The organism is Vibrio bivalvicida (assembly GCF_001399455.2).
GTDB classification, from domain to species: Bacteria; Pseudomonadota; Gammaproteobacteria; order Enterobacterales; family Vibrionaceae; genus Vibrio; species Vibrio bivalvicida.
The window spans coordinates 1-57,454 of the sequence record NZ_LLEI02000025.1; the positions used below are offsets into that span (position 1 = coordinate 1).

Annotated in this window: 53 protein-coding genes and 1 pseudogene; 27 read left to right on the top strand and 27 right to left on the bottom strand. The window is 41.7% G+C overall.

Going from position 1 to position 57,454, the window contains the following annotated elements:
- Window positions 1-55: 55 nt before the first annotated feature.
- Window positions 56-817 (bottom strand): annotated as a pseudogene (locus APB76_RS09490) (IS110 family RNA-guided transposase); the annotation flags it as partial.
- Window positions 818-1,703: 886 nt separating this feature from the next.
- Here APB76_RS09490 and APB76_RS09505 point away from each other — a divergent pair.
- The 4 genes from APB76_RS09505 to APB76_RS09520 all read left to right on the top strand — a co-directional run bounded on the left by APB76_RS09505 (window position 1,704) and on the right by APB76_RS09520 (window position 3,276).
- A complete protein-coding gene (locus APB76_RS09505) occupies window positions 1,704-1,958 on the top strand; it encodes a type II toxin-antitoxin system Phd/YefM family antitoxin (protein WP_049844103.1) in 255 nt (84 codons plus the stop codon).
- Window positions 1,951-2,220 (top strand): Txe/YoeB family addiction module toxin, encoded by a 270-nt coding sequence (locus tag APB76_RS09510; RefSeq protein ID WP_049844102.1) that lies wholly within the window; start codon window positions 1,951-1,953, stop codon window positions 2,218-2,220. The genes APB76_RS09505 and APB76_RS09510 overlap by 8 nt, the downstream gene beginning before the upstream one ends.
- Window positions 2,221-2,459: 239 nt before the next feature.
- Window positions 2,460-2,657: a hypothetical protein gene (locus APB76_RS09515; protein WP_054963370.1), complete on the top strand. Its 198-nt coding sequence runs from the start codon at window positions 2,460-2,462 to the stop codon at window positions 2,655-2,657.
- Window positions 2,658-2,895: 238 nt separating this feature from the next.
- Window positions 2,896-3,276, top strand: coding sequence for a SpoIIAA family protein (locus APB76_RS09520; RefSeq protein ID WP_049844101.1), 381 nt, complete (start codon window positions 2,896-2,898; stop codon window positions 3,274-3,276).
- Between the two features lie 135 nt (window positions 3,277-3,411).
- Here APB76_RS09520 and APB76_RS09525 read toward each other — a convergent pair whose 3' ends face one another.
- The 3 genes from APB76_RS09525 to APB76_RS09535 form a co-directional block, all read right to left on the bottom strand.
- Window positions 3,412-3,603, bottom strand: a complete 192-nt coding sequence (locus APB76_RS09525; RefSeq protein ID WP_049844100.1) for a hypothetical protein — start codon at window positions 3,601-3,603, stop codon at window positions 3,412-3,414.
- 363 nt (window positions 3,604-3,966) lie between these two features.
- Window positions 3,967-5,859, bottom strand: a complete 1,893-nt coding sequence (locus tag APB76_RS09530; protein ID WP_054963369.1) for a methyl-accepting chemotaxis protein — start codon at window positions 5,857-5,859, stop codon at window positions 3,967-3,969.
- 175 nt (window positions 5,860-6,034) lie between these two features.
- The gene (locus APB76_RS09535; RefSeq protein ID WP_054963368.1) at window positions 6,035-6,853 is read right to left on the bottom strand and encodes a formate dehydrogenase accessory sulfurtransferase FdhD; all 819 of its coding nucleotides are present in this window, start codon (window positions 6,851-6,853) and stop codon (window positions 6,035-6,037) included.
- Window positions 6,854-7,096: 243 nt separating this feature from the next.
- Between APB76_RS09535 and APB76_RS09540 the strand changes: the two genes are divergently transcribed.
- The 11 genes from APB76_RS09540 to cobB all read left to right on the top strand — a co-directional run bounded on the left by APB76_RS09540 (window position 7,097) and on the right by cobB (window position 18,216).
- Window positions 7,097-7,561, top strand: coding sequence for a DUF3305 domain-containing protein (locus APB76_RS09540; protein WP_054963367.1), 465 nt, complete (start codon window positions 7,097-7,099; stop codon window positions 7,559-7,561).
- Window positions 7,551-8,072 carry a DUF3306 domain-containing protein gene (locus tag APB76_RS09545; RefSeq protein ID WP_054963366.1) on the top strand — a complete coding sequence of 174 codons (522 nt, stop codon included), beginning with the start codon at window positions 7,551-7,553 and terminating at the stop codon, window positions 8,070-8,072. The genes APB76_RS09540 and APB76_RS09545 overlap by 11 nt, the downstream gene beginning before the upstream one ends.
- 177 nt (window positions 8,073-8,249) lie before the next feature.
- Complete coding sequence (locus APB76_RS09550; protein ID WP_054963365.1) at window positions 8,250-9,911, top strand: 4Fe-4S dicluster domain-containing protein; 1,662 nt, start codon at window positions 8,250-8,252, stop codon at window positions 9,909-9,911.
- Between the two features lie 12 nt (window positions 9,912-9,923).
- On the top strand, window positions 9,924-10,559 hold the full coding sequence (locus APB76_RS09555; protein WP_054963364.1) for a TorD/DmsD family molecular chaperone: 636 nt from the start codon (window positions 9,924-9,926) through the stop codon (window positions 10,557-10,559).
- A gap of 48 nt (window positions 10,560-10,607) precedes the next feature.
- Window positions 10,608-10,805, top strand: coding sequence for a twin-arginine translocation signal domain-containing protein (locus tag APB76_RS09560; protein WP_004745957.1), 198 nt, complete (start codon window positions 10,608-10,610; stop codon window positions 10,803-10,805).
- A 10-nt stretch (window positions 10,806-10,815) separates the two neighbouring features.
- Window positions 10,816-13,671, top strand: coding sequence for a formate dehydrogenase subunit alpha (locus APB76_RS09565; RefSeq protein ID WP_054963363.1), 2,856 nt, complete (start codon window positions 10,816-10,818; stop codon window positions 13,669-13,671).
- A gap of 11 nt (window positions 13,672-13,682) precedes the next feature.
- Window positions 13,683-14,291, top strand: coding sequence for a formate dehydrogenase FDH3 subunit beta (fdh3B, locus tag APB76_RS09570; protein WP_004745954.1), 609 nt, complete (start codon window positions 13,683-13,685; stop codon window positions 14,289-14,291).
- Between the two features lie 14 nt (window positions 14,292-14,305).
- Window positions 14,306-15,373 (top strand): formate dehydrogenase subunit gamma, encoded by a 1,068-nt coding sequence (locus tag APB76_RS09575; RefSeq protein WP_054963362.1) that lies wholly within the window; start codon window positions 14,306-14,308, stop codon window positions 15,371-15,373.
- Window positions 15,357-15,773 (top strand): hypothetical protein, encoded by a 417-nt coding sequence (locus APB76_RS09580; RefSeq protein ID WP_004745951.1) that lies wholly within the window; start codon window positions 15,357-15,359, stop codon window positions 15,771-15,773. Before APB76_RS09575 ends, APB76_RS09580 begins: the two co-directional genes overlap by 17 nt.
- 315 nt (window positions 15,774-16,088) lie before the next feature.
- Window positions 16,089-17,309: an ammonium transporter gene (locus APB76_RS09585; protein ID WP_054963361.1), complete on the top strand. Its 1,221-nt coding sequence runs from the start codon at window positions 16,089-16,091 to the stop codon at window positions 17,307-17,309.
- Between the two features lie 169 nt (window positions 17,310-17,478).
- Window positions 17,479-18,216: a Sir2 family NAD+-dependent deacetylase gene (gene cobB, locus APB76_RS09590; protein WP_054963360.1), complete on the top strand. Its 738-nt coding sequence runs from the start codon at window positions 17,479-17,481 to the stop codon at window positions 18,214-18,216.
- A gap of 15 nt (window positions 18,217-18,231) precedes the next feature.
- On the opposite strand, the gene APB76_RS09595 is transcribed toward cobB, so the two are convergent.
- The 5 genes from APB76_RS09595 to potA form a co-directional block, all read right to left on the bottom strand.
- A complete protein-coding gene (locus tag APB76_RS09595) occupies window positions 18,232-19,014 on the bottom strand; it encodes a GGDEF domain-containing protein (RefSeq protein WP_054963359.1) in 783 nt (260 codons plus the stop codon).
- Between the two features lie 95 nt (window positions 19,015-19,109).
- Window positions 19,110-20,147: an extracellular solute-binding protein gene (locus APB76_RS09600; RefSeq protein ID WP_054963358.1), complete on the bottom strand. Its 1,038-nt coding sequence runs from the start codon at window positions 20,145-20,147 to the stop codon at window positions 19,110-19,112.
- Window positions 20,148-20,515: 368 nt separating this feature from the next.
- The gene (gene potC / locus APB76_RS09605; RefSeq protein ID WP_054963357.1) at window positions 20,516-21,286 is read right to left on the bottom strand and encodes a spermidine/putrescine ABC transporter permease PotC; all 771 of its coding nucleotides are present in this window, start codon (window positions 21,284-21,286) and stop codon (window positions 20,516-20,518) included.
- Entirely contained in the window at window positions 21,286-22,146 is an 861-nt protein-coding gene (gene potB / locus APB76_RS09610) for a spermidine/putrescine ABC transporter permease PotB (protein ID WP_054963356.1), read from the bottom strand. The genes potC and potB overlap by 1 nt, the downstream gene beginning before the upstream one ends.
- Window positions 22,127-23,269: a spermidine/putrescine ABC transporter ATP-binding protein PotA gene (potA, locus tag APB76_RS09615; protein ID WP_074181703.1), complete on the bottom strand. Its 1,143-nt coding sequence runs from the start codon at window positions 23,267-23,269 to the stop codon at window positions 22,127-22,129. Before potA ends, potB begins: the two co-directional genes overlap by 20 nt.
- Window positions 23,270-23,630: 361 nt before the next feature.
- On the opposite strand from potA, the gene APB76_RS09620 reads away from it, so the two are divergent.
- The 4 genes from APB76_RS09620 to ttcA all read left to right on the top strand — a co-directional run bounded on the left by APB76_RS09620 (window position 23,631) and on the right by ttcA (window position 27,113).
- Complete coding sequence (locus tag APB76_RS09620) at window positions 23,631-24,434, top strand: DUF2189 domain-containing protein (protein ID WP_054963354.1); 804 nt, start codon at window positions 23,631-23,633, stop codon at window positions 24,432-24,434.
- Complete coding sequence (locus APB76_RS09625) at window positions 24,427-25,275, top strand: glucosaminidase domain-containing protein (RefSeq protein ID WP_049844083.1); 849 nt, start codon at window positions 24,427-24,429, stop codon at window positions 25,273-25,275. The genes APB76_RS09620 and APB76_RS09625 overlap by 8 nt, the downstream gene beginning before the upstream one ends.
- Window positions 25,276-25,301: 26 nt before the next feature.
- Window positions 25,302-25,958: a DUF2987 domain-containing protein gene (locus APB76_RS09630; RefSeq protein WP_054963353.1), complete on the top strand. Its 657-nt coding sequence runs from the start codon at window positions 25,302-25,304 to the stop codon at window positions 25,956-25,958.
- A gap of 261 nt (window positions 25,959-26,219) precedes the next feature.
- Window positions 26,220-27,113: a tRNA 2-thiocytidine(32) synthetase TtcA gene (ttcA, locus tag APB76_RS09635; RefSeq protein ID WP_049844081.1), complete on the top strand. Its 894-nt coding sequence runs from the start codon at window positions 26,220-26,222 to the stop codon at window positions 27,111-27,113.
- 72 nt (window positions 27,114-27,185) lie between these two features.
- On the opposite strand, the gene uspE is transcribed toward ttcA, so the two are convergent.
- From uspE to ccoN, 10 genes are all read right to left on the bottom strand, one after another.
- Window positions 27,186-28,133, bottom strand: a complete 948-nt coding sequence (gene uspE, locus APB76_RS09640) for a universal stress protein UspE (protein ID WP_054963352.1) — start codon at window positions 28,131-28,133, stop codon at window positions 27,186-27,188.
- A gap of 143 nt (window positions 28,134-28,276) precedes the next feature.
- Window positions 28,277-29,026, bottom strand: a complete 750-nt coding sequence (locus APB76_RS09645) for an FNR family transcription factor (protein WP_004414051.1) — start codon at window positions 29,024-29,026, stop codon at window positions 28,277-28,279.
- 88 nt (window positions 29,027-29,114) lie between these two features.
- The gene (locus APB76_RS09650; RefSeq protein ID WP_054963351.1) at window positions 29,115-29,789 is read right to left on the bottom strand and encodes a sulfite exporter TauE/SafE family protein; all 675 of its coding nucleotides are present in this window, start codon (window positions 29,787-29,789) and stop codon (window positions 29,115-29,117) included.
- On the bottom strand, window positions 29,786-29,950 hold the full coding sequence (gene ccoS, locus APB76_RS09655; protein WP_038209389.1) for a cbb3-type cytochrome oxidase assembly protein CcoS: 165 nt from the start codon (window positions 29,948-29,950) through the stop codon (window positions 29,786-29,788). The genes APB76_RS09650 and ccoS overlap by 4 nt, the downstream gene beginning before the upstream one ends.
- Window positions 29,951-32,323: a heavy metal translocating P-type ATPase gene (locus APB76_RS09660; RefSeq protein WP_054963350.1), complete on the bottom strand. Its 2,373-nt coding sequence runs from the start codon at window positions 32,321-32,323 to the stop codon at window positions 29,951-29,953.
- A gap of 9 nt (window positions 32,324-32,332) precedes the next feature.
- Window positions 32,333-32,812 (bottom strand): FixH family protein, encoded by a 480-nt coding sequence (locus APB76_RS09665; protein WP_054963349.1) that lies wholly within the window; start codon window positions 32,810-32,812, stop codon window positions 32,333-32,335.
- Between the two features lie 108 nt (window positions 32,813-32,920).
- On the bottom strand, window positions 32,921-33,898 hold the full coding sequence (gene ccoP, locus APB76_RS09670) for a cytochrome-c oxidase, cbb3-type subunit III (RefSeq protein ID WP_054963348.1): 978 nt from the start codon (window positions 33,896-33,898) through the stop codon (window positions 32,921-32,923).
- Window positions 33,895-34,071, bottom strand: coding sequence for a cbb3-type cytochrome oxidase subunit 3 (locus APB76_RS09675; RefSeq protein ID WP_054963347.1), 177 nt, complete (start codon window positions 34,069-34,071; stop codon window positions 33,895-33,897). The genes ccoP and APB76_RS09675 overlap by 4 nt, the downstream gene beginning before the upstream one ends.
- A gap of 15 nt (window positions 34,072-34,086) precedes the next feature.
- Window positions 34,087-34,707, bottom strand: a complete 621-nt coding sequence (gene ccoO / locus APB76_RS09680) for a cytochrome-c oxidase, cbb3-type subunit II (RefSeq protein WP_054963346.1) — start codon at window positions 34,705-34,707, stop codon at window positions 34,087-34,089.
- A gap of 12 nt (window positions 34,708-34,719) precedes the next feature.
- On the bottom strand, window positions 34,720-36,147 hold the full coding sequence (gene ccoN / locus APB76_RS09685) for a cytochrome-c oxidase, cbb3-type subunit I (RefSeq protein ID WP_054963345.1): 1,428 nt from the start codon (window positions 36,145-36,147) through the stop codon (window positions 34,720-34,722).
- A 259-nt stretch (window positions 36,148-36,406) separates the two neighbouring features.
- Here ccoN and APB76_RS09690 point away from each other — a divergent pair, with 259 nt between their 5' ends.
- On the top strand, window positions 36,407-36,769 hold the full coding sequence (locus APB76_RS09690) for a hypothetical protein (protein WP_054963344.1): 363 nt from the start codon (window positions 36,407-36,409) through the stop codon (window positions 36,767-36,769).
- 424 nt (window positions 36,770-37,193) lie between these two features.
- Here APB76_RS09690 and APB76_RS09695 read toward each other — a convergent pair whose 3' ends face one another.
- From APB76_RS09695 to APB76_RS09705, 3 genes are all read right to left on the bottom strand, one after another.
- Window positions 37,194-38,060, bottom strand: a complete 867-nt coding sequence (locus APB76_RS09695; protein WP_054963343.1) for an HNH endonuclease family protein — start codon at window positions 38,058-38,060, stop codon at window positions 37,194-37,196.
- A gap of 12 nt (window positions 38,061-38,072) precedes the next feature.
- Window positions 38,073-40,088 carry an AAA family ATPase gene (locus tag APB76_RS09700; RefSeq protein ID WP_054963342.1) on the bottom strand — a complete coding sequence of 672 codons (2,016 nt, stop codon included), beginning with the start codon at window positions 40,086-40,088 and terminating at the stop codon, window positions 38,073-38,075.
- A gap of 206 nt (window positions 40,089-40,294) precedes the next feature.
- Window positions 40,295-40,501 (bottom strand): helix-turn-helix domain-containing protein, encoded by a 207-nt coding sequence (locus tag APB76_RS09705; RefSeq protein ID WP_054963341.1) that lies wholly within the window; start codon window positions 40,499-40,501, stop codon window positions 40,295-40,297.
- 90 nt (window positions 40,502-40,591) lie between these two features.
- On the opposite strand from APB76_RS09705, the gene APB76_RS09710 reads away from it, so the two are divergent.
- On the top strand, window positions 40,592-41,101 hold the full coding sequence (locus APB76_RS09710; protein ID WP_054963340.1) for a hypothetical protein: 510 nt from the start codon (window positions 40,592-40,594) through the stop codon (window positions 41,099-41,101).
- Window positions 41,102-41,134: 33 nt separating this feature from the next.
- On the opposite strand, the gene APB76_RS09715 is transcribed toward APB76_RS09710, so the two are convergent.
- On the bottom strand, window positions 41,135-41,611 hold the full coding sequence (locus tag APB76_RS09715) for a hypothetical protein (RefSeq protein WP_054963339.1): 477 nt from the start codon (window positions 41,609-41,611) through the stop codon (window positions 41,135-41,137).
- A gap of 199 nt (window positions 41,612-41,810) precedes the next feature.
- On the opposite strand from APB76_RS09715, the gene APB76_RS09720 reads away from it, so the two are divergent.
- The 6 genes from APB76_RS09720 (at window position 41,811) to APB76_RS09745 (ending at window position 51,075) form a co-directional block, all read left to right on the top strand.
- On the top strand, window positions 41,811-42,818 hold the full coding sequence (locus APB76_RS09720) for a ComEC/Rec2 family competence protein (RefSeq protein WP_237767898.1): 1,008 nt from the start codon (window positions 41,811-41,813) through the stop codon (window positions 42,816-42,818).
- The gene (locus APB76_RS09725) at window positions 42,815-44,275 is read left to right on the top strand and encodes a hypothetical protein (protein ID WP_054963338.1); all 1,461 of its coding nucleotides are present in this window, start codon (window positions 42,815-42,817) and stop codon (window positions 44,273-44,275) included. Before APB76_RS09720 ends, APB76_RS09725 begins: the two co-directional genes overlap by 4 nt.
- Window positions 44,272-46,794: a DEAD/DEAH box helicase gene (locus APB76_RS09730; RefSeq protein WP_054963337.1), complete on the top strand. Its 2,523-nt coding sequence runs from the start codon at window positions 44,272-44,274 to the stop codon at window positions 46,792-46,794. The genes APB76_RS09725 and APB76_RS09730 overlap by 4 nt, the downstream gene beginning before the upstream one ends.
- Before the next feature lie 163 nt (window positions 46,795-46,957).
- Window positions 46,958-47,431, top strand: a complete 474-nt coding sequence (locus tag APB76_RS09735) for a hypothetical protein (protein WP_054963336.1) — start codon at window positions 46,958-46,960, stop codon at window positions 47,429-47,431.
- Between the two features lie 526 nt (window positions 47,432-47,957).
- Window positions 47,958-49,769, top strand: a complete 1,812-nt coding sequence (locus tag APB76_RS09740) for an AAA family ATPase (protein WP_054963335.1) — start codon at window positions 47,958-47,960, stop codon at window positions 49,767-49,769.
- A gap of 322 nt (window positions 49,770-50,091) precedes the next feature.
- Window positions 50,092-51,075, top strand: a complete 984-nt coding sequence (locus APB76_RS09745; RefSeq protein WP_054963334.1) for a hypothetical protein — start codon at window positions 50,092-50,094, stop codon at window positions 51,073-51,075.
- A gap of 144 nt (window positions 51,076-51,219) precedes the next feature.
- Here APB76_RS09745 and APB76_RS09750 read toward each other — a convergent pair whose 3' ends face one another.
- Genes APB76_RS09750 through APB76_RS09765 form a run of 4 tightly spaced genes read right to left on the bottom strand, consistent with a single transcriptional unit; the run spans window position 51,220 to window position 57,131 of the window.
- Window positions 51,220-51,678, bottom strand: coding sequence for a hypothetical protein (locus tag APB76_RS09750; RefSeq protein ID WP_054963333.1), 459 nt, complete (start codon window positions 51,676-51,678; stop codon window positions 51,220-51,222).
- Between the two features lie 2 nt (window positions 51,679-51,680).
- Window positions 51,681-54,134, bottom strand: coding sequence for a hypothetical protein (locus tag APB76_RS09755; protein ID WP_054963332.1), 2,454 nt, complete (start codon window positions 54,132-54,134; stop codon window positions 51,681-51,683).
- The gene (locus APB76_RS09760; RefSeq protein ID WP_054963331.1) at window positions 54,131-55,699 is read right to left on the bottom strand and encodes a site-specific integrase; all 1,569 of its coding nucleotides are present in this window, start codon (window positions 55,697-55,699) and stop codon (window positions 54,131-54,133) included. Before APB76_RS09760 ends, APB76_RS09755 begins: the two co-directional genes overlap by 4 nt.
- A complete protein-coding gene (locus APB76_RS09765) occupies window positions 55,677-57,131 on the bottom strand; it encodes a site-specific integrase (RefSeq protein ID WP_157633196.1) in 1,455 nt (484 codons plus the stop codon). Before APB76_RS09765 ends, APB76_RS09760 begins: the two co-directional genes overlap by 23 nt.
- Window positions 57,132-57,454 lie beyond the last annotated feature (323 nt).

Here is a 57,454-nt window from a genome sequence, read left to right on the forward strand (position 1 = left end):
AGCCGATCAGATCGTAGCTTCTTGATTTAGTTCCATCGATTTAAGCAACAAAGCCTACTTGGGCTCTGCCTCCTTGGATGATTCGTTTACCTTTGTAACGGCCACTTTCTCTTGTAATCGGGGCTACTCCAATTAGAGAAGCCGCTTGTTTGTTGGTAATGTAACCAAGCTCTGGAACGTTGCTTATGATTGAGGCAGCTGCGATATTTCCGATCCCAGGCACACTTTGTAAAATTGCATTTTTTCCTTGGTACTCGGGGCTTTCTTCAATGAGCTTCATCAGCTTGCTTTCAATCTGTGTGATTTGGTTTTTCATTGCTGTAAGCATCGGTTTGATGGTTGAATGTAGGCACTTAGGGAGTATCTGAATGCGATTTTTCTCCATGGTTTGCATGGATAGCAACTGATTTCTACGGATGACTAAGTCACTCATTAATCTTATGTTTTCTGCTTTTATAACGGTTAGTGCAGGCTTGAGCGCCTCACTATAATGTGCGATGAGTTCAGCATCTAAACGGTCATTCTTGGCTCTACGCCCAATTGCTCCAGCGAAGCGCTTAATATGCACTGGGTTCGCTCGAACTATTGGCAAATTAGCCTCGGCACAAGCCAGTACAAATGGCATCTCTAACCGGCCTGTTGCTTCGATAACGATGCGTTCAGGGCTATATTTTTTAATGACCTTGAGTGCATCCTTGATTCCCTTATCACTATTTTCTACCGAGAGAAACATGTCCAAAGGTCGAATGTGGATGTCTAATTGTGTTTTGCCTGTATCAACTCCGACGTTGATGCTTTGGTTCATTTTGGTATTCATAATAAGCTAACTCATGCTTGCGTAATGCGGGTTCGAGACCCAGTCGACTATTCGAGGTTTGTGCTTGGAGTCCTATGCAGTGTTCATGTTTGTTATCGGTCTCTCGATAGAGGAGCCAGCGTTCAATCGAACTACTACATGGAAAGCTTTAGTTGCAGCTAAAGCCTGGGTCTCACATTATCCGAAACTCATTAAATTAGGTAAATTGGATAAGGAAATTATCCATACAAACTGTTTAAGAGTGATTCACAACGCGTGGCATTTTTAATGTGCGTTGGTTTTAGTGATTAAGGTGGTATGCGGCGGCTCTTGTATTGCGTTGCTCACCCCTTAACAGGGCGTTAGGCAAAACGGAGGAAAGATGAGTATACCGGATTCTGTATTTGACATTAGTAAATGGGGAGCTTTCAAACTCCCGGCTATTTCGTTTGCATTTGCTACTTTGGTTTTAGTCTTTCGTGATTCGACGAACCCGGAAGAAATGGAGTTTGTGCAATACATAATCAGATATGGCTTGGGGTCAGCAGTTATCGCATATTGTCAGTCATTATCCTATTCGACATATGTTTTGAACAATGAAGGTAAAAACGATCTTCCAGCCTTTATCCAAGTCCTCTTTATGATTGTTCATATACTTTGGTTTGCATACTGGTTTTTGGGCCTTGCGTGCTATGCCTAACAATCAATGGAAGTCAGACTGCTAACCTGTGGCACTTTTGGTTCCGGTTAGCGGCAGTGTTTATGGTGGCCTGGTTTGATTTTTGTGGCATTAGCAGCCACTTAACAGGGCGTTAGTTGCCGTATCAATATTGCATGTCCAATTTACTGTACAAGTGTGAGATTGAAGACTATACTTGTTCCATTAAATGTACATGTGGAGGTTCTTATGAGAATCGTATCTTTTACTGAAGCTAGAAATGGTCTTAAAGCTGTTTTAGACGGTGTAGTTAATGACGCAGATACAACAGTCATTACACGCCGTGACTCTGAAGATGCTGTGGTTATGTCTTTAGATTACTACAATAGCCTAATGGAGACAGTGCACTTACTACGCTCTCCTCAAAATGCTGAACACCTAAACCGCTCGATTGCACAGTATCGTGCTGGTCAAACAACGGCACGAGATTTAATTGATGAGTAGTAGTCAACGTTTACTGTCGTGGACTGACGACGCTTGGGGTGACTACCTGTATTGGCAAACGCAAGACAAAAAAACGCTCAAGCGCATCAACAAACTCATCAATGATGTTAAGCGTTCTCCTTTTGAGGGCATTGGTAAACCTGAACCGTTAAAAGAGAACTTATCTGGTTTTTGGTCTCGTCGTATTGACGATACCAACAGGCTTGTTTATGCAGTCGATGATCAAGCGATAACGATAATTTCATGTCGTTACCACTACTAAATCAGGTTCAGCGGCCGGCACATAACAATCTGCTTAAGGCCGACTACCAAAGCTCGGAAATGTTGGTGCGGTGATTAAGGTGGCTTTATTGAGTGTAGTAGTGTGTTGCTCACCACTTAACACCGCGTTAGGCTAATTGGTATGTGAATCGCAGTCTCAAATGAGTGGTCATGCAATCTGTTGCTATTTGGTTTTGGGAGAATAAAATCGCCATACTTTGTTCTTTCTAGAGTAACGTTATGAGTATTGTCATTATCTTTATATCTGTGTTTCTCGTTAAGCTTGTGCTGGCTCAGTTTGGAATTACGTATAACCTATTTTCTGATGTGTTTAACCTAAGACTAGCTATCCTTGATTTTGTGCTGTTTGTTTCTGTATATGCCTCACTATCGTTTATTTATAGAAAGGTTAAACGTTTAAGCCTGCGCAAGTACTAAAGATTCGAAAATTAGCCTAACAAATTGCTCAAGACTGACTATCAACGTTCGGAGAATTTACTTCATAGTTTGCTCAGTGTGTACGGTGGTAGACTTGCATTTTTTAGTATATTTCCGGCCTCCTAGCAGGGCGTTGTGTTACTCATTGAAATTCAGCATAAAATTGGTAATTAGGTCTCACCTTTTATTGGCTGCTTATCCTAAGCTGTATGAGTCAATCCAACTAGAGGTACTCGCTATGGGTATAGAACGTCATGGAATCACATTGGGTATTGAACGTATTGGTTCGGAATCTGTTTTGGTGTTTAAGGCTACAGGTAAACTCACTCACGAAGACTATGAAGCAATTGTTCCAGTCTTGGATTCTAGCCTAGAGGGTATCAGCTCCAAGCATATAAAAATGTTAGTCGACATCACGGAGTTTTCTGGCTGGGAGCTACGGGCTGCATGGGACGACTTTCAACTTGGATTAAAGGTTGGCTTTAACATTGAGAAAATCGCTATCTATGGTAACAAGAACTGGCAGGAGTTAGCTGCCAAAATAGGCAGTTGGTTTATATCAGGTGAAATCGAGTCATTTGGTAGCTACGAGTCGGCAGCACAATGGTTAACCGAATAACAAACTGCTCAAGACGAACTGCCAACGCTCTGTGAATTGACTTAAAGTTTGCTCTGTGCTTCTGGTGGTCTGACTAGCAGGGCGTTAGCTGGCAGTTAGTCATAGGTTGCCAGCTAGAGCTTATGTTGAAGGGGCTTATTGCTTAGTTACTGATATGGATTCGACATTTGAAGAGAGGTCAAAGCGTACATTAACTCGAGTTTCCGCTCGTTCAAAGGTAACATCATCAAAATCAGTTGTTGCGATTTTAAAGCCATTTTTCGCAAACAGACTAGTGACCATAGTTCTTTGTTTATACTCAAGTGCAGACGCGAGTAACTTGTCCATATTTATCCCTCTAGATTCATTGCGTTTAGGGCTAAAGCATAGCCTATATTTTTATGAAATCAATTGTCTATTAGATTACTTCGGTTTATACAAGCGATGCGATATATTTAGCCATTCCCTATTTATATAAGAGTGAGTTGTAATAGTAGTTGTAGTTCTAGGTTAGGTGGTTATTTTGTGACATTAAGCCAATAGTTTTGGTTCTACTGTTAAGGGTACGAAATAATGATGAAATATTTCCTTACAGATCAGCTAGCAAACTGTTATAGACGGACTACCAACGCTCTCATTTTAAATTAAGTCTGCTCTAATCTTGTTTGAACAAGATTGAGCAGATGCTTAAAAATAGAAATGTTAGTTTCTCTAATACTTAAATTGCGCGACGATTTTCTCTAGTTTATGGCTAACTCCCGACACTTGCTCGCTGCATCTTACAGAGCCAGACACTACCTCAAAGGTGTTGCCCGCCAAATGCGCAATTTCAGTGATATTGCGGTCAATTTCAGCAGAGACCATTGATTGCTCCTCAGAGGCAGTCGCAATTTGTGTGTTCATATCAAACATTTCGCCAATCTGCTCACTGATACCTTCAATGGCTTCCACCACTTTATGAGTGTGTTCGTTGGTCGTTCTTGCCTGAGCTGCGCTGGTTGCCATTTGATTGGCCGTTTGCGAAATACCCTGAGTCAGTGACTGAATTGTTGATTCTATTTGATGAGTAGAGTCATTGGTCATTAATGACAGCTGACGTACTTCATCAGCCACTACAGCAAAGCCACGACCACTTTCACCCGCTCTAGCTGCCTCTATAGCGGCGTTAAGTGCAAGCAGGTTGGTTTGTTCCGCAATGCCTTGAATTGTAGAAACCACCTGATTGATTTCTCGACTTTGCTCTTCAAGTGAAACAACGTGGGTTTGAGATTCTTCGATACTTGCCGCTAACACATCAATTCGGTCGCCTGTTGCATGTGTCATATCTAGCGCATTCTGTGCTTCTGTTTTCACGCGCTCGGCAGTGTGCGCTGCAGACTCAATATTCGCGGTGATCTCATTAGTCGTCATGACCAACTCATTGACGGCGGTAGCGACGGACTCAGATTCCAGCTTCTGCTGCTCGGCGTTCTTCATACTTTTCGAAGCCGCTTGTTCAGAACTGCATGAGCTTTCACTGAGTACTTCCATCACCGAGGCGACATCTTTTATATGCGTGTGTAACTGGCTGACAAAGGTATCGAATGAGTTAGCTAATTGAGCTAGTTCATCATTACCTTTGGCGTTCATCCTGACGGTGAGATCGCCGCTGCCTGATGCAATATCTTTCATTAAGGTATTAATGATTTTGATCCGTTTAAGGATACTTCTACCAATCATAAACAGCAGTAAAGAGAGTAGGGTAACCATGACTAAGCCGATTATTTGCAGCTGCTGCTTAACTTGTACCGTCGCTAATGATATTTCTTGCACAATAGTAGACTGCAAAGAGGCAATTTCTTCTTCCGTATTATGAACATTGCTTCTCAATTGCCCCCGTAAACCTTCATTAGCGCTGTAGCCTAGTAACGTTCTAGCATTGATCAGTTGATCCGCTTTTGAGCGATAGTTAAAGAAGTAATTCGCTATCGGTGGGTATTGCCCGACAGTCGATTCAAACTGACTTAGCGCATTGACCAGAAGAGTTTCACTCTCTTTCGATATATCGGATAGATAACGAAAATCCGCTTCCATTAACTCAAATAGGGCGACTTTTAAGTTAATGTCACGTTGCTCAACGGCCAATTGTCTTAGTTCAAGGCGAGCTTGCTCCAACTGATTGATATAACTTGTTTCGCTGCCTTTTCCTTCAAGCAGATTGACTTGATTAACCAGTTGATGGAACTGAGCTTGATATTGTTCAAGTGTCTGCGAAATTGTTTTGGTCGAAGAAGTGAAGTCAAGATCGTTGAGCACCAAGGTATTAGACAAGTCTGCTAGACGTGCCGTCATTTGATCAAATGTTGAATCGAATCGCTTTGGGTACTTAAGGTCTTTACGTGCTAAGAAGTCTTTCTCATGGCGTCTTAGCATCAATAGATCGACTTCACTAGCGAGGTTTTGGCTCGCAGCATGCTCTAAGGACTGGAGTCGCTCGAGGCTAGAGTGCTCCACAAAGCCGTAGAGGCCAACAAAAATTAACAGCATGGCGTTAATAAGAAACAGTTTTGCGCGAATAGATAAAGCAAAGCCTTTAGAATGCTGAGTGCCTGGAGAATCGTCCATGAACACCTCCCTGATAGCCTAGTGACGTCGGTAGCTTACTTATATGACAATTTTATAAAATATTTATGACACATATATAAAACTAATAGCAGTGCATCGCGTCATTGCAAGTTTCGAGAGATAAAAAAACGCACCCAGGCGATGCGTTTAATATGTGGTAGGAACGATGACTAGATTAGCCTTTTACGTCGAAATCAATCTTGCTGGCACCTGTAAAGACCTGAAAACGTAAACCTTTTGCACGAGCAATGGTGGTAATGCCAAACTTCTCAGCGAGCTCTAACCCCATTTGCGTAACACCAGAGCGAGATAACAGAACTGGTATCCCCATTTGCGCCACTTTAATCACCATTTCAGAAGTAAGGCGACCAGTTGTGTAAAAAATCTTGTCTTCACCAGACTCTTGATTAAGCCACATTTCACCTGCCAACGTATCTACGGCATTGTGACGACCCACATCTTCAACGAAAGAAAGGACTTCATTACCTTTGCACACTGCACAACCATGAACCGCACCCGCTTTTTTATACGTGTCGTTGTAATGAGTTAACGCTTCCAGCGCGGAATAGATTTCAGATTGCTTGAGAGGGACTTGAGGAACCTGATAGCCTTCGAGCTGCTTCATCACGTTGCCATACATGGTTCCTTGCCCGCAGCCAGAAGTGACGGTCTTTTTCTTGAGTGCGCTTTCGACTTGTTGAATGTCTTCTTTAGTGATTACCGCTGCTGTGTGCGTCTCCCAGTCAATAATGACAGACTCCAACGATTCAGGAGCACTGATAAAGCTTTGGTTTTTCAAATATCCGAGAACCAAGGACTCAGGACGAGATCCTAACGTCATTAAGGTTACGACTTCTTTCCAGTTCAGCATCACCGTAAGAGGGCGTTCACAGGCGATCTGCTTGGTCAGCCTTTCACCGTATTCATCAAACACTTCTACTTCAATGGTTTGCAAAGGGTTCTCACTGGTTTTAATAATGTTTGGTTTAACCACAGACGTTTCCTATCTAAATTCTCAGTATTATTTTTGCTACTTGTTGCTTGCAATTAGCGTTCCTATTTGTCGATCCTCTAATTTTGACAAACCAACGCCATCTCAGTCAGAAATTTCAACTAAATTGGTTGAATATAGAGCAAGTCAGTTATGGGTACAGATATTGCTTGCAGCATGAGCATATAACTCTAATTAGGTGATTTGTGTAAATCCATTAAATATCAAATTCGACGCTGGTGAACCATGTCAAAACATCAAACTGTGACTGAAAAAGTAGAAAAATCTGAAGAGCTATGGCCAATTGAATGCCAACTCGTCGCACATGAAATCGCCACAGGCCTATGGACGACGACGCAATGGCAGTTAGTTTCATTCGACCTTACCCCAAATGAAACAAAGGCAACGGTTGCCTTGCTTCAATTACACCGAGATGAGCGCACCGATTATCGATTTAACCTAAGCTCAACTCAGCCAAAACTATTTTTGGTTTTAGACAATGTCGACTCTGATGAGACGCCAAACATCGTTACGCTTACGGCGTCACAAAGTGTTGCAGGCCAGTATATGGATGGCGATTACTTGGTGCTTTCTAATGATATGCCACTCCCTGTTCAAGCGTGGATGGAAGCCTTTATAGGTCGTCACGGGGAGTTACTAGAACAAAGACGCAAAAAACGTAAAGGGGCAGGTAGAGCAAGTGGCAACTAGTTTTTTTAATCGTTGGTCTAAAAAGAAGTTAGAAGGTGAAAATGCTCCTCAGGATGAGCCTTTAGCCGAGCTCGATCAAGATGTCGTCTTTGCCGAGTCAGAGACAGCAGGGGAGCCTGAAACCGCTTTAGAACCAAGTACTCAAGAGGTTGAAGCTGCTGAGCAACCTGAGACGAACATCGCCTCACTTCTCACGTCAGAAGCTGAGTCTGCGGTAAAAAAAGCGGCGCTAAGGAAGCTGTTCCTATCGGGTCAGTTTAGTGAAATCGATGGATTGAATGATTATGACCACGACTATAAAGCGGTAAAAAGCCTCTCTTCAGATGTTGCTGAAAAGCTTCGTGATTGGATGCAATCCGATGAAGAAGAGGTAGACAATAATACTCAGATGACAAGCAGTGATGATGACTTAGCTAAGCATGAAGAAGTTAAAGAACAAACTATAAGCGATTCATCGCAATCGATAGAAAGTACGGAAACAGTGGGACAAAATATACCACACAAAGAATAGGTACATTTTGACTAAATCATCAATTTACGGAGTGGGATAAATTGTCTCACTCCGTTTTTTTATTGTGTAATTGGTCATCGAATTACCATAAAGCATTGATTTAATGGGTATATAAAGTTGGTACAGCAATTGCTTTTACTCGCCTAAGTGAATATTCCGTTCTACTGGAACAGAGCAATGCTAAAAGAACTACTACAAGAATCAACATCGGCAAACGGAAAGGCGCGACGCTATGCGTTTGAGAATACCGTTGAGCTAACCAATCTTATTCCACCAACCGTCAGCTATGACAGTGGCGGAAATACACTCATCGTGGGGCCTACATCCATTATTGAGAGCGCCGCTGCTCAGTTAGAGCAGTTAAAAAGTATCACCTTGCTTTCTACTGACGGTGAGAAAGGTGAGTCTAACAACCTCTATTTTGCCAGCTCAGTTCAAGTATCGGGTTTTCTAGGGACGTTTACCGTCGTTACCGAAAACAACGGAATTGAAAGTAATCTTGCGCAGGTTGCTATCAACAATAATTGCTTCGATATCATTCTAGACTTGTGCCTTAGCAGCTGTATGAGTGAAGAAGTCCCAGTACCTGGCTATTACCCAGTGGGGCGCGGTTATCCAAAACTCGCAGAGGCGCTGGAAGAGATCCCGACTCTGATGGGCACGTTTGATAAACCAAAGTTCTTTCGTTTAGACACAGACTTATGTGCGCATAGCTCTCGTGGCGTGAAAGGGTGTGAGCGATGTGTTGATGCTTGTCCAGCAGGTGCATTGTCTAGTGAAGGTACAGATAAAACAGGGCATAGAATCGAAATTAACCCTTACCTTTGTCAAGGCGTAGGCACTTGTGCAACCGCGTGTCCGACAGAGGCGATTCATTACGCGCTTCCTACTCCGCAAGAAACCCAGAAATTCATAGAACGCACACTAGCAAACTATGAGCAAGCGGGCGGGCAAGATCCTATTGTTTTAATTTGTAGCTCACGCCATGAACAATACAACGTCATGGCGCTTAAAGCACTACCAGATAATGTGGTTCCTGTTGTTGTAGAAGAATTGCCTTCAGTTGGAATTGATTCGTGGTTTGCAGCATTAGTGAATGGGGCAACTCAAGTACTGTTTGCTGCCAGTCGTTTTATGCCAGAAACCATCCTTCGTGTCCTCAATAACGAAGTGGCTACTGCGCAAGAATTACTGACTCAGCTCGGCATTGCAAAAGAGACCGTAGATATTCTTTATCTAGAATCGCTGAGAGAAGCGGCACCAACACTTTGCACCGAATCGTTTGATTTGGCATTGGGCGATCTTCAAGGGAATAAACGTCAACGTCTTTTCACCGCACTGGATTCTCTCGCACAAGCTCGTATTCCTGTTGAGAACATCGTTGAACTGCCAGAAAGTGCGCCTTACGGTAATGTCAGCTGTGAAAGTAAAGATTGTACCTTGTGTATGAGTTGTGTCGCGGTTTGTCCTACCCGAGCACTACACACCGATGGATCTTCTCCTTCACTTCAATTCGTCGAGCAAGACTGCATTCAATGTGGGCTATGTGCTAAAGCGTGTCCTGAACAAGTTTTGACTCTGACGCCTCGTATGAACTGGGACAAAGAGAGTCGCCAGCAAGCCCAAGTCATCCATCAGGAAAAAGCAGCCGAGTGTGTACGCTGCCACAAACCTTTTGCACCGCAGTCGATGATTGACATGCTACAAGATAAGTTACGCGGTCACTCTCATTTTGCCGATGAAGCAGCTCTGAATCGTATTGCTATGTGTGAAGACTGCCGAGTGGTGGACATGTTTGAGTCCATGGCAGAAGACCCAACCAAACAATTGAATTATTAAGGTGTGAGTACGATGGATAATCAACAACAAACAATTCGTGCAGATATCTACCTACTGCTGTCAACACTATACCGTCAGCAGCCATCAACTGAACTGATCGCTTTCCTGTCCCAACTAGAGACAGAGCAAGCAGAAAGCGCCATGCAGCTTGCTTGGCACAAAGTAAAATCAGCAGCAATCGAAAGCAGCCAAGAGCAGCTAGAAGATGAATACCAAGAGCTATTTATCGGCATTGGTCGTGGTGAAGTCGTGCCTTTTGCTTCTTGGCACCTAACAGGGTCACTAATGGAGAAGCCGCTTGCGTCTATTCGTCATGATCATGGGCTTCTTGGCTTAGAGCGAGAAGAGCAAGTAAAGGAGCCAGAAGATCATTTTTCTGCACTCTGTGAAGTGATGTCTGTACTCACCGAAGAAGAGGAAGAGCTACAGCAAGTGTTCTTCAACAAACATTTAGGCACATGGTTCAGCTCTCTGGTTAAACAAGTAAAAGAAGCAAAGAACGCGAGCTTTTACTTGGCCGTAGCCGAACTGACGAACGCGTTTATGACGCTAGAGCAGGTGCGTTTCAGTGCCAATCTACAAAACAGCAAAACCAAATTAAAAATTGATGTGAAAAACGTGACTGAGTATGAGCAGCCTCAGCAATAACGTCTCACGTCGATAGCAATACCTACTAAAAAGGGTAAGGAAGCAATAATGAAAGATAATAAAGAGTTAAATCAAAGCCGTAGGGATCTTCTCAAAGGCTTAACGACCGCAGCAGTCGCTGGAGCCGTAGTCGCTGGCACTACCAAAGTGGCTAGCGCTGCAGAATCTGTAGAAGTGAAGCAAGACGAAAAGAAAACGGGTTATCACGAAACTCAACATATTCGTGACTACTACGAAACGCTATAGGAGCTAACCAATGAAATTAGTCAAACGCTCCGATAACGTGAGCAAAGAACAGAATCAGTTAGGGGTATCGAGACGTGCCTTCATGAAAAACAGCTCGCTTGCTGCTGGTGGCGCTGTCGTTGGTGCGAGTTTGTTTGCTCCCGGCATGATCAAAAAAGCAGAAGCGAAAGCTGTTGATCCTAATGCAAAAACAGAGATCAAACGTACTATCTGTTCTCACTGTTCTGTTGGTTGTGGTATTTACGCTGAAGTTCAAAACGGCGTATGGACAGGCCAAGAGCCCGCATTTGACCACCCATTTAACGCTGGTGGACACTGTGCGAAAGGCGCTGCTCTACGTGAGCACGGACACGGTGAACGTCGCTTAAAGTACCCGATGAAACTTGAAGGCGGTAAGTGGAAGAAGCTTTCTTGGGATCAAGCGATAGAAGAGATCGGTAACAAGGTTCTCGATATTCGCAAAGAATCTGGCCCTGACTCTGTCTACTGGCTAGGTAGTGCGAAGCACAGCAACGAACAAGCGTACATGTTCCGTAAGATGGCGTCACTTTGGGGTACTAACAACGTTGACCACCAAGCACGTATCTGTCACTCAACAACCGTAGCAGGTGTCGCAAACACTTGGGGTTACGGCGCGATGACTAACTCGTTCAATGACATGCATAACTGTAAGTCGATGCTATTCATTGGTTCAAACCCTGCAGAAGCACACCCAGTTGCAATGCAACACATCCTGATCGCCAAAGAGAAAAACAACTGTAAGATCGTTGTTGCTGACCCGCGTCGCACCCGTACTGCTGCAAAATCGGATCACTATGTCTCGCTTCGTCCTGGTTCAGACGTTGCTTTCATTTGGGGTATTTTGTGGCACGTTTTTGCTAACAAATGGGAAGACAAAGAGTTCATCCGTCAACGCGTATTTGGTATGGATGAAATCCGTGAAGAAGTCGCCAAGTGGAGCCCTGCGGAAGTTGAACGCGTCACTGGCGTGTCTGAAGCGGATGTATACAAAACCGCTAAATTACTTTCTGAAAACCGCCCAGGGTGTGTGGTTTGGTGTATGGGTGGTACTCAGCACACCACAGGTAACAACAACACGCGTGCTTACTGTGTGCTAGAGCTTGCGCTTGGCAACATGGGTAAATCGGGTGGTGGTGCGAACATCTTCCGCGGCCACGACAACGTGCAGGGTGCAACAGACCTTGGTGTTCTATCTCATACACTTCCTGGTTACTACGGTCTTTCTGATGGCGCTTGGAAGCACTGGTCGAAAGTTTGGAATCTAGAACACAAATGGGTTCAAGATCGATTCGATCAAAATGAGTATCGCGGCAAAAAGCCTATGAATAACATGGGTATTCCAGTGTCACGTTGGATCGATGGTGTATTAGAAAACAAAGACAACATCGAGCAAAATGACAACATCCGCGCCATGTTCTATTGGGGTCACGCGGTAAACTCGCAAACTCGTGGCGTTGAGATGAAAAAGGCAATGCAAAAGCTGGATATGATGGTCATCGTTGACCCATACCCAACAGTTGCAGCGGTAATGAATGATCGTACCGATGGCGTTTATCTTCTACCTGCGACAACCCAGTACGAAACGTACGGCAGTGTAACGGCGTCTAACCGTTCTATTCAGTGGCGCGACAAGGTGGTTGATCCTCTGTTTGAATCAAAACCTGACCACGAAATCATGTACTTGCTGACCAAGAAGCTAGGTTTTGCAGATCAGCTGTTTAAGAATGTGAAGGTGGAAAACAACCAACCTGTAATCGAAGACATTACCCGTGAATTTAACCGCGGTATGTGGACAATCGGTTACACAGGTCAAAGCCCAGAGCGTCTAAAAGCGCACCAACAAAACTGGCACACATTCCACAAAACGTCACTAGAAGCTGAAGGTGGTGTTGCTCATGGTGAAACCTACGGTCTACCTTGGCCATGTTGGGGTACACCAGAAATGAAGCATCCTGGTACGCATATTCTTTACGACACGTCTAAGCCAGTGGCTCAAGGCGGCGGTAACTTCCGCGCACGTTTTGGCGTTGAATTTGAAGGCACTAATATCCTTGCCGAAGATAGCTACTCAAAAGGCTGTGAGATTGAAGATGGCTACCCAGAATTTAGTGACAAACTGCTGAAATCTCTTGGTTGGTGGGATGATCTAACGGCTGAAGAGAAAGCTGCAGCGGAAGGTAAAAACTGGAAGACAGACCTATCTGGCGGTATTCAGCGTGTTGCAATCAAGCATGGCTGTATTCCTTTCGGTAATGCGAAAGCGCGTGCTGTGGTTTGGACCTTCCCTGATCGCGTACCACTTCACCGTGAACCGCTCTACACACCACGTCGTGATCTTGTTGCGGATTACCCAACATGGGACGACAGCGAGTCTATCTATCGTCTACCAACCATGTACAAGTCGATTCAAGATAAAGATGTATCGGGTGAGTACCCAATCATCCTAACCTCGGGTCGTCTGGTTGAGTACGAAGGTGGTGGTGAAGAGACGCGTTCGAACCCATGGCTAGCTGAGCTTCAACAAGAAATGTTTGTTGAAGTGAACCCGAAAGATGCCAATGACCTTGGCTTCAAAGATGGTGAAATGGTTTGGGTTGAAGGCGCAGAGAAAGGCCGCATCCATGTTAAAGCGATGGTCACTCGACGCGTTAAACCGGGTATGGCATTTATTCCATTCCACTTCGGCGGCAAATTCCAAGGTGAAGATCTTCGCGGCAAGTACCCAGAAGGCACCGACCCATACGTTATTGGTGAATCTGCCAACATCGCTACGACTTACGGTTATGACCCTGTCACGCAAATGCAGGAAACCAAAGTCACCCTATGTAACATTCGCAAAGCTTAAGGAGTCAACAAATGGCTAGAATGAAATTCCTTTGTGACACCAAGCGCTGTATCGAATGTAACGGCTGTGTCACTGCATGTAAGAACGAAAATGATGACGCTCTAGAATGGGGTATCCAACGTCGCCGCGTCGTCACTTTGAATGATGGTGAACCGGGTGAGAACTCGATTTCTGTTGCTTGTATGCACTGTACAGATGCGCCTTGTATGGCGGTTTGTCCGGCAGACTGTTTCGAGCACACAGAAGATGGCATCGTGCTACACAACAAAGATCTTTGTATCGGTTGTGGTTACTGCTTGTTTGCTTGCCCGTTTGGCGCACCACAGTTCCCTAAACAGGAAGCGTTTGGTGAACGCGGCAAAATGGACAAGTGTACCTTCTGTGCAGGTGGTCCTGAAACAGAAGCGGGCTCTGTTGAAGAGCGTCAGAAGTACGGTGCGAACCGTATTGCTGAAGGTAAGCTGCCAATGTGTGCTTCACTATGTTCAACCAAAGCTCTTTTGGCAGGTGATGCTGAGAAGGTATCTGACATCTTCCGTCAACGTGTTGTAGAGCGTGGTGCTAAAGGCGCTGGTTGGACAGATGGTAACGATCTGTCTTACGACGCAACGAAAAGCTAAGACTGGAGAGATTCATGTTTTCAATGTTTAAACGTGCATCTCTTGTAATGCTGTCAATGATGGCAGCATTACTCTTTGCTTTATCGCTGCCTGCGCATGCTGAGCAAAAAGAGTCTGAAGTTGCACAACGTGAAATGACCCAATTGGCAGGAGCCGATTTCTGGCGTCAAGTTCGTCAAGGCGAAGAGGGCTACACGACGTCTCAGTTCCCTGAGCATGGAATGCTAATTAGTACCCCAGGTCAAACTTGGTACATTTTGAAAGAGAAATGGATGTCACCAGCGGGAGCTGTGGCGATTTTCGGTAGTATCGCATTCGTTACCTTAATGTACATTGTGATTGGCCCACTCATGTTAAGTGCGCCAAGAACGGGTAAGAAGATCAAACGCTGGTCTCGACTGGATCGCGCCTTGCACTGGAGTATGGCGTTTACCTTCTTAACACTCGCGTTTAGCGGGCTGATGTTGGTTTACGGTAAACATTTCCTTAAGCCGTACATTCCGTCAGAGCTATGGGGCTTCATCATCATGTTGGCGAAGCAATACCATAACTACATTGGCCCCATCTTCTACGTGTTACTGCTATGTGTACTGATTAAGTGGTGGCATAAATCGATCTTTAAGAAAGTCGATATTGCTTGGTTTATGAAGCTCGGTGGTATGGTCGGCAAACACAAAGGTTCACATCCTTCGGCAGAGTTTTCAAACGCAGGTGAAAAAGCACTATTTTGGTTGCTTATTGTTGTGGGCTCTGTGGTTGCGATTAGTGGTCTGGTGTTAGATTTCCCAATCTTTGGTCAGACTCGCCGTGATATGGAACTATCAAACCTAGTCCATATGTTAGCGGCACTCATTCTGATCTGCGGTTTCGTGTTCCATATCTACATCGGTCTGTTCGGTATGGAAGGTGCACTAGAAGGTATGGTCACGGGTGAGGTTGACGAAACTTGGGCGAAAGAGCACCACGATCTTTGGTATCAAGAAATGATGGAAAAAGAGCGTCAAGAGCAGGGAGTAAGTACTGCGGACAACAACTCTGATAACCAAGTAAAAGGAGCGCAGACAAATGAACAAACCTCATAAGGGCATTTGGGTTGCGTACATCCTAAGTTGCTTTACACCGTTCACCTGTTTAATTTCAGGTGTGATAGCCATCATTTATGCGGGATACCGTTTAGATAAGGGAGAGGATGGGGAGATCATTGACTCTCATTATTATGGGTTGATTAGAACCTTCTTCCTCAACCTAACTTACTTCGTTGTACTAATTATTACAGTCGCGACGTCGAATGGTGTTCTTATTGGTGTGAATGACTACTGGTATAAGAGCCATCTGATTGATGACATCGCTTACTATATCCCTTATGTAGGCATGTTATTCGGTTTGATTGCCATCGCGTTCTGGTTTGTTCGTATGTTCCAAGGTATGAATAAGCTTAAAGAGAACCAACCATTTAGCTTCTCTAAAGGTCCAAATCTTTAAATTTGAACCCAATCTAAATAAGCCCTGAACATTCAGGGCTTTTTTATGCACCACAATAATCCGCCTCAATCTGGTGCGCTTATCCCCATAACCGTGCATTGCTTCACCAGAAATGTGCACCCAATTCCTCCAGTTGATTTCTAGCTAATCGATAAAACATCTATTATTCATAGGCTTAGTTCTAATTTATAGAATCGTAACTTACTGGCATGTTACTTGCCGTATCAGTGCTACAAGCAATATCACCAATGTGGTGAGCAACGTTATATGACGCACAGGAAAAGTGCGCGACAACAAAAATGGAGACTTATACGAATGAGCGTAACAGCAAGTCAGGTTCATGGAGCCGTTCAAACCCTGACTCAAAGTTCGGACACACTTTTTCTTCTTCTTGGCGCCATCATGGTGTTCTTAATGCACGCTGGCTTTGCCTTTTTGGAAGTTGGGACGGTAAGGCACAAAAACCAAGTGAACGCGTTAGTCAAAATCCTTGCTGACTTTGGTATTTCAGCGCTTGCATACTTCTTTATTGGCTATTGGGTCGCGTATGGTGCTAACTTTTTCGCAGACGCTCAAACTTTGTCACAGGGTAACGGATATGAGCTAGTTAAGTTCTTCTTCCTACTTACATTTGCAGCAGCAATTCCTGCTATTGTTTCGGGCGGTATCGCTGAGCGTGCACGTTTTTATCCTATATTAGTTGCAACATTCTTTACTGTCGGATTAGTTTATCCCGTCTTTGAAGGCATGATCTGGAACGGTAACTTTGGCCTGCAGGCTTGGTTCGAAACACAGTTTGGCTATGGATTCCATGACTTCGCAGGTTCAGTCGTAGTGCACGGGGTTGGCGGTTGGATAGCATTAGTCGCTGTTATCTTCCTAGGGATGCGTAAAGGGCGTATTAGAGCAGGTAAGCATACCAACTTCGCACCTTCAAACATCCCATTCTTAGCATTGGGTGCATGGATTCTTTGTGTTGGCTGGTTTGGTTTTAATGTGATGTCAGCGCAAACATTGAATGGTATCAGCGGGCTAGTTGCCATGAACTCTTTGATGGCAATGGTTGGCGGTATCATTGCAGCCTTAATCGCAGGCAAAAACGACCCAGGCTTTATTCATAATGGTCCTTTAGCTGGACTTGTCGCGATTTGTGCTGGCTCCGACTTAATGCATCCTATTGGATCTCTGATTACCGGGGCTGTTGCTGGCGCACTGTTTGTCTATCTGTTTACCTATCTTCAAAACAAAACTAAGATAGATGACGTGCTTGGCGTATGGCCTCTACACGGCGTTTGTGGCGCATGGGGTGGTATCGCTGCAGGAATCTTTGGTCAAAGTGCGCTAGGGGGATTAGGAGGCGTGAGTTTTACCGTTCAGATGCTCGGCACCTTTACAGGTATCGCCATCGCAGTGATTGGTGCGCTAATAGTCTACGGAGTTATCGATAAAGTCTCTGGTTTACGTTTATCTGAAGAAGATGAGTTTAACGGTGCAGACTTAGCGATTCATAAGATTTCAGCAACAAACGAAGACTAATCTTTTGCTCACTCAATGGATAAGGTAGCCAACTTAGGCTGCCTTTTTGTTCCACCTCACAAAATCTAGGTAAAACATTGCATATTTCGACCATGGTCTAACTTGCAGCGCTATGGAAGGGAGAGAGAGGGTGCTAAGCTAAACTTAAGAACACTAACAAGGAAGTAGTATGAATTTCCCTTATCGTAATGTAGTCATTTTAACTGGAGCAGGAATATCAGCGGAGTCGGGCATTCAAACCTTCCGCGCTCAAGACGGTTTGTGGGAAAACCATCGTATCGAAGACGTCGCCACTCCAGAAGGTTTCGAGCGTAATCCGGACTTGGTCCAAGACTTTTATAACCAGCGTCGTTTGAGTTTGCAAGATCCAGCGATAAGTCCTAATGCTGCTCATATTGCACTAGGCAAACTTGAAGCTCAGCTAGAAGGTTCTGTCACCGTTATTACACAAAACATAGATAACCTCCATGAGCGAGGTGGAAGCAACAACGTCATTCATATGCACGGCGAGTTACTCAAATCACGCTGTAGTGAATCAAATCAAGTGATTGAAGAAACAGGCGAGATCAAAACTGGCGATCTTTGTCATTGCTGTCAGATCCCTTCGCAGATGCGACCTCATGTGGTTTGGTTTGGTGAAATGCCGCTAAGAATGGGTGATATCTATGCCTCGCTTGAAGCGGCAGACTTGTTTATTTCAATTGGCACATCAGGGGTTGTCTATCCTGCTGCTGGCTTTGTCCATGACGCTAAAATGCATGGTGCGCACACGATAGAAATCAATCTTGAACCGAGTGCAGTTGAAAGTGAGTTTGAAGAGAAACGTTACGGCAAGGCGAGTATTGAAGTCCCTAAACTAGTAGAAGAGATTTTAAGCCTACAGCAACCAGACGTAAAACATGCTTAGTGAGTAATAAAACTCTCAACGTTTTCGTCGGGAGTTTTTCATTTCATACATCGCTTGATCGGTTTTTTCTAATGCCTCACTCAGCTCATTTTTTGATGTCGCCTCAATACCATAGCTGAAGCCTATGTTTTCGCTAATCAACTCTTGTTTAAGCTTGTCGACGAACTTTCGTCCTTCAGTTGGCTTAACGACGATAACAAACTCATCACCACCAATTCTGAAAGCTTCTTCATGGCGATCTATAATTTGATTAATCGCTTGTGCAAAACGGATAATCATTAAGTCGCCGACAGCGTGCCCCTTAGTATCATTAACCTTTTTCAAACCATCGAGATCTAAGTAGATTAAGTCGAAGAACTCCATTCTGATCTCTGACATTTTTTTACGATTGTATAGACCCGTCAGTTCGTCAATGCAGGCCTCATCATTGATTTGCTTAATCAACTTAGTGAACCCTAAAGCTATTAAAAGGTAGGCGATTTGCAGGGTACCATCTTCGATCATAGTATCTGCTAGGTCGTACTTGTCTGAGATTGCGTCAAGGTAAGTAACTTCAGTCAAGACGTCATAAGCTTGATTAAAGATCAGTAGTAAGAATCCATACTTAATAAAACCGTTGTCGAGAATGGTGTTGCGAGAGATAACGAAAATGAAGATAAGAACAAAAAAGGTGTTACTTTCAAACCAGACATCATTGCGCGAATCAATGTAGTCACTGTGGGTTAAAAACGCGATAAGCGTAGAAATGGCAAACAGTAGGCATAATATGATCAGTATGACTTTATACCTTCTTTTCATAGCTCATCCTTAGCTAGCGTTAAGAGGTGTCCCTCAAATACAAAAAAGAGCGGCTTCTTGCCGCTCTTTAAGTATATAACTGATATCTAAAGTTGTTAGTTATCAACTTTTAGCTTTTGGAAGTACTCGTCATAAAGCACACTTGCTTCACCCACTTCATCTTGCCATGTACCACTATCCATTACTTCTTGAGGAGGGAAGATGCTTGGATCGTTTGCGAATTCTTTAGGCAGTAGTTTGTGAGCTGTCGCTACAGGTGTAGGGTAGCCAATCTCTAGCGCAATCTTAGCTGCGTTTTCTGGGCGAAGTAGGAAGTCGATCATCTTATGAGCCGCTTCAACGTTTTTCGCTTCTGCTGGAATCGCTAGGCTGTCCATCCAGAAGATAGCGCCTTTTTCTGGCCATACGATATCGATCGATGCACCTTCTTGACGAGCCATGTAAGCAGAACCATTCCAAAGCATACCTAATGATACTTCACCCGCTAGATATGGGTTCGCAGGGAAATCAGAGTTAAATACTAATACGTTAGGCATCAGTTTTTTTAGCTCTTCGTAAGCGGCTTTGATTTCATCTGGGTTAGTCGTATTTGGCGAATAACCTAGTTTGGTCAGTGCAATATGGAAAACTTCACGTGAGTCATCCATCAGCATCAGTTGACCTTCCCACTTGCTATCCCAGAAATCATCCCACTTAGTCACTGATGATTTATCTAGCATGTCGGAGTTGATACCGATGCCTGTTGCACCCCAGATGTATGGGATAGAGTAGTTGTTATTTGGATCAAAAGGCTTATTTAAGAAGTTTGCATCCAAATCTGCAAAGTGAGTAAGTTTGGTCTTATCAATTTGCTGTAACATACCTTCTTTACGCATCTTAGATACGAAGTAAGTAGACGGTACTACTAGATCGTAACCAGAACCTTGAGTCTTAAGCTTGGCATACATGCTCTCGTTAGATTCATAAGTCGAGTAGATGACTTTGATTCCAGTTTCTTTTGTAAAGTCTTCAAGAACTTCATTTGGAATGTATTCAGACCAGTTGTAGAAATAAAGCTCTTGATCAGCGGCCATTGCCGGCGCAGCGAATAGCGTCGCAGCACATAGTGCGCCTGCGTAGAATTTACTTTTCATTGATTTTCCGTTTTATCTGTGTTTATCAGCACACAGTCACTCCGAACTGAGTACTCTGAAAAAACATGATTATTAAACTTGTTTGTCGTAGCGACAAACCTAGCAACCAGCAAGTATATCAGCCAAAGACAAAAATAGGCAGCAACTGCTACCTATTTTTACATTAGATAATTAACCTAAGTGCTGCCACTGAAGCAAGGAACAGGGAAAGCGCACATGCCCCACAGCTAAGTGAGTAGCCCATTTTTTCATTTAGGTTAGCTCCAAACCAAACGTTGTCTTTCACGACTATTGTTTACGTTCATCAGCAGTAGATAGAAAAACAGAATGACTGTTTGCCATTCTGCTTTGAGTTTACATATTGATTATTATTTTACTTTTTCTTTCGCGAGTAGCTGAGAAGCTACGACCAAAATCAAAGAGACAATCAACATGACTGTTGCAAGGGCATTCACCTCTGGCGAAATGCCCACTTTAACCATCGAGTAAATTTTCAATGGCAAAATTTCATAGGTTGGCCCTGTAACGAATGAACTAATAATCACATCGTCCAGAGACAGGGTAAAGCTAAGAAGCCAGCCAGCTGCAACCGCAGGCTTTGCTAAGGGTAGGATAATCTGCTTAAGGATCACCCATTCACTTGCACCTAAGTCTTTAGCCGCTTCAAGCATCTTGACATCAAAGCCATTCAATCGACTGTAGACCGTTACCACGACAAACGGCAAACAGAAGGTGATATGCGCGATTAATAGCGTAAAGAAGCCTAGTTGAGCGCCAAGTACTAAGAACAACGCTAGCAATGAAATCGCCATAACAATGTCCGGTGACATCATCACCACGAACAGCATGCCGTTAACTGCACCTTTTCCTTTAAACGAATAGCGGAATAGGGCAACAGCCGTTAGGCTACCAATGATCGTTGCTGCTGTTGCAGAGAACACCGCGACATTAAGCGAGTGCCAAGCGGCCTGCATTAGGCTGTCATTGTTAACGAGTGTTTCATACCACTTAGTGGTAAAGCCACCCCATTTCATACCGAATTTATTGGCATTAAATGAGTTAACGATCAAAACAACGATTGGCAGATACAAAAACGCATATACCAAGGTCATAAAGCTAAATCTAACTGTACGTCCCATCAGTCTAGCTCCACTTTCTTATTCAATAACTTACCTGCGCGATAGTAGGCATAAAGCATAATTGCCATTGCGATGGTCAGAGCAATACTGGTTGCTGCACCAAACGGCCAATCTCGGGCATTCAGCACTTGGCTCTTAATCACGTTACCAATCAGCAAGTTCTTCGCCCCGCCAAGTAGATCAGAGATGTAGAACATGCCAAGGGCAGGGAGCAGTACTAGCAAACAGCCACCAATAATTCCCGGCATCGTAAGTGGCAGAATGACCTTAGTGAACGTCTGATACTTGTTCGCTCCTAAGTCCTTTGCCGCTTCTAGATAGGTGTGATCTAACTTCTCAATAGCGGAGTAGAGCGGCAATATCATGAATGGCAGCAGAATGTAGACTAAACCAATCATTACTGCCGACTCTGTATACATAAGACGAATTGGCTTTTCGATGATTTCCATTGCCATCAAAGACTTGTTAAGGACACCTTGTGTTCCTAAGACAATCTTCAAACCGTAAGTCCGGATTAGTGAGTTAGTCCAAAATGGCACAATCACCAAAAACAACATCACAGGGCGCCACTTCTCGGGCATTTTTGCCACGATATAAGCAAACGGATAGCCAATCACTAAGCACAGCAAGGTTGCGATGATCGCCATGTAGAATGAGTGCCAAAGTACCTTGGCGTAGAGAGGATCCATCAAGCGGATATAGTTATCCAACGTGAAGGTCATCTCGATTAAATTTGCTTCATCACGAGTTAGGAAACTGGTACCAATAATCATCAGATTGGGTACCAATACAAAAAGCGTTAGCCAGCCAACGATTAACGTGATGATCGCGTTTTGAAGGCTAAACCTCTTGGCTTTCATTGAGTACGACCTCCCAACTTTCAACCCAAGTGATCGCCACTTTTTGACCTAGAGAGTGGTCGACATCAGGATCGTCTTCGTTGAAGAACTCACTCACCATCACTCGCATACCCGATTCCAGCTCAATAACAGAATCCAAGGTCATACCTTTGTAGGTACGTTCAGTAACGTGGCCGACAATGCCTTTCTGCTCAGATTCTTTAATCTCTTCAATACGTAGGTCTTCTGGGCGAAGTAGTACTTGCAGTTTGTCACCGCTAGCCGCTGGTTTATCGTAGTAAACCACCGACTCAACACCTTCAATCTCAGCGCGAATACGTTTATCATCGATACGCTCAATCATGGTCGCGTTGAACACGTTGATTTCACCAATAAAGCGCGCAACAAATAGGTTTTTAGGTTCTTCGTAAATTTCGCGTGGGGAGCCGTCTTGCTCAACCACGCCATCACGCATAACAATGATGCGGTCTGACATCGAAAGGGCTTCTTCCTGATCGTGAGTGACAAAGATAAAGGTAATACCTAGTTGACGCTGTAATTGCTTTAGTTCGATCTGCATCTGTTTACGCAGTTTGTAATCCAGCGCAGATAGCGATTCATCAAGTAACAACACTTTTGGCTTGTTTACTACTGCGCGTGCAATTGCGATACGCTGCTGTTGACCACCAGATAATTGGTGCGGTTTACGCTGCGCCATTTTCTCAAGACGGACCATACGCAATGCTTCCATTACGCGAGGATCAATATCGTTAGATGGCACTTTTTGCATGCGTAAGCCAAAAGCAACGTTTTCAAAAACCGTCATATGAGGGAATAATGCATAACTCTGAAAAACAGTGTTTACATGCCTTTGCTCAGCAGGAACTTGAGTTACATTTTGGTCGGCAAGGATGATTTCACCCTTGTCTGCGGTTTCAAAACCCGCAATCATCCTTAGTACCGTGGTTTTACCACAGCCAGAAGGGCCCAAAATTGTTAAGAACTCGCCATGATTAACATCAAGGTTCAGATTTGCGATGATCTCTTTGTCATCGAAACTTTTACTAATCCCAGTTAGTTTTACAACTGGGTTTCCTGCATCTTGTTTAGCGTTCAACGTCTGTTTTTCTCCTACCTTGGCCAGTCATTTGAAGTGGCCCGTCGTTACACAAATTAGAGGCGCGCATCATAATCACCAAAATTGTGAATTCAAAGCATTTTCTTATTCTGAAACACAAAAAATTTTGCAGGTAAAAGTAAACATTCCTTACCATACTCACGGTATACCAATTGAACCGAGTAGTTAGGGAATTGTTTCCTTTATATTTGAGTCAGATAATTATACTGATACGATGCGTTTAGTGGTTAATTATCAATCAAACAGTCGATAAAGCAAGCAGCGAGTCGAGATTCGATTTTAGACTGACTTTGGTTGCAGTATAATGATGTCAATTTTTTATCAACAAGTTAGCTTGGTTTACACAGATCAGGTACTGGATTAACGAATGAGTAATGACATAGAAAAAGACTTCAACCTAGGTGGCAGCATTGAGCGCGCACTTTCGGGCGACTACGAACTCAAAGCTGGAGAGGTCTTTAAGGAAGCTTGGCAACATACTATTAAACACTTCCTCTCTTTCTCACCGGCGATTGTAGTTCTTATCGCGTTACAGCTTGCAATCTTCTATATCGCGCTAAAGCTACAGTTAGGTAACCCAGGGATTATTTTAGATGCGGTGACCAACCCAGACGCTTTTGATCCAAGTATTTTCAATGCAATCATGATCGCTAATTTCAGCTACGAGGTGATTAGTGCACCGATCTATGCAGGTATTTCTTTAATGGCGATGAGCCATGCCGCCGGCCTGACAACTAAACCGCGTCATATTGGCAAGGGCCTGCAATATACTGTCCCCGTGATTCTAGCAACACTAATGAGTTTGCTACTCCAAGGTATCGCTGGAACGATCTTTCCGCTTCTATCACTCTATCTATCTTTAGCCTTCACAAATTCAATTCTACTGATTTGCGAAAAACAAGTTCCCCCTATGCAATCACTATTGCTCTCTCTTCGCGCGGTGAATAAGAAGATCTTGGTTCTAGCCGGGATATATTTAGCTGTCATCGTCATGTTTTTTGCGGGTATGATGTTCTATGGCTTAGGGCTGATTTTCGTCCTACCATTCTTCTTCCATGTGAAGGGGGTTATTTACCGCAATATGTTTGGCATTAAGTTGAAGATTATTGCTTCTGACAGACCTAAAGATGAAGACGACAATGACAACGATCCACAAGTGTTCAATGCGTAAAAGTGAGTTCTTTGCTATTGCTGCAGCTGGCGTCATTGCCGGCTGTAGTTTTTATGGCTACGAACAAAATCAAACTGAAGAGCGTGAGCGCCGTAAACAAGCTTACGTAACTGAACAACTGGTTCCGGTATTTAGCGGAAAAACAGTCGGTATGGCTCCTGATTTTTCCGCTATCAAAGACGTGAAACAAAAGAAACAAGCGTTTTTTGATTATCTAAGGCCTGGCATTGCGTTAGAAAACCAACGAATTGTTTCTGAGCGCAAACGTTTAGACACCATTCGCGACCACTATGTAAGCCAGACTCTTACTCCTTCTGATATAAGTTACGCTGAACGTCTAGGTAAGCTTTACAGGGTCGAGCAGCCCGCAGGGGGCATTTCTGACGACTGGATCAACAGCATGCTTCATCGGGTAGACGTGATCCCTGAGGCACTTGTCCTAGTTCAGGGGGCTAATGAGTCTGCTTGGGGCACATCTCGATTTGCAACACAGGCCAACAACTATTTTGGTCAGTGGTGTTACAGCTCTGGGTGTGGCTTAGTGCCGCTGCAGCGTGGGGAAGGGATGTCGCACGAAGTAGCAAAGTTTGACTCAGTGCAACAGTCTATTCACGGTTATTTTATGAATGTAAACCGTAACAACGCCTACAAAGAGCTACGAGAGATCCGTTACCAACGCCATCTTAATGACCAGAGTTTAACAGATACCGATGCGGCGATGGCGTTAACAAATGGTTTGCTTAAATACTCTGAACGCGGTGAGGCATACGTCAACGATTTACAGACCATGATCAGGCACAATCAACCGTTCTGGGATTTACCTCTAGCGAATAATCAATAAACGCGAATTTAATAAGAAAGAAAGTAATGAAAAAAGTATCGTTAGCAATTTTAGCAGCGGCGTTATCAAGTGCGGCTGTTTTACCTGTTCAAGCTCAAGAATACATGTTTACTTACTCTAAACTATTTTCTCATATGAAGCAGAACGCCAAAGAAGGGCACGATGATGTCAAAGTCGGCTTCTTTTTCCTCAATGCGAAAACAAAGCAGTTGTGTGACATAGAAAAAGCCTGGATGGAGAAAGAGGAGCATTACGAAGAGTTGACCATCTCTCCATACCAAGAAGTCATCGTACCGCTAGACGATAACCTACGCTCAGCGAATCCGCTAGTCTTCATCCATACACCAATGGATATGCGTTGCGACTTCTCAATGGTTGTCATGACAAAAGAGCCGATGTCAGGTGAAGTGACCTACGAGCAGGTCAAAGTGCTACTGCCTCAGATGCAGGCAATTTTAGAGCAGCTTGGCGGTATGTTCGCAAGTTGGTTTACACCGGATGTAGAAGGCGTCACGTTAGAGTTCCCGAATAAGCTGGATTCACAAATTCAATTCTCAAACGGCACAACGAAGCAAATTGTTAATGGTAAGGTTCAAGTCGCTCTCGATGAAATAGGCGAAGGAGGGTCAATGATCCTTCCTCAGGTAACATCACGCGTGCTCCCCTATTTACCAAAAGCATAAACCAAGGTAGGGGTCACGTCGATGACCCTTTTTTTGTTATATATCAAAATTTTAATCGGGAGGTAATAAGACAGTTATAATCCCAAGGAAAATTTGAATTCTGCCTATCACCTTGCGCTAAGTCAGTTGAAAGCAATATTTCCTCATTGCTCAACAAGACAGGCATTTAATCCTTGCCAAAAAGCTCGTATAATCCACGCCCCAAATAAAACCACTTAGGAAGTGCTACTGTCGACTTGTTCGGCAATGTGAGAGCCCGCAATGAATCAAAAAGATACACGTAAAGAAACCTTAGAATTCAACAAGCTTCAAAAGCGTCTGAGAAGAAATGTTGGAAATGCTATTACAGAATACAACATGATCGAAGAAGGCGATGTTGTAATGGCATGTATCAGTGGCGGGAAAGATTCATTTGCGATGCTTGATATTCTGCTCAACCTACAGAAAGCAGCACCGATCAAATTTGAAGTTGTTGCAGTTAACTTAGACCAGAAGCAACCGGGATTCCCAGAGCACATCTTGCCAGACTACTTCGAGACGCTGAACATTCCTTACTACATCGTAGATAAAGATACCTATTCAGTCGTTAAAGAGAAGGTTCCTGAAGGTAAGACAACATGTGGTCTTTGTTCACGCCTACGTCGCGGCACTTTGTACTCATTTGCCGAGAAAATCGGCGCAACCAAACTTGCGCTAGGCCACCATATGGATGACATCGTAGAAACCATGTTCTTAAACATGTTCCACGGTTCACGTCTAAAGGCGATGCCACCAAAACTACGTTCGGATGATGGTCGTAATGTTGTTATTCGCCCGCTGACTTACTGCCGTGAAAAAGATCTGATCAAGTACGCAGAGCACAAAGATTTCCCAATCATTCCATGTAATCTATGTGGTTCTCAGGAAAACCTACAACGTCAATCGATCAAAGCGATGCTTATTGAGTGGGACAAGAAGACTCCCGGTCGCGTCGAAGCGATTTTCAAGTCAATTCAAAACGTAAGCCCAAGTCAATTAGCAGACAGAGATTTGTTTGATTTTGAAAACCTACCACTCGACAGAGAAGGTAATCGCGATGAATATGAGTTTAGTGAAGCGACTGTCTCTTCAACAAACATCGATGAATCTATGTTTATCGATGTAACCAATATCTAACCAGACAGTCAAATAGAAATCGAAAAAAGGAAGATAGCAACTATCTTCCTTTTTTAGTTTTAAACAACCTACCTAAATAGCGGTCTTGGGATCAAGAGGGCTAACATAACCCTGCGGTTTCAACGCCATCACATCACAATTGATCTTATCAATCACATGTTCCGCAGTGTTACCAATAAATACAGCAGATAGTCCGGTTCGACCAGTAGTACCAATGATCACCAACGCCGCGTTTAGCTGTTCTGCGGCTTCTGGAATTACATCTTCAGGAAGCCCTTGCTCCACCACTGTTTGCTCTTCATCGTAACCGTGTTTCTGGCGTAGTGCTTTCATTGCTGTTAGGTGGTGACCACGAACCGCGTCAGTATAAGTAGCTGGATCAAACTCTGGTAATTCAATGGTAATATTAGCAGGCGTAACAGGGTAGGCATTTACCAAGTAGGGCTTAGCTCCGAGCCTATCTGTCAAACTATTAAGCTGTTCGACCATTGCGTCATTTAAGCTAAGGTGAGTATCGTTTTCCGAACCAACATGAACGGAAGCAAGAATACTCGCATCTTCTGGCCAGTCTGAGTTTTTAACCAGCAGAACAGGGCAAGGACATTTACGAAGTAGGTGCCAATCTGTCGGAGTAAAAATTACCGACTCAAGCACATCATGTTTACGAGTCCCTTTGATAACGATATCGTGTTCTCCTGCGAAGACTTCAGCCACAATCGCTTCATATGGCCGATTATGCCAAACCACACGAACATCAAATTCAATGTCATTGTTAATATAATCTTTGGCAATCTTACGCATCCACTGCTCACGCTGTTGAATTACGCCGCGGCGCATCGCGTCTCGTTCATCGATAGACAGCATCGACGTCATATCATAAGAGAAGTCATAGATAGAGAGAAAGAATGTCACCCGACTTGGAGAACGACTCTTCGCTGCCAGTTGCATTGCACGTGCAAGAGCCGGCTGTTCATCTTTGTTAATGTCAGCGACGACCAAAATCTTATTGTAAATACTCATAGTGACTCCTTAGAGACGAGGAGGGGCATATGATTAATGTAGCTTAGATAGGAGGAGAGTTTTAGAAATAATTCGAGGAATTTGAGAGAAGTATGATGTAGCTCTATTTCAAGGTAAATGGAGAGCTACATCATTGAAAATTATTATGATTCTGTTGATACGCCCGCCAGCTCCATCAGAGCATCATGGTCAAGAATAGTAATGTACTTACCCTTAACACTTAAGATCTCTGATTTTTGGAAACGACCTAAAAGGCGAGAAATTGTTTCAACTGTTAGACCAAGGTAGTTACCGATATCACCACGGGTCATTGTTAGACGAAACTCACGAGGACTAAACCCACGCTGAGAGAAACGAGTAGAAAGGTTATATAGGAAAGCCGCTAAGCGCTCCTCTGCATTCTTCTTAGAAAGCAACAAGATCATTTCTTGGTCGCCTTTAATTTCATTGCTCATTAGGCGCATGATCTGCTGACGCAACTTAGGCATTTTACCTGATAGGTCGTCAAGAATTTCGTATGGGATTTCACATACCATAGACGTTTCTAGCGCCTGAGCGAAACTTGGGTGTAGGTCGCCAGTGATCGCATCAAAACCCACTAAGTCCCCCGCTAAGTGAAACGCCGTAATTTGTTCATCACCTTGCTCGGTAATTGTATAGCTTTTGATAGTTCCTGAACGAATAGCGTATAAAGACTTTAGTTCGTCCCCGGCTTTGAACAGCTCCTGTCCTTTTTGGATAGGCTTTTTACGCTCGATGATTTGATCGAGCTGATCCAACTCAGACTCATTCAGCGTAAACGGAATACAAAGCTGGCTAATACTACAGTCTTGGCAGTGAATCGCACAGCCACCTGATTGAATACGCTTTGTTGCAGGCTTTTCAGAAATCATAACAACCTTTCACTATTTGATATACATCAATATTTTAGCATCCATTAGCCCTAAAGGGTAGCTTAAAAAGGCGCATAAAAACAGTTAACTACAAACTAATTGATAAGAGACGAAGTGCGCCATATGCCGTATAAAGCCCGTAAATTAAGATAGTAAAAGCAACGATATGACGAAATATGTTGGAATTTTGCAATTTATGGAGCGACGACGCTGCGTGGCCTACAAGCAGCATAGCTGGCAATGTACCTGTGCCAAATGCCAGCATCACTAAAGCACCATTCAGTGCGCTTCCAGATACTGCCGACCAGGTCAAAGTGGAATAGACAAGACCACAGGGTATCCATCCCCAGATAAACCCAAACGGTAGAGCTTGTATGGGAGATTTTAGCGGCAACAAGGATTTACCAGCAGGAGAGATCTTACACCAAATCACTTGCCCAAGCTTCTCGATATACAGCAAGCCGTGCCACCATCGACCGATATAACACGCTAGCAAAATCATAAATAGCGCTGCGGCTAGGCGTAACCAAACCAGCACATTGTTGAGTTGGCTAACTTCAGAAATGGACGAAACCGCGCCACCAATAACCGCGCCAATTAAGGCGTAGCTTACTAGGCGACCGCTATTGTAAAAAAGAGGGACTAGTTTGGATGGCTGAGACTGACCTATGGTGAGCATGGAAGCAATACCACCACACATCCCCATACAGTGCCCAGCCCCAACAAGACCGATAAAGAAAGCACCAATCCAATCGGGGCTCATTTAGGCGGATTCTCTTTGTGATCATCCTCATCAAATAAAATGTTGTGTCCTTGGCGCTCTAAGTCTTCAAACTGCTCACTTTTTACAGCCCAAAGGAAGACAGCTACCGCAACACAAACCAGTACGATAGCGATAGGGATGAGGATATAAAGGCTTTCCATCTATTTACCTTTTTCTTTGAGCAAGCGAAGAGAGTTAGATACTACAATAATAGAGCTCGCAGACATACCGACAACCGCAAAATATGGCGCAACAAATCCAGCTACTGCTAGGGGAAGGATCAATAAATTGTAGCCAAGTGACCATGCGAGGTTTTCGCGAATAATCTTACGAGCCTGTAGCGCTAACATGCGCGCTTCTAAGATTCGATCAAGTCTGTCGCCCAAAAGCACCATATCTGCCGAAGCTTTCGCGACGTCTGCGCCACCGCCCATTGCAATAGATAAATGCGCACCAGCTAGGGTAGGAGCATCGTTAATGCCATCACCTATCATCATGGTGATGTCATCGGAGTCTACCTGCTGCAAGTAAGACAACTTATCTTGAGGTTTAGCACCTGCTACGACATCTTCAATGCCAATTTGGTTTGCGACGAGATCAGCGTTCTCTTTCGTATCACCAGTTAGAAGTGTTACCTTCACACCCGATTTCTGAAATTTCTCGATAAACTCTTTAGCTTCAACTCGGATAGGGTCATGGCAGCCAAAACTCGCGACATGTTGCCCATCAATAGAAAGAAAAACAGTATTCGCTTTTGAACGTTGGCCTTCACCCAGTACAAACTGAGCACTGCCTATCTTAACTTCAGTGTCTTGATAGATACCCTTGATGCCTGAACCAATAACGTTCTCAACATCAGTTACCGTTATATTAACATCAGCATAAGGTTTGAATGCACGAGCAATAGGGTGGTTTGCATGAGATTCAAGAGAGGCAGCAACAGCTAGTGCCTTATCTTTAGTTAAAGCAGAATAAAGCTCAACATCATTTATTTCGATATCACCATGTGTCAACGTACCGGTTTTATCAACGATTAGGTGATTTACCTTACACAACGTTTCGAAGACATGGCTCTTACGCAGAAGAATACCCAAATTGCCCATACGTGATGTCGCACAGGTTAACGCTGTTGGCGTCGCCAAAGACAGCGCGCAAGGGCAGGTCGCGACCAATACAGATAGCATGATCCAGAAGGCATCATCCGGCTTGCTAGAGTGCCAGAAGAACCAAGTACCAGCAGCAATAATAAGAATCACAGCCACGAAATATCGAGCAACGACATCGGCAATCTCAGCAATCTTCGGTTTAGAAAGCTGGGCTTCGTCTTGCAAACGAACGATATTGGAAATCATCGAGTCTGCTTTTGATGTCGTCACTTCTAGTTCAAACGATTCTTCACCATTTAGCGTGCCAGCAAACACATGGTCATCGGCCTGCTTCACGACTGGTAAAGATTCACCCGTCAGCATGGATTCATCAATATAAACACGACCCGAGATAATCTTACCATCCGCAGGAATGTGTTCACCCGGCAAAACACGGATTTGGTCGCCCACTTTAAGTGTTTTAACAGGGACTTGGTCACCATCAAGCTTATTTGCGATAGCTGGGATCAACTTCAACAAGTTACCGCTTGCCGCCGCTGCTTTACGACGTGCACGCATCTCTAGGAATCGCCCAACCAAGAGGAAGAAGGCGAACATCGAGATAGATTCAAAGAACACTTCACCTTGTTCTGTCACTGTTGCAACCAAGCTCGCACAATAGGCGAATATCATTGCAATAGAAACCGGCACGTCCATACCTAGTGTTCGACTTCGTATACTTCGCCAGGCATTGACGTAAAAAGGCAAAGCAGAGTAGAGCATCACTGGCGTAGCAAAAATTAAACTTACCCAACGGAAGTAGTTTTTAAACTCTGGCTCTAAGTCACCAAATACTTCTAGATAAAGCGCGACGGCCAGCATCATCACCTGCATTGTCGCGAGACCAGCAATGCCTAGACGATAAAGGTACTGCTTCATTTGCTCGTGATAAGCAGCCTCTTGTTTATCGGCTTCAAACGGCGCAGCTTTGTAACCTAGCTGGTGTATGAGTGACAAAATCTCACTTAGCCTCGCTTGAGACTTATCCCAAGCGAGGAGAGCACGGTTGGTTGTTGTATTGACACGAATTGAGAGCACACCACTCTTTGATGAGACTTGTTTTTCAATCAACCAAGCACACGCAGCACAAGACACCCCTTCAAGTGACAATGTCACCTCAGAGCTGTCTTTGTTATTGCGGACAAATTCAGATTGCACGTCATCATTGTCATAGTGGATAAGGGCCTGGAGCTGCTCTGGGACAAGGTCGGCTTTTTCCGCAGGAGCAGTCCGATATTGGTAGTAAGAGACCAAACCGCTGTCGACGATAGTCTGGGCTACCGTCTCACAGCCTGGGCAACACATCTCACGTATGTCACCCAAAATTTCGACTTTGAAATCCGTGTTGGCTGGTACATCTTCACCACAGTGATAACAGGATTTGCACATAGACGCTTCTTAGTTAGATAGTTGTACTGCTGCCGACGTTGGGAACTCGATACGGCCTTGGATTAACCACTTCTCATCATGGGGCGTCAACTCAACAAACCATGGCCCCAGCAGTTCATCATCAAGAGTAAATCGATATAGACCACGAGCGTCCGAAGTGACTAACTTAGTGAAATCATGATCAGGAAGTGTACGGTGAGCAAACATAGCAGTGATCGCAGGGTAGTGATCTAACTGCCCTTTATCAAACTGAATTACGACAGTGTTTCCTTCTGCCTGCACAGAAGCATTGAGACCTAACTCTTTGGTAACGTTGACCCTTGATATGTCGACGTTTATACCTTTTCCTTTTTTATAGTAATCCTCGGTGACTAAATGAACAGAGTGGTTTGTAAGTATCGCCACTCGTACCAAAGTTAGTATAGATACTCCAACCGTTAGGGAGAGTATAAACCAGGGCCAAAACTGCTTATACCAAGGCTTTTCCATAAAAAAGTTCTCAATCAAAAAATTAAAATAAATTAGGGCTTTAACTGTAAAGAAAAGACAGCCCCTTTACCATCTATTGGAAGTAAGGGGCTGTAATAGAAATGTAACTTATTGTTCCGAGTTGCTTAAGCTCCACACATAAGCGGAAACTAGCTGAACTTTGTCTTCGCCTAGAATATCTTTCCAAGCTGGCATAACACCAGAACGACCGTTCATTACTGTTTCAGTTACTTCTGCGCGAGAGCCGCCAAACAACCAATTTTGGTCAGTCAGATCCGGGGCGCCAACTGCTGGGTTACCCTTACCGTCTGTACCGTGACACGCTGCACACACTACGAAACGAGCTTTACCAGCTTCTGCTTCACGAGCGTTTACAGAACGTCCAGAAAGGCTTAACGTGTAGCTCACCACTTCTTTAACGCCTTGCTCACCAAGTGCATCTTTCCAACCCGGCATTTGACCGATACGGCCATGCATTACCGTAGTAACAATTGCTTGTGGTTCGCCGCCATATAGCCATGCTTCATCAGTTAGGTTAGGGAAACCTTTCTGACCACGAGCATCAGAGCCGTGACACTGAGAACAGTTCTGCAAGAACAGGCGCTGACCAACTTTCACTGCTTCCTTATCCGCTGCAATTTCAGGGATAGGGCGCAGTTCAGTTGAGCCATCTACGTAAGCAAGCTTTTTGAATGCTTCACCAAAGTAAGTTTCTGCATCATCAAGCTCTTTTGCATACTGAACCAATTGCTTGTTCTGTTGGGCTTTTGCGATTGAGGCCTTTGATTCTTCAAGAGAGCGGACTGTTTGGTCAGAACTCTGCCAACCTAGAACGCCCTTGAAGTTACCCAGACCAGGGTAAAGTGTTAGGTAAATAGCCGCGAATACAAACGTACCAACGAACAGATAAGTCCACCATTTAGGCAGTGGATTGTTTAGTTCACGAATACCATCATATTCGTGCCCCATATCTGCACCTTCTTCAACACCCATTTTATCTTTAAGGCACCAATAAAGGACCGCAGCACAGCCGACCAGTGTACCGACTGTGATGATGATTATCCAAAGACTCCAAAATGTCGTCATTGCTTAGTCACTCCTTGTTCTTTTTCAGGCGCTTTCTGCTCATCAGCAAAAACAAGGTTTGCAGCTTCATCAAAGCGTGCTTTACGGCTCTTACCGTAAGCCCACCAAACCACACCTATAAAGCTAACGAATAGAACTATGGTCCAAATACTGTGAATAGTACCGATATCCATATTGTCACCCCTTTATTACTTCATTGCGTGACCAAGAGACTGAAGATAAGCAATGATGGCATCCATCTCTGTTTTACCTTCTACATCTTTAGACGCATTTGCGATTTGCTCATCAGTGTATGGAACGCCAAACTGATCACGGAAGATTGTTAGTTTCTTCTGAGTGTCCTTACCATCAAGAACGTTCTCTTCAAGCCATGGGAAGCCAGGCATGTTTGACTCAGGAACCAACTCACGTGGATCGATTAGGTGAACGCGGTGCCACTCATCAGAGTAACGACCACCAACACGCGCTAGATCAGGACCTGTGCGCTTAGAACCCCATAGGAATGGATGCTCGTATACGCTTTCACCAGCAACAGAGTAGTGACCGTAACGCTCAGTTTCAGAACGGAATGGGCGAATCATCTGGCTGTGACACACGTTACAACCTTCACGGATGTATACATCACGACCTTCCATTTCAAGTGCTGTATAAGGATGTAGGTTCTCAACAGGCTCAGTCGTCTGCTTTTGAAAAATCAGAGGAGTGATCTCTACAAGAGCACCTAAACTGATTGCAAAAACGATAAGAATCGCTAATAAACCGACATTGCGTTCAACAATTTCGTGGCGATTGTTAGAATTAGAACTCATTCTTTAATCTCCTTATGCCGGCTGTGGGATAGCTTTAAGGCTATCTTTTGGCGCTGATACTGTCTTATACGTGTTGTATGCCATTAAGAACATACCTGCTAGGAAGATGAAACCACCTAGGAAACGTACAAAGTAGAACGGGTAAGAGGCTTCTACAGACTCAACAAAGCTGTAAGTCAACGTACCGTCAGAGTTTACTGCACGCCACATAAGACCTTGCATTACACCAGAAATCCACATCGCTACGATGTATAGAACAGTACCGATAGTTGCTAACCAGAAGTGAGTATTGATTAGACCAACTGAGTACATGCGCTCTTGACCGAATAGGCGAGGTACCAAGTGGTATACCGAACCGATAGATACCATAGCAACCCAACCGAGTGCACCTGAGTGTACGTGACCGATAGTCCAGTCAGTGTAATGAGACAGCGCGTTAACTGTCTTAATAGACATCATAGGACCTTCAAACGTAGACATACCGTAGAACGATAACGATACAATTAGGAAGCGTAGGATAGGGTCATAACGTAGTTTGTGCCAAGCACCAGACAGCGTCATGATACCGTTGATCATACCACCCCAAGAAGGAGCAAATAGAACCAGTGACATCACCATACCTAGAGACTGCGTCCAGTCAGGAAGAGCAGTGTAGTGTAGGTGGTGAGGGCCAGCCCAAATGTATAAAGAAACTAATGCCCAGAAGTGAACGATAGACAGACGGTAAGAGTAAACAGGACGTTCAGCTTGCTTAGGTACGAAATAGTACATCATACCTAGGAAACCAGCTGTGAGTAGGAAACCTACTGCGTTGTGTCCGTACCACCACTGAACCATTGCATCCACCGCGCCTGAATAAATCGAATAAGATTTACCTAGAGACACAGGAATTGCCATGCTGTTTACGATATGAAGAACCGCAACAGTGATAATAAAGGCACCGAAGAACCAGTTTGCTACGTAGATGTGAGACGTCTTACGGGTTATCAATGTTCCAAAGAACACGATGGCGTAAGAAACCCAAACAACTGCGATGGCAATATCGATTGGCCATTCTAGCTCCGCGTACTCTTTGCCCGAGGTAAAACCCAAAGGCAGAGTAATCGCTGCTGCTAAAATAATGGCTTGCCAACCCCAGAAGGTAAAGGCGACAAGAGGGCCACCAAATAGACGAGTTTGACAGGTACGCTGAACAACGTAATAAGACGCTGCGAACAGGGCACTTGTACCAAACGCGAAAATAACCGCATTAGTATGCAGAGGACGTAAGCGACTATACGTCAACCACGGCGTATCAAAGTTTAGCTGTGGCCAAACTAATTGAGCGGCAATCAAAACACCAACAGCCATACCGACAATGCCCCAAAGAATAGTAACAAGGGTAAATTGACGAACGACTGTATAGTTGTAGTTTTGTTCAAGCTGCTTTTCTTGGCTCATTTGCATGCTTCCAATTTCTAATTAACTACACTTTACTTCCAACACGACACATGTCGTAATGCCACCCAAAACTGTTAAGAAAATCACACCAAAATAAGTTGGTTAAATATTCTTGCCAGTTTTTAAAAAAAGTGGCATTTTCAGCCGCCAACTATACTGCATTTAACAATTCAATGACAGCGTAGTAACCTTACACTCGGTCTGGTTTTGGCCTTTTATTTTAAAACTTTGAAGTTTGTTACACGGAGAACCCCACATAATGGCAGCACAGAAACTCACACGAGGCCGTTTTGTTCAAATAATCATCATGTTAACCCTACTTATTGCAGCGTTTACTTGGCGTACAGTCACATTTACAAACGCGCAAGAAATAGAGTGTGAGTTGAAACCAAAATGTACTTTTAGTGTTAAAAATGACCAATTCTCAGCACTAAAATCCGAAGAAAAAATAACGCTGAATAAACCATCAAATAACTGGCAAATTTCTACAGAAAATAAATCTGTAAAAATCATTGAGAGTGAAAATAATTGGCAAATACTGGGTGAACAACTCGATAACCTAGAAATTAAATTGTCCGACTTAGAAGAGAGCCAAATAACAGGAGTTACATTTAGAATTTAGCTCAGAATCCATCTGGCTTTTACAACTAACGACCAATAAGGTTGCGAACGATTACGGGTTCTTAGCAACTGCCACACATAACAGCAGCACTCTGGTACAAGCTCGCTAATAGACAGTATTAGAATCGATAGATTATAAATACTGTCTATTAGGTATTTTATGGTAAATCCATTATGTTCAATGAATTAGCGCAAAGTAGAGGACTAACAGCAACAAACAGGCCAGATTTCGAGTACACGCACATCTAATTTAACTTCTTTGTAGTAACCTAAACTTCATAGACCTTTGGTCGAGCTAAGTATCTATTTATCATAAAATTATTATCAATGGAACTGATTGGTACTTCATGAAGTTGATACCTAGTTAAATTCGCTCCAAAAAGTTACGAACCACATTTATTTGGAGTTAAGAGTTCGGTGAGTAGTTATCGAATGATCGGCCCAAGCTTTTTCCTTATGACCTGCTTACACATCAAAGAATAGGGATGCCTCTCATCTTCAAATGTTTTTATGTGTCTGAAAATATAGACTAACAGCTCATGAAGTAGTGCCTTATGGTGCTCGCTTAAGTCATCTTTAAGGAGCGGGACAATCTTTTTCACCATGTATATCAAAGACTCTAGATTCAATAGCACTACATTTCTACTTGAAACCAGTCCCATTCGATTTAAGCCGAGTGTGCTTATACTTTTGTTAACCCGCTTTAGTATCGATGGATCTCTCATTGCCTCTTCTGAAGGAAGTAGAGCAGCCTCGTCTGTGTAAGAAAGCCAATCTTCTACATTATCTAATGTAGGGTTAAGTAATACTGGACTCTCTAAAGCAATTGACATGTTCATAGAGGCATTACTAACTTTAGCATTAAGATTTTTAGGGGGGCTCGCCATTGTACCGAAGAGGGGGAAACACTCACCTTTACCTGAGTTATCCAGCCCAATAATTTTTCTTGTCTTTGCATCAAACTGTTTGTGGCCTCTAACCCTGTTGCAGTCAATACAACTTGGTAGAAGGTTTTCCCATACAGCGGCTAACCACCAATATTTCTTAGAGTTTTTAGGCCGGTAATGCTCTATATCCATAGGTTGATGACTATCATACTTACTTTCACAGTAAGCGCACTTACCATGAAATAGTCTTTCTAAAGCGAGCTTTACACTATTATCTTTGTAGCATTTAAATGAACGCTTTTTGGCATTTACATTACGACTTAACTCTTGGCGTGCCTTGCTAGAACTGTCATTAAAATCTAAGCAAGAAGGCCTTTTTACTTGAGAACGATCAACATAACGCATACGAAAGCCTAACTAAGAAATTTTCCATAAAGACGAAAGTTCATCAGCTAAAGTGGCTGAATCAATCATTTTTTCAATATCTTCATTTTCATTTTCAGCGATCATTTTATCGATGGCCCTGTAAATCAACTGCTCTCTTCTAGTGCCTCCTAAAAGTCCTCTCAAAGCTCCCATGTCAGACAACTCACGTTGTAATAACTTACATTCGTTTGATTTACTATCTTGGGCTAAGAGTTCATAGTAACGTGCAAACTTTATATTCAAGCTTTTATCAGTTGTAGAATGAAGGCCAAAATGAAGTGAGGTAAGTAGCTGTTCGGAAGACATTCCTCTGGCATCAGGTAGTTTCGCAATAAGTGTCACGGGCTTGTTACGATCCTTCTTGAGGACAATTATTTCATCATTATCCAATCCTCTTAAACAAAGAGGCTCGTGAGTTGTACATATGAACTGAGCTTTAGGGAAAATGGCTCTTAACTCGGTAACGATCCTGATACGCCATTTGGGGTGAAGATGAATCCCCAATTCGTCAATTAAAATTATGCCGTTGAATTGTTCTGCGTTTTCAAAACCAAACCTTCTGGATGTTACGAGGATGTCTAAAAAAAGAGTGATTATAGATTTAAATCCATCGCTGAGTTGGTTATAGGGTACTTCTAAATTAGCAAACTTGAAAACAACGTTGTTTTCTGAATCTGTTGCAGACAAGCTCAACGAGCTGTTCAAATCGAATAAACTTGAAAGGCAGTTAGCAGCATAAAACCTCTCATTATCGCTAAGTTGATTTAAGACAAGCTGAGCATTGGAAAGTGGTTCGAAATGATTAAAGAGGTTATCGACAAAGAAAGCTTCTTCACGTTTATTAGAAGGGTTAGCTTTTGTAGGTGCCAGCCTCGTACTTCCATAAGCATTCAGTATAATTGGGAAACCATCCGCGTTTGAAAACTCTAAAGAGCCATCCTTTCCAATTTTAAGTGTTATCTCAGGGAATTGGTCTTCAAATCTTAATCTGACGAACCCGAAACGACTATCGTGGTTAATCAACTCTGCCGGATTAACATCAAGTCGTTCTATCAGGTTTTGGGTGTTGTCTTGACCTAGCAGTGCAAGAGTAATTGCTTTTAAAATAGTGCTCTTTCCAGCGCCGTTGTCCCCTAGAATCATTAGCCAGCTATCTTGGCCGGAAACATTGACCTGAATTCTTTTTAATCCTTTCAACGGGCCTATGTTAAATAGATTAATTTCTGAGATTTTAGGGTCAAATATTTTTGTATTGAAAGCATTGAAAGAGGATGTTACTTCTTTGTATTCAGGATTTTTAAGTGTGGTACTTCCTATATCTTGCTCCAAAACTTGCGCTACAAAACCGTAAAACGGTGCTTTATTATCAATGCGCTTGTGTCTTATCGATATACGTCTTTGCTCAACAAGACTCATACGATTTAGTTTAAGAAGCTTTATTGTTACTTCACCTTTTATCGAGGCTGGTCGCAGAAAGCCCTCACGATCACAGATGAGGTGTTCTGATATATCTGTCGAAGTATCGCAGGGATCCAGAAGAAGAGGAGATTCAATTTTAAGCTGTTGCCCAAAACTTAATATTGGCGCGGGAGAGCCTTCAATAGGGAAATTATTTCTTTTGGCATTACTACACTCCATACAAGAAAGGTAAAGGTTTTCCCAAGCAAACTCTAACCACGAATAATGGAGTGGGTAATACTTACCTGTTTTAGTTTCGGTCAAACCACTTCTAGGCCTGAATTGTTCAATATATGCTCTTGATGAGGTAACAGGTTGCTCGCAGTAAGCGCAGCGACCTTCAAAAAGCTCAAACAAAGCATTTTTAATCATTTGCTGAGCTCTAATGCCAACCTTGCGTGATTGTAACAAAGTCTTTTTAGCTATTTCGGGATGAGATAGTCCGTACGGGTCAGTTTCTTTTATGTACTGAAGATTTGAGCACAACGTTTCTGTCAAAGAAACACAACATTCCGGTGCTTTTACTTTACTACGATCAATAATGCGCATGTGGGTTCTCAAAACTGGAGAGCAGGGCTACTTGGCGAATATGAAACCATAATTATGGTTTATTAAATGATTATCATATACCAGAGAGTAAAGAAGTTGAAGACAAAGGGTTTTGACGAAGAGTGTAGGAGATCGAATGAATAGGAAGTATATCGTGACAAATTAACAATCTAGTTTGGATGATAAGAACAACCCCTTCACTATATTTAGGGCAGCAGCTCTTTAACATCACAGTCCAACGCTCTTGCTAATTCATAGGCTTTATCAAGCGTAATGTTTACCTCTCCGCGCTCAATACGACCGACATAGCTTCTATCAATGTCAGATGTCAGCGCTAGCTCGTCTTGAGACAAAGCTCTAAGCTTTCGCATTTTACGAACTTTTAAACCAAATTTTAATGCTAAGTCTTTCATTTTATGCCGATTGTAAAATCAAAGACTATGTGTTCTTGAAGGTAAATTATCCACGGACTATAATCCGCAAAAATCTAAATTTGAAATATGATGAGTAAAGAAAAAAAACATCAAGTTAATAAAGACATCTATGACTATCTTGTCTCGGTTGGTAGTGATTCCTTTACTGTTACCCAAGTTAGAAACGCCATCTATCCCAACTCAGCTATATATCTAGATAAACATACGGCCAGAACCTACGTTAGTCGTCAATTGAAGAGGCTTGAAATTTTAGGCGTGATTGATGGAGAAGGGCAACCAAGAACGAGAATCTATACAAAAACACCAAAATTTGATTTGGTTAAATTTCAAATAACTGAGCGTCAGCACCCAGACCAATCTGTCCTCAACCAGCTTGAACGTGAGATTGGCCAATTAGAGTTGGATTTAAACTCAGCGTTAACTGAAGTGAAAGAATATGAGATCCTTATGACACGTTCAGAAATTCTGGGGCCAATGCTTAAACCTCTGTGTAAAGAGGCTAGAACCTTAGCGTCCTCACTTGTTGCAAAGCTTAAAGTCCGTGAAAAAGCTATAGAGCTCCTCAGTAGTAATTCGTAACACGCAAGATAATACAGTCGAATCTCTAGGTAGTTATATAACAACCTCTAAAATTTGATTGAGTAGGGTATCAGTTAACCCAGTTTCGAGATCCGATGTAAAGATACGATTTTTATAATGTCTGCTTATCCCATGTTGGCCTATATCCCCACATATAAACCAATAAGCATCTAATTTTGATGCGTGTATGACTAGTCTACGGATAGGATCACCATCTCCAAGCCGAATACTTAGATCTGCATCAGGGGCCAAAACATCACTTCCAAACAGGTTACGTTCGAGGAAATGCCTGCGGTTATACCGGGGATCGATTGGATAAAGCAAAAGCCCGGCTTCAGTTGCAATAAGTTGAAGCTTTGCTATAGCATCCATATCCGGCGGCACTGCATCTAATAGATTGACACCAAAGCACTTTCTCCATTCATCGAGTAAAACAGATAACTCATTATCCGACTCAATATAGTTCTTAGAGTACAGCAAGCTGTTGATGTCAAAATACAAGATTTTCATCGAATGAATTTGCCTTTTTGTTTGAGAATAGTGAGTAGGCTACGTTGCTCATTTTACCACTTAGTAAATTTGACTATCAAATTATTCGTCCTTTTGAATCTCAGATACCAAGAGGTTAATTTGTGATGAGAATACCAAGGCTACCGATTATGAATCGGAGGACATATAAAGATTTACGTTTTCGTAAATGGCTGATACTATGGAAAAAAATGTATCTAATTACTTTATGCTCATTGATATACTTGATGCTTCCCATGGTGACTGTATCTTGATCACATGCGACGAAGTCTTGGTTCTAATAGATTCCGGGCCTAAGAAACTAAAAGTTCGGCAAGTAGTGGTCGAACGGCTCAGTACTCTTTTGAAAGGGAAGAGTATAGATTTAGCTATCGTGACTCATAATGATGATGATCATATAGGGGGGTTTAAGTACTTATTGGAGAGTGGTATTTCCATAAAGTCTTTTATTTTCAATAGTATTGATATACTACCAAAGATAGTAAAACCAAACAAAAAAATTAAAAAGATTTCATTTCGTCAAGATCGTCAGCTCTACAGATTACTCAACGACAGTGAAGTTAAAGTCGGAACACTACAATTTGAAAGTAACCCTATCGAATTAGGTGGTTTAAAAATAACCCCTCTAACCCCAAATCACGCAATACTTTCAAAACTTAACGAAAAAGTTGAAAGAAAGAACAAAAGAATATCGGCACACCAGCGAATAGAACCAAGTATCGAGAGTTGCATTGATGAAATAAAAGCAGGAGACGATTTATTCGTTGAAGATCGCTCGATCACAAATCGCTCTAGTGTATCAGTCATTCTTGAGTTTCAAGGAAAGCGAGCACTCTTTCTTGGAGATTGCCATCCATCAGACCTGATTTCTGCAATCCATGAAAAGCAGTTTGATGATACTCGTTTTGATATTGTTAAGCTTTCACACCATGGGAGTGAGAAGAATACTAGTTCTGAACTCATTGAAATACTGGGGGAAACTGAGTATATCTTGTGCGCAGATAAATCTAATCATGGTCATCCGAACAATAAGACTATAAGTAGAATTCTAATGCAATATCCAAGTGCAACGTTTCATCTTAGCGCTAGTAATGAACTGTTGAGCTCAATCTTTAGCTCTTGCATAAACCTTGGTTACCCTGTAACAACATCAATCCCTACTGAGGGGGTCAATAGAGTACAGCTATGAGTAGAAGAAATGCCGTTAAAATCAAGACGTTATTATCAGAGTCTAGTGGCTATCACTTTAAATCATCTTCTGACGAAAGCTCATATGTCATAGGCTCGAAGCATGGATTTTGCAATAAGGTAGACGATTGTCAACCCTATAATGATGGAGAGCCCGATTGCTGCAGAGTATGCGATGTTCAGCTAGATATTAGCACCATAAGTTTGTACAAGAAAAGTAATCAAAAACTAACTCCGTTGCGGGTGTACTCTTTCCCAAAACACGATATAGCGGTCATTGAAGTTGAAGAGCTAAGCACAACACCTATCAAAATTGGCACATTGGAAGAGAGTAAAGGGGAATACGTTGCTACTGGATACAAGTCTGATTCAGATTGTCCTTCCCGATTATTGCTAAATAATCCTGAGCTCGAAGGTGATGAATGTTACTTCAATGTAGAAAGCAATGTTGTTGCAGAGCTGGTAGAAAAAAGTGAAGAGCTTGTAGGAATGTCGGGGTCTTTAGTCGTAAGTAAACTTAACTCAGATATACCAATTGCATACTCTGTGATTACGACTAATGAGGAAGCCAACGATGTCTTAGGAGAGTTGCTTCAACTGGTCAATTTCGAGCCTATGAACGATTTCTTTGGCTCAAAGATAATTCATAAGCAGCGTTGCAAAATTAATATAGACACGAAGTTTAAGGACCATTTCAAAGTACTATCCACGATAACTGTTTGTGATAATCTCGATTTAACAGTGTTAATACCTGTAAAAAAAGGCTTCCCACATTTCAATTTGAACCCAATCGCAAGTTCTCTAATCAGCGAGTTTGAAACAATCCTTGGCCACAACTCAGAAAACAAATCAATGCTCACTGTTTCTGCCTTGAGAGTATTAGAGCAAAAAAGGGAGCTACAGCCAGCATACAAGTTGCTCACCAGTAGGTTAGTCGAGTCCATGCTAAACGCTCCTCATATATATTCTACTTACATAGATCACATGCACTACCACCATGTTCACTTGCTAAATGATTCCGAAGCAGGAGCCGAATTTTTGGTTTCAAGTTTTGGAGGAGAAGGAGCTTCGGAAACCGATTTAGATACTACGTTGGAACATATTCTTCATCGAGTAAATTCCTATGCTTACAATCCATCTCTAATATCCGAAAGAGCATTTTTAGATGTCAAGTATTCGGAGGAAGAGTGTGAGGCACTCTACGAAGTTTTGTTTGGAGAAAATGATGACTTTATTCGAAACATATCTATAATGTACTGTATAAATTTACAGTATCTTTTTGCTTCTCCAGATCTGGAGGTAGAGAAACAGATAGAACAATTTGTGGAGAAGGCTGGTAAGAATATTAACAAGTCCACATTACAGCAAATTGAAAATCGATTAAATGTAAATTTATATGTTTTACCAACGAACAAGTGTAATGAGTTAACTGAACTTGTAGAAGGATTACTTAAATGAGTGTGAGTGCTGTTGACTATATTTGTAACCGAATAACGAATAGTGATGATTTTGAGTTAAAATACAAAAAATTGTTTCTTGCCACGTCAAAGAACCGATTCAGCTCTTTTGCTTCAAACCCGCTCTCCAATGCTGAATACAAAAAACTCTTAAAGTATTCTGACTTTCTTTCAAATTCACAAGATAGTATTCATCGAAGTTTGTCTTTGAAATTAATTTCATCCTTGTATGAACTATACAATGATGAAATTAATTGCCAATTAGTCACCAAGGCTATACTTAGCAAGTTTGGATTATTTTCTGCTGAAGATAAATTCGTCGATTCTTCACTTAACCTTCCTGTAAGTATCCAATTATCAAGCACTTATAGAAAGATGAGTCAAAAAATAGGCACGACTGAAGATATATTCACCAACGCTCAATTTGAAATCTATCAGTCTATTCTTAAAAATTTAAACTTTAGTTTTTCCGGGCCTACATCACTCGGTAAGTCCTTTCTTTTGAAAAATACCTCAATTGATCTGTTGTCAATCTCTAGTAATATTGTTTTTATCCTTCCAACAAAAGCATTGCTCGAAGAATATTTAATAGACATTAGAAAGTTACTTAGACAACGTGGTATTGATGGTGTAAATGTAACCAAATCAGTTTCAGGCTTTTCTAAAACAGAAAAGAATATATTGATATTCACTCAAGAGAGATACAACAGTTTTCTTTTCGAGCAAGGCTACTCGGACGAAGTGGTTGATGTTTTATTTGTAGACGAAGCACATAAACTAGCAGACAAACGAAGTAAAAGGTCAATTACTCTCTTTAAAGTGATACGAAAAACAATAGACAAGTTTCCAAGTTCAAAGATAATTTTTTCAAGCCCCGTAATTTCCAATCCGGAAATGTTTTTTAAAACGTTTGACATAAAGAATCACGCTAAAAGCCTAGTAGTTAAAGAAAGTCCTGTAACACAAAATTTATATTTCTGTGATCTTGATAAAAATAGTTTTAAATATTTTGATAACGTAACAAAGAATATTTTCAGTTTCAAACCTGAGCGGAGTTATAAGAATGGTTTTGATCTAATATCTTCTATTGGTAGATCTTATCATTCGAATTTGGTTTTTATTTCAAGCAAGATTGAATGTGTGAAAAAGTGTGGCGACTTCATTGACTACATGATAGAAGAACGCATTATCTCAGAAAGCGAGGACGAGGAGTTACTTAAGGAGTCCGAATTCATTTCAGACTTTATACACAAAGATTTTATTCTTTCTAAGTATCTTAAATACGGCATTGCTTTGCATAATGGTTCATTACCAATTTTTATTCGCAAAAGAATTGAAGACCTTTATGCTAGAAAGAAAATAAGGTACATATTTTGTACATCTACGTTGCTTGAGGGCGTAAATTTACCAACGCAGAACGTTTTTATTTACCCCTTTAATAAGTCAACTTTGAAAAATAAAGAGAAATGTAATCTGGATTTTTGGAATCTTGCTGGCAGGGCAGGACGTTACAAGAATGAACTCTCTGGAAACATTATTTGTATCGGAGAGTCGGAGAAAAATTGGGATTTAGTAGAGCAACGAGCAAAAGAGAATGATGCGATTAACATAGACGATGGTTTCTCAACGTTGTTAAGTAAACATGTCAAAATTATTAATTACTTATCAGGTAAAACCAAATCCCCAGATAAAAATGTAGTTGAAATCAGTAACTTAATATTGTCTGAAGTCATGAAATTTCAAAAAACCGGCGAGCAAGGTAGCCTCCTATCTAACTTTGATACTAAAGTGGTAAGTAAGATTATAGATGCTTCACTTGAGCATATTAAAAGGAAAGGAATAGAAGGTATAGACCCGGTAGCCTTTGCTAGCAACCATAACTTCGACAGTGATATACATGCAAGAGCACTTAGTTACGCTAAAGACGCTAATAACATTCTCCGTTCTTATTCTCGTGATGATGTGGCAGATTATATTAAAATTATAAATGAAATATATAAATTGCGTAAAACAGACGACTCGTTACAACAATTAATTATTGTTGTCTATTCTTGGCTCATGGGCTCTCCTTTATCTGCCATCGTTTCTAACGGGATTAAGTATGGAAAGTCAGTTAGAGACCCAGAAACGTATAAATGGGTACCATTTGACAAAGATGATCCTTCTCAATTAAATCAAAAAATAATAGAGACAATCTCTTGTATCGAAGATGAAGTAACTTTTGCGTTAGAAAGTAGTTGCTCGCATTTTTATCAACTTACAAAATCAATTCATGGAGAAAATTATGCGGGTTGTAACTTAGCCCCAGCGCTTGAATACGGTACAATGGATGCTAAGCAGGTAGAACTTCAAGATTTTGGTTTTTCTAGGTTAGCCGCAAGCGAAATCGTTAAAAAGTATCGACACTGCATTACATTTTCGACTGCAAACTCGAAGTTAGTTGTTGATATTGAGAAACTTAGAGCTCAAACAACAGAGCATAGTATTATTAGAAAAGAGTTAAGCTGGCTTTCTAACTAATAACACTTGCTAGTAACAGTAACATGTCGATAACGTGTATAGTAGGTATCCAATACTACGCGCCCTAGATTTATAAATAGAGAGAGTTTTTAGATTTTTCTTATGCACCAATTGAAATTAATGTAGTTATCGAATAATAGTTATTAGGACGTAGAGGTCATTAATGTATTTAAAAAAGCTCGAAGACATTGACGTTAGTTTCAGCGACTACGAAGTTGGCCTAGATAGATTTGTTAGATCTGTTTGGGCTCTGCAAATGTATAGACATCATGTGTTTCGTGAGGAGCTGTCTAATCAGTTTATACTGGACATTAATCGCATTAATGAATCTTTGGGAATCTCTGTTAAGACCATTGATTTAAATGAGCACAAAGAGAGTTTTAGTTTGTCAGAGAACCTTAACAAATCGATAGAGGAAAACCAGTACCCAGTGTGGGTATGGTTTTACGGTGTCGAAGCGTTAAAGGAGCAAGACTTTTCTGGTTGGTTAAGAAGCCGATTAACAGCTCGTTCTATAGAAAATCTACGAGTTGTCTTTGTCGCTGAGTCAAGTCAAGATTATCAAGATGTATTTTGTGATAGTAGTGCTCCGTTTTATAAATCTACAATGTTACTCCAAACTCAAATGTTTACCTGAACGAAAAGCTAGTCGGGCTTTCAGAGAGATAACTCTCAGCTTAGTTTAATCCAGTAATGTATTCTAGAGACAGTCTGTCGGCTTTTTTAACTAGAACAGACAACTCGCCCCTAATTGGTTTTGTCCAGTTAATGGTGGAGTAAATGTGCAATAGCTTCACACAATCGTAACTCAAAAATATCCAGAACCTTCACAGGCACCATTTCTTTCTTAGCTCAGAAATGTCCAAATTTGCTTGTCAGGCCAAACTGTTCTGGCACGATTGTGCCCCAAAGCTTCTTAAGCTCATAAAACTGAACATCTAACTACTATTGCGATAGACCAAATTAATTTAATTCATACTTTGGGCCGTGGACGTGGAGTTTTCTGTAATTTACGCCAAAACTCTCTAACTGTTCACAGTACAGGTTGATATGAATTGAGTTTTACATTGAATGCTAGCAACATAAGCAGAGTACAAGTATGAAACATTCGTCAAATAAACGTTGAATACTTGCCATTATGCATTTATATCAAGGGTAAAAATATGAAACTTGAAGTTGTCAAATTAAAGAATTTTCGAGGATATGGGGCAGAAGTAACTATCCCTATAAATGACCTAACAGCATTCATTGGACGAAATGATGCAGGTAAATCAACAGTTCTCGAAGCATTGGAAATATTCTTTAATAACTCTATAGTCAAGTGCGAAAAAGATGATTTAAATATAAATGCAGAAAATAACTTAATAGAAATAACCTGTATTTTTGGTGAACTGCCTGAACAGTTAGTTATAGATTCTGCTTTTCCTACATCACTTGCTGAAGAACATCTACTAAACTCTGATCAAAAGCTTGAAATTAAGAAGGTATATTCAGCTACAGCGGCAAACCCAAAAGAAAAAACTTACATTATTTGTATGCATCCCACAGTCACTTCTGCAAGCGATCTTTTAACTTTGAAGCGCACAGATCTTAGAGCGAGGGCAAACCAGATAGGTGTTGCACAGGATGCATACAATGCATCTATTAATGCATCTATAAGGCAGGCGATTAGGGAAAATATTGAAGATTTAGACCTGTCGCATACGGAGCTACTTGTAGATAAAGAAGATAGTAAAAAAGTTTTCGACTCTATTAAAAGCTACCTTCCCTTATATGCTTTATTTCAGTCTGATCGACCAAGTAAAGATGATGATAAAGAAGTCACCGACCCAATGAAGATTGCTGTCCAGCAAGCATTAGCGGAACTGAGTGATGAAATAGAACACATAAAAAATGAAGTTAGGGAAAAAGCGATTGAAACAGCGAATAGAACTTTAGCAAAGCTTCATGAAATGTCACCCGACTTAGCAGACGAATTAATACCAGAGTTTAAAACGGAGCCTAAGTTTGATTCTCAATTTAAGCTAGCCATTAAATCTGAGAATGACATTTCCATTAATAAGAGGGGAAGCGGGGTACGAAGATTAATACTTTTAAATTTCTTCCGTGCAGAAGCTGAACGAAGACGGTCTATAAACGAAGGCAGTAACATTATATTTGCTTTTGAAGAGCCTGAAACATCACAGCATCCTGATCATCAACGAATGCTAATTGAAGCTTTCATGGAGCTTTCAAACACTCCAAATAGTCAAGTTATGTTGACAACTCACACTCCGTCTTTAGCTGGGCTATTGCCTCTAGAAAGTCTCAGATTTATCGAGCGAAATGCTCAAAATAGGACAATCGAAATGGGTTCTGATGAGGTGTTTGCTAAGGTTGCAGACACATTGGGTTTGTTGCCTGATCCTGTTTCTAAATATGCTAAAGCAATGCTTTTGCTCGAAGGGAAAGGTGATGTAACCTTTGTTGAACATGCCGCAGAAAAACTGAAGGAAGCTGGTTATATTCCCCATACTTTCGAAGAAAAAAGGTTTGCGCTAGTGCCTATTGGTGGTTGTGGCAACCTGAAGCATTGGAAAACACTACAATTAGCTGAACAATTTGACATACCATATTGCGTACTGCTGGATTCAGATAAGGGTACAAATGAAGAGCAACAAAATTTAGACAAAGTTAGTGAAATGAGAGCTGACGGTATCAAAGCATATACGACCCGTAAAAGGGAACCTGAAAACTACATTCATTTAGATTGCTTAACTCTACCTGCGGGAAGCCAGTTTAGCTTTACCGATACGTGTGACGCTAAGGTTATGATTGGTAAGGAAAAAGGCACGAGAAAAACTAACGTGTTAGAAGATTATTGGATTAGAATGTCTGCTGAACAAATTAGGGAAATGGAATCATATAATGAGGATGGCGAGCAAAGGTTCGAGTTCACTGAGATGTTTAATGACTTTTTGGAGTTAGTAGAATAAGCAGATAACAGCAAAAACTTAAAACTATAAGATACTTTCTCTAATCCACTTAAGGTGTGTTAGTCAGGATATAGCTAACACACCTTTCCCTCAGCTAGGCGATATTTTGCAGCTTAGCATTCCTTTGTGCGATATAAGTTATTGATTTTAAGTTGATTCCATATGAATATGAGCGTAATACACAAGAAAGCGTTTAAGAGTGACTCGGCACGCGAGGTATTTTTACTAGGCGTTGGCTTTAGTGGTTAAGGTGTTATGCGGAAGCTTGAGTATTGCGAGCCTCACACCTTAACAAGGAGTTAGGAATATAAGGATAGATCGTATGTTAGCTGAAGTTGCTCAGGAACTTAATTCGTTAGCTGGTTCGTACTCTGTTGGAAGCTTGCAGAAATTCAGAAAAGACAACAATAGTTTCTCACGTTTGCCGTCAAAACAGTTGTTCGATCTAAGAACTGTTTTTGAGGATGAGGGTTATGGTTATCACTATGGTGGTCGTAAAGAGCTTCAGTTTAACATTGGCATTGAAGGCGATTACCTTAGGTACGGGATAGCTTTCTCTTTAGAATGCAGTCAATCGCTTCCGAGTATAGATATACTCGTTCCCAAAATATCATTATTTAATGAATATCTCTCTGAACACGTAGAAAACTATTTTGACTTAAGGATGTGGCATTATCAAGGCGGTAAGCGAAGCAATGACCACATGCCTTGTCAAATCTCACCAGAGCTTGTTCGAGAAGGTACTTTCATCTTTCTTGGTTGTAAACAAATTGCTACTGATGTTAACTATGCGGAGATTATGCGAATTTTTGATAGATTATATCCATTGTATTTGTTTACTGAGAAAAATTTGAATTTAATTAAAAACACAGAGTTTAAGTTTAGGTTTAAGTCAGGTTGTAGTTTCAAACGGTCTGAAACATCAGCAAACTACAAAAATAAAATATTAAACGTAGAGCTTAAGCATAATGAGATGCAGTACCAACTACATAAGGAACTAGCATTAGAGTTTGGTGCAGAAAATGTTGGTACTGAAATTCCTGTAGAAGGTGGAAGTATCGATTTAGTCGTCAAACGAGGTGATAACTTTTGGTTTTATGAAATAAAAACGGCGCAAAGTGCAAAATCTTGCATCAGGCAAGCTATGGGGCAGATTCTTGAATATTCATTTTGGTCTAAAAGCTATAAACCAGAGAAGATGGTTGTTGTTGGCCCTAATCAACTAAATGTACATGAGAAAGACTATCTAGATACATTGAACACTTGGTTTCAGATTCCTTTGGAATATCGAGTAGTACATAACTAACAATCTGCTTAAGAGTGATGCGCAAAAGGCATCTTCACTCTGCGTTGCCTCTTGCGATAAAAGGGGGATGGGGAGTAGGGAGAATGAGAGTATACGTTCTAGTCCTAACATTGCGTAAGAGTCACTGCATGTTGAACAAGGCAATCAATCTGGATTATCTTCGGCTTTACGGAGCTCAGCAATTAAAAAGTCAGAAAGAATGGATTCGATCGGGATTGGAGTGGTAACTTTTAACATTCTAATTATGCTAATCAGTGTATGTGTATTGGTAGAAAGTTGATCTTTAAGTCTTTGAATTTCTTTGTTTTGTCTTTTTATTCTAGCTAAGTAGGCAGCCTTTGAATTTCTTGAAAGAAAGATTTTTTCTTCAGAGTTAGACATACCTAAGCCACGAAGGTACTCAGCATTAGCTTGAGCAATAATATCTTTTCTACGCTTGGTCGAGAGGGTGCTTACTTGGCCATCTATGATACCTTTTGACTTTAACCGACGATGTATTAACACAGCAGTGATTTCATTTACAGTTCCCTCAGCTCTGATTAATTCAACTTCTAGTTGGATTGCTTCGTCTAGCTGGCGACCTCTTAATTTAATATTTGGCATGGTTAACTTTCCTTGTCGCGTTGTTCAATTCGACGTTGTTCAATTGAAAAGAAACTAGCTAATGAATCTGGTTGTTTGTACTCGCCAAGTTGTTCTCGGTTGGGTCTGTCTATCAATGATACTAACGTCCCCTTACTTAGAGCTAAATAAGATTTCTCGACCATTTTTTCTAAACCTGAAACAGATGAATTAATCTTGAGTAGAGACTCTTTATAGCTTTCGTCCTCATGCGCCAGTTCTGATAGTGTTTTTTGATTGGCCCTAGCTGTTACTAAGCTACGGACTAACTGCTCTAACTCTCCAGCTCTTCCTGTTAAGCTGTGGTAGCCACACTCTTGCCCACTCAAGCATTTGGCACCGAATGGGCACCCCCAAAGTCCTAGGTTTCTTGTACATGTACCTGTCGTCAATGCGTTTAAATGAGAGTGTCGAGAAAGCAAGTCATGTGCCTCCGTTGTTTTGCCTTCAAGCAATAGCTCACGGTAGACCTTATTTATATCCGGCATAAATTCTTCGGACAGAGCATCAGATAAGAACTTAACATTCTCATCATGTTGGCCATATGTATGAAGATTTCTTTTGATGTTTGCCTCTAATGAAAGTCTTGGAGAAAAGACCATTGTTCCAGTCGACTTTACATACGCTATCGGGCTATTAAGTTGAAGCTCAGTGAGTTCCGTACCAAATAACTCATTCAACTCGTTACTTAGGTGATGAACATTGCTTTCTATTGATGGGGAGAGTTGTTGAGAATTAATGTGCGCTTCACCGTTTAACACAAGATTTTCTGTGGAAGTAGGGTAGAGCTTTTGAGCTAATGCTAAGTGCTGGTAATGAATGTTTTGTGTGATATCTCTACGTCCCATTAAGGCTGCTTGTAAATGATCATCTATCCCAGCTATAGCTAAGAATGTATTTACGTTATGCCTAGGTATATGGGTTGTCAAAGATGCATGTTCACCATTGCTAGTCCTCATATCATATTTGGCGAATATGGATGTACCATTGCTTGAACCTAAAAACCTGGACATTATGTTTATGGGTATATCTGTGATTATAGTGTGAAATGTTCTCTTCTGTCTCAATCCTCCCATACCATCGGGCATGATGAATAACATATCTTCGAACTTTATTGGGAACGATTTTCCCGCATGTATCCTAACTCTAGTGAAAGAGCTTTCCTGATTAAGAAAATTACGCTTCTCTGCATAGCTTTTTAAAGCCATGTTTATTTCGGCTTTGTCGTAGTAATAATCCACCGTAGTGGGCCTTAAACGCTCTTCGTAGCTGGGGTGCAATCCAATATTGGCTAAAGCTTTACGCATGTTACTTTTTACGTTAGAGAAACTACTCCCTGACGTTGATATTAATGAATCACATAAGTCATCCAGCAAAACTGATTCGCCTGTAATACGCTCTACATTAGCAGGCAAAAAGTTGTTAAATGAAGATAGCCTACTTTTTTTAAGTTGCTCTCTATATGGGTGTGTTAGGGCAATAAGGGCCTTATATATTCCCTCAACTAAAGGAATTGATGTTGGTTCAACCCAATGTGCTCTTGCGGTTGAACCTTTCATCGCAAGGTAGTTAATCTTCAAGTCATATTGAGGGAGACCGAATTTTTTAGCTAGCTCGATAGCATCTTTGCTCTTAAGAGGTACTTTATCAAGAGAATCTAGCGCCAGTGCGGAAGCTTCTTCATAACGAAATCCAGTAACAATTAAGAGTAATAGCAGGTTCAACAGTATCCTCTCACCATCACTTTTTGCGACCCTGATTAGAGAAACAATAAATAGGAATGTTTCTAGAGAAATTAGCTTACTCGCACCTTCGATTTCATAAGGGTCGAATTCACCATTTGACGATAACTTCGCTTTCTCGGCTATTTTTCGCCGTTTGGTTCCCGAGGTATTAAGCCCGCCTAAATTATGCTGCCAGTCAATCTTGGTTAAAGTAAATTTTAATCCATCCAAAGTTTTGGACATGCACTGTAACTGAATCGCTGAATTTAATATATTATTGATATCATTGGACTTTGCTGAGCGTATAGATTCAAACGCATGCGAAAATACGTCATGAGAAATAAATATTGGGTTGCTTTGTCCAGTTACTTCATCGAGAGAATAATACAGCTGACGTGCAATGATATTATTAGCTCTCAATCTAGATGCTGATACTTCGCTTGTTAGGGAGATATCGGCCATGAACAAGGCTCTTAAAAAGTCTCTGTAGAGAGGTGACTCTATCGTCTTGGATTTCAGTTTATTAATCGAGCCCGTTCGATTGAATATGACGCTTGCTTTAGAGTGTCCCCGAAGCCATGCTTCACCCATCGGCCCAATACTTAAACTGTCAGCATTCCAGTCAATTATGCCTGAACCTTGGTTATTCTTTGAGTGCCACCTTACCTTTTGGTTTGCGATAAAATCTTCGAGGAGTTCTATGTTTTCTTTCATAACGCGCCTCTATTTAGCTCAAGATCTAAACGTTTTATTACCGTTAGGACGTCTTCTTTAATTTTCGTCAACAGGCTAATAACTGGGTTTCTTGGGTCTCCAATATCATCTGAAAGCTTGACGACAAGTACTATTTCTTTCTGAATACCTTTTAGCACTTTCTCATGGTTCCCATCTCTGAATGGACGGAAATATAAACAAGAGTAGCAGCAGCGAAGTTCACAAAAAGGGCATTTACTCGACGATCGATCACAACCACCTACATTAGTAACCAATGCCCCTCCGACGACTCCTGCAACTTTTCTACCTTGCCAACTCTTTGTGTCGGAGAAGGAACCATAAGCGAGTAGGTAGAGCATATTTTGCCATGTTGCATTAACACCAAGAGCCCGTAACCTAACTCTCGCTAACTCGGAAGTTGCCATAATGTAGTGTCGAGCGACAACACGAGAAGAATGCCCCATGATGAATGAAATATCATCAGCGCTTGAACCTTGCATTGCTAGGGAATGTCCAACATTGTGGCGAAACTGAGTTAACGTGAATTTGATTCGTGCACTCTTTCCCTCACTAACCAATTTCTGATAATCGACTGGGGCGAATTTTAGTATCTGAGCGTTTAGGAGACTGTTGTAAGAAGTAGAAGAGCTAGCATATACAGGGAAGAGTTTATCATTGGGTCTCAGACCCCGCATTCTTGTATACGTTAGAATAATGTTTGCTACTTCGTAGGGCAGAGCAATGTCCATTCGATTCATCATATCGACGAGAGACCCTTGCTTTGCATAAGGAATACTGATGCTAAATCGGCTCTCGTCCCGACTACTTTGGATGTCTACCTTAATATCACAAACTTTTAACTTATCGAGCTGCACTGGCCTGCTGCCTGTCACATAAGCCAAACCTAAAATACTGGCCGAAAGTAGCTCTTGTTCCGTAACGGGAATTCCTTTATCAATACTAACGCTCAGGCCCCATAAGCCGCGAAGTATCAGAGTCAAATACTCATCTGCTATTACATTGTCGGTATTTTGATAAATTGAGAATGTGTCCACTTTCGGACGAGGCAAAAGGGCTAATTTGTCTTCAATGGATTCACCGATTAAAGGAAAATCTTCTACTCCTAAACAGCGAAGCATATAAACTATGTCATAAAACGTGCGACTATTTTTAACTAGCTTTATATAGTTGCCGCTATCTAATAGTTCAATGATCACACTTGAATCAAAAGCTAGATCGTTAGCTCTTAACCAATTAAACAAGCCAGAAAGTGACAAAAAAATGCTTGGCAATGTACTTGAAATATGACTGGTTGCATATTTAGATAAGACGAATTTAATGAGTCTAATCTGATGCTTATTCTGCAATTTGTTGAAATTTATTGTATGATTTCGACCAGATACCCGAAATCTCCAAACATTTGGAGCAGTCTTTATCATTTTATCGTCGAATTCACTTGAACCAAACAGCATAACTTCATTTGGTAGGCTTAGTTTATCTATTAGTAGTGATTGCTCGTTACTAAAGCATGCCGGCTGAGATTCATTGGTCCTGTTTAAACTCATCAGAGGCCTCTTCTTTAGGTGTTTCTAGATAATCATTGATACTTATCAGATCTCGATTTATTCGATCTAGATTGTTTTGATTAGCTCTTTCTGAAAAAAATCGTCTTGCATATCTCATAGGCATTTTACTTACTGGCGACCAACCTCCGAGCTCCCTTAGTTTATCGACCGCATTATCCATGATGGTTTTTTCATTCAAAACCTGACCTGTATGAGCTGCCACGTCTACGGCTTTGTTATATTCCATTTCATATGTGTAAGCTAATAGCTCATATGCCCACGTATGCCTTGCCACTGATGGGGATAAACGGGGAGGTACTTCATACTCAGAGGAGTCGTAAAACACCGGAAAAAATATTTTCATTTGCTTCTGCACAGAATCAAATATGTCTCGTATCGTAGAGCCAGAAATAGGAGAGTAGGGGGATTTTGAGGAGGTGAATAGGTAATCATGGATAGTTATTGAGCTAGTATCACATGTGCTTTGGAATAGTTTCGCTCTATAGATTTTATAAAACCCTTTGAGGTGCAAATAGTCTCGTTCAGCAAGTGATAGAATTCGATGAGAATTAAGAGTCTTTATGCCAAGATGTTCACTACGGGGATCAACGTAATCATCAGTTTCTTCAACGTTAGTTATGATGAGAATATAATGCCTATTCCCACTAGGAGTTGGAGCCGACATTTTGAAAGAATCACCAGTAAGTAGAAGTAATTCCGCCCTACGTAAACCATAATTAAAATATAAACGTAGGATCAAGTCGTTTCTCAACTGAATAAACGTACTTTTCCAAGGGTTCATTGGGTTGGCAAAAGACGTTGTAGTCGGTACCGAAATAGCAAGTACAGCTTTCTTCATTATGCTTGGCATAGATTTGTAAACAGAATGCCGCACTTCTTTTGAACGTCCATTACCTCCACGTATGACTTTCATAGATAATGATAAATCCGAGATTTTCGCCATATAAAATCTTTGTAAAGTTGCACACTCTGTGAAGGACAAGCCCAAGTGAGCAGTTGAAACATATTCATTACACAAATACTTAAGAAACTTTATAACGGTGTTTACATGAACTGAATTGGCGATTTTGTTATTCGTGGTTGTAGCGTCGAGATAGTGGAGGCGTGATTCTTTGGTAAAGTCTGAGGTTATATGTTGCTTTGTACAAACAAACTCAAAAAAGTTTACTAGCTCAGAAATTGGAGTATCTAGTTGATAATTATTTCTTCTACACCAATAGCAAAATGACTCTCCAAACTTCATTTCCCAAAAAGTGTAAAAATACTTAAGCGATAACAAAGTCTTGTTTTTGGTTGTTTCTGATTTATTAGCGTATCTCGATAATACGTATAAGGTTGGAAGCAACAATGGAAGACCAGTAAAGTCGTCAACCAAGACCCAAAGCTTTTGCCTACCTTTTTCATTGCTCACTTCCGATACTTTGTACATAGCGCAACGCATCTCTTGGGAGAATCATATGAAGTTATAGTAGACGTATATCCGGATACAATCCAATAAGAGCAAGCTTCAGGCCGACCTAATAATCAGTTAGTTATACTTGCTATAACTAACTGATTATTAGGTATTTTATGGTAAATTACTTATGTTCAATATCTTTATTCAAACGCGGTGTAGAGCAATATGAAGTTATAGTACCACGCAGGTTGTTTAACATAATATACATAATGCGCACTGAGGGTGTAGGCGCAATTTAGTAATGTCCGGTTTGAGCAATTTTAAAATGTCCTCTTATG

What these genes read in the sequence shown, in the direction of transcription:
- APB76_RS09505 (WP_049844103.1), top strand. Translation starts at nt 1,704, where the DNA reads ATGAGAATCGTATCTTTTACTGAAGCTAGAAATGGTCTTAAAGCTGTT.
- APB76_RS09510 (WP_049844102.1), top strand. Translation starts at nt 1,951, where the DNA reads ATGAGTAGTAGTCAACGTTTACTGTCGTGGACTGACGACGCTTGGGGT.
- APB76_RS09515 (WP_054963370.1), top strand. Translation starts at nt 2,460, where the DNA reads ATGAGTATTGTCATTATCTTTATATCTGTGTTTCTCGTTAAGCTTGTG.
- APB76_RS09520 (WP_049844101.1), top strand. Translation starts at nt 2,896, where the DNA reads ATGGGTATAGAACGTCATGGAATCACATTGGGTATTGAACGTATTGGT.
- APB76_RS09525 (WP_049844100.1), bottom strand. Translation starts at nt 3,603, where the DNA reads ATGGACAAGTTACTCGCGTCTGCACTTGAGTATAAACAAAGAACTATG.
- APB76_RS09530 (WP_054963369.1), bottom strand. Translation starts at nt 5,859, where the DNA reads ATGGACGATTCTCCAGGCACTCAGCATTCTAAAGGCTTTGCTTTATCT.
- APB76_RS09540 (WP_054963367.1), top strand. Translation starts at nt 7,097, where the DNA reads ATGTCAAAACATCAAACTGTGACTGAAAAAGTAGAAAAATCTGAAGAG.
- APB76_RS09550 (WP_054963365.1), top strand. Translation starts at nt 8,250, where the DNA reads ATGCTAAAAGAACTACTACAAGAATCAACATCGGCAAACGGAAAGGCG.
- APB76_RS09555 (WP_054963364.1), top strand. Translation starts at nt 9,924, where the DNA reads ATGGATAATCAACAACAAACAATTCGTGCAGATATCTACCTACTGCTG.
- APB76_RS09560 (WP_004745957.1), top strand. Translation starts at nt 10,608, where the DNA reads ATGAAAGATAATAAAGAGTTAAATCAAAGCCGTAGGGATCTTCTCAAA.
- APB76_RS09565 (WP_054963363.1), top strand. Translation starts at nt 10,816, where the DNA reads ATGAAATTAGTCAAACGCTCCGATAACGTGAGCAAAGAACAGAATCAG.
- fdh3B (WP_004745954.1), top strand. Translation starts at nt 13,683, where the DNA reads ATGGCTAGAATGAAATTCCTTTGTGACACCAAGCGCTGTATCGAATGT.
- APB76_RS09575 (WP_054963362.1), top strand. Translation starts at nt 14,306, where the DNA reads ATGTTTTCAATGTTTAAACGTGCATCTCTTGTAATGCTGTCAATGATG.
- APB76_RS09580 (WP_004745951.1), top strand. Translation starts at nt 15,357, where the DNA reads ATGAACAAACCTCATAAGGGCATTTGGGTTGCGTACATCCTAAGTTGC.
- APB76_RS09585 (WP_054963361.1), top strand. Translation starts at nt 16,089, where the DNA reads ATGAGCGTAACAGCAAGTCAGGTTCATGGAGCCGTTCAAACCCTGACT.
- cobB (WP_054963360.1), top strand. Translation starts at nt 17,479, where the DNA reads ATGAATTTCCCTTATCGTAATGTAGTCATTTTAACTGGAGCAGGAATA.
- APB76_RS09595 (WP_054963359.1), bottom strand. Translation starts at nt 19,014, where the DNA reads ATGAAAAGAAGGTATAAAGTCATACTGATCATATTATGCCTACTGTTT.
- APB76_RS09600 (WP_054963358.1), bottom strand. Translation starts at nt 20,147, where the DNA reads ATGAAAAGTAAATTCTACGCAGGCGCACTATGTGCTGCGACGCTATTC.
- potC (WP_054963357.1), bottom strand. Translation starts at nt 21,286, where the DNA reads ATGGGACGTACAGTTAGATTTAGCTTTATGACCTTGGTATATGCGTTT.
- potB (WP_054963356.1), bottom strand. Translation starts at nt 22,146, where the DNA reads ATGAAAGCCAAGAGGTTTAGCCTTCAAAACGCGATCATCACGTTAATC.
- APB76_RS09620 (WP_054963354.1), top strand. Translation starts at nt 23,631, where the DNA reads ATGAGTAATGACATAGAAAAAGACTTCAACCTAGGTGGCAGCATTGAG.
- APB76_RS09625 (WP_049844083.1), top strand. Translation starts at nt 24,427, where the DNA reads ATGCGTAAAAGTGAGTTCTTTGCTATTGCTGCAGCTGGCGTCATTGCC.
- APB76_RS09630 (WP_054963353.1), top strand. Translation starts at nt 25,302, where the DNA reads ATGAAAAAAGTATCGTTAGCAATTTTAGCAGCGGCGTTATCAAGTGCG.
- ttcA (WP_049844081.1), top strand. Translation starts at nt 26,220, where the DNA reads ATGAATCAAAAAGATACACGTAAAGAAACCTTAGAATTCAACAAGCTT.
- uspE (WP_054963352.1), bottom strand. Translation starts at nt 28,133, where the DNA reads ATGAGTATTTACAATAAGATTTTGGTCGTCGCTGACATTAACAAAGAT.
- APB76_RS09645 (WP_004414051.1), bottom strand. Translation starts at nt 29,026, where the DNA reads ATGATTTCTGAAAAGCCTGCAACAAAGCGTATTCAATCAGGTGGCTGT.
- APB76_RS09650 (WP_054963351.1), bottom strand. Translation starts at nt 29,789, where the DNA reads ATGAGCCCCGATTGGATTGGTGCTTTCTTTATCGGTCTTGTTGGGGCT.
- ccoS (WP_038209389.1), bottom strand. Translation starts at nt 29,950, where the DNA reads ATGGAAAGCCTTTATATCCTCATCCCTATCGCTATCGTACTGGTTTGT.
- APB76_RS09660 (WP_054963350.1), bottom strand. Translation starts at nt 32,323, where the DNA reads ATGTGCAAATCCTGTTATCACTGTGGTGAAGATGTACCAGCCAACACG.
- APB76_RS09665 (WP_054963349.1), bottom strand. Translation starts at nt 32,812, where the DNA reads ATGGAAAAGCCTTGGTATAAGCAGTTTTGGCCCTGGTTTATACTCTCC.
- ccoP (WP_054963348.1), bottom strand. Translation starts at nt 33,898, where the DNA reads ATGACGACATTTTGGAGTCTTTGGATAATCATCATCACAGTCGGTACA.
- APB76_RS09675 (WP_054963347.1), bottom strand. Translation starts at nt 34,071, where the DNA reads ATGGATATCGGTACTATTCACAGTATTTGGACCATAGTTCTATTCGTT.
- ccoO (WP_054963346.1), bottom strand. Translation starts at nt 34,707, where the DNA reads ATGAGTTCTAATTCTAACAATCGCCACGAAATTGTTGAACGCAATGTC.
- ccoN (WP_054963345.1), bottom strand. Translation starts at nt 36,147, where the DNA reads ATGAGCCAAGAAAAGCAGCTTGAACAAAACTACAACTATACAGTCGTT.
- APB76_RS09690 (WP_054963344.1), top strand. Translation starts at nt 36,407, where the DNA reads ATGGCAGCACAGAAACTCACACGAGGCCGTTTTGTTCAAATAATCATC.
- APB76_RS09695 (WP_054963343.1), bottom strand. Translation starts at nt 38,060, where the DNA reads ATGCGTTATGTTGATCGTTCTCAAGTAAAAAGGCCTTCTTGCTTAGAT.
- APB76_RS09700 (WP_054963342.1), bottom strand. Translation starts at nt 40,088, where the DNA reads ATGCGCATTATTGATCGTAGTAAAGTAAAAGCACCGGAATGTTGTGTT.
- APB76_RS09705 (WP_054963341.1), bottom strand. Translation starts at nt 40,501, where the DNA reads ATGAAAGACTTAGCATTAAAATTTGGTTTAAAAGTTCGTAAAATGCGA.
- APB76_RS09710 (WP_054963340.1), top strand. Translation starts at nt 40,592, where the DNA reads ATGAGTAAAGAAAAAAAACATCAAGTTAATAAAGACATCTATGACTAT.
- APB76_RS09715 (WP_054963339.1), bottom strand. Translation starts at nt 41,611, where the DNA reads ATGAAAATCTTGTATTTTGACATCAACAGCTTGCTGTACTCTAAGAAC.
- APB76_RS09720 (WP_237767898.1), top strand. Translation starts at nt 41,811, where the DNA reads ATGGAAAAAAATGTATCTAATTACTTTATGCTCATTGATATACTTGAT.
- APB76_RS09725 (WP_054963338.1), top strand. Translation starts at nt 42,815, where the DNA reads ATGAGTAGAAGAAATGCCGTTAAAATCAAGACGTTATTATCAGAGTCT.
- APB76_RS09730 (WP_054963337.1), top strand. Translation starts at nt 44,272, where the DNA reads ATGAGTGTGAGTGCTGTTGACTATATTTGTAACCGAATAACGAATAGT.
- APB76_RS09735 (WP_054963336.1), top strand. Translation starts at nt 46,958, where the DNA reads ATGTATTTAAAAAAGCTCGAAGACATTGACGTTAGTTTCAGCGACTAC.
- APB76_RS09740 (WP_054963335.1), top strand. Translation starts at nt 47,958, where the DNA reads ATGAAACTTGAAGTTGTCAAATTAAAGAATTTTCGAGGATATGGGGCA.
- APB76_RS09745 (WP_054963334.1), top strand. Translation starts at nt 50,092, where the DNA reads ATGTTAGCTGAAGTTGCTCAGGAACTTAATTCGTTAGCTGGTTCGTAC.
- APB76_RS09750 (WP_054963333.1), bottom strand. Translation starts at nt 51,678, where the DNA reads ATGCCAAATATTAAATTAAGAGGTCGCCAGCTAGACGAAGCAATCCAA.
- APB76_RS09755 (WP_054963332.1), bottom strand. Translation starts at nt 54,134, where the DNA reads ATGAAAGAAAACATAGAACTCCTCGAAGATTTTATCGCAAACCAAAAG.
- APB76_RS09760 (WP_054963331.1), bottom strand. Translation starts at nt 55,699, where the DNA reads ATGAGTTTAAACAGGACCAATGAATCTCAGCCGGCATGCTTTAGTAAC.